A 55214-nucleotide genomic window follows, 5' to 3' on the forward strand; every position below is an offset into this window, starting at 1 on the left:
TTGCTTGATCGGGGCCGATATCCCCGGGATCTCACGCGCCCACATCGCACAGGCGTTTGCGGCGTTGGGCCAAGCGCAGATGGTTTTCGGCCCCGCGCCGGACGGTGGTTACTGGCTGGTCGGGGCGCAGCGTTATGCCGCCTTGCCGCGCGGCCTGTTCCGCAATGTCCGCTGGTCGACGGAACATGCACTGGCCGACACGCTGGCCTCGGTTCCGGGCACTCGCGTGGCGCAGCTGGGCCATTTGCGGGACGTGGATACGGCGGCTGATCTGAAACCCTGAAATTTTGGTCATGACGCCGTCGCGCGCCCGTGATACGCCGAAATCATGACTCGCATCCCCACCAAGCAGGAGGTCCTCGACTGGATCTCGGCGAACCCCACCCTGACCTCGAAACGTGACATTGCCAAAGCCTTTGGGATCAAAGGCGCGGCGCGGATCGATCTGAAGCGTATCCTGCGCGAGTTGGAGGCCGAGGGCCATCTGGAAAAGCGCAAGCGCAGCTATGGCGACCCGGACAGGCTGCCTCCGGTCAGCGTGTTACAGGTGAAGGCTCCGAACGCGGATGGCGATCTGTTTGCCCGCCCGCTGGAATGGCATGGTGAGGGGGTTGAGCCGATCGTCCTGCTGATCACCCGCGCAAGTGACCCGGCGCTGGGTGAGGGCGACCGTATTCTGGCGCGCCTGACCGTGGTGCATGAAGAAGACCACAATTACGAAGCCCGCCTGATCCGCCGCATCGGGACCAACCCGCGCAAGATCGTCGGCATCTTTCGCAAAGGGGCCGAGGGTGGGCGGATCGTGCCCATCGACAAGGCCGGCCAGAACGAATGGCTGGTGCCCGAAGGGGCTTTGCTGGGCGCAAAGGATGGCGAATTGGTCGAGGCGGAACAGGCCGGGCCTAAGAACCGCATGGGCCTGCCCCGCGCGCGGATTGTCGAACGGCTGGGTGACCCCACCGCGCCCAAGGCGGTCTCGCTGATCGCGATCCACCAACACGGTATTCCGGATGACTTCCCGGACAAGGTGATCGATGAAGCCGACAAAGCCAAACCCGTCGGCCTGAAAGGGCGCGAAGACCTGCGGGATATGCCGCTGCTGACCATCGACCCCTCGGATGCGCGGGATCATGATGACGCGTGCTATGCCCATGCCGATGATGATCCCAAGAACCCCGGCGGCCATGTGATCTGGGTCGCCATTGCCGATGTGGCCGCCTATGTGCAGCCCGGCACCGCACTGGACCGCGAGGCGCGCAAGCGGGGCAATTCCAGCTATTTCCCGGACCGCGTGGTACCGATGCTGCCGGACCGGCTGTCGGGGGATCTGTGTTCGCTGCACGAAGGCGTTCCGCGCGCCTGTATCGCCGTGCGGATGCAGATCGACTCCGAGGGCAACAAGATCGGCCACCGGTTCGTGCGGGGCCTGATGCGCTCGGCCGCGTCGCTGCACTATGCCGAGGTGCAGGAGGCCATCGACGGCACCCCCAATGACCGCACGGGGCCATTGTTGGAGACGGTGCTGAAACCGCTCTACGCCGCCTATGCTGCGCTGAAAAAGGCGCGGACCGAGCGGCAGCCGCTGGAACTGGATCTGCCCGAACGCAAGATCGTCCTCAGCGACACGGGCGAAGTGACCAGCGTGGCGTTTCGCGACCGGCTGGATGCGCATAAGCTGATTGAGGAGTTCATGATCCTCGCCAATGTCGCCGCCGCCGAGACGTTAATCGCCAAACGCCGCCCGCTGCTGTTCCGCGTCCACGAAGAACCTGCGCCCGAAAAGCTGGAGAGCCTGCGGGAAACGGCTCAGGCGGCGGGGCTGAATCTGGCCAAGGGGCAGGTGCTGCAAACCCGCCATCTGAACGCTTTGCTGAATGCCGCAGCCGGAACCGAGGATGCGGAACTGATCAACCTGACCACACTGCGTTCGATGGCGCAGGCCTATTACAACCCCGAGAATTTCGGCCATTTCGGGCTGGCGTTGCGGAACTACGCGCATTTCACCTCGCCGATCCGCCGCTATGCCGACCTGATCGTGCACCGCTCGCTGATTTCGGCCCATGGCTGGGGCAAGGACGGGCTGACCGAGGCCGAAATCGGGCGGCTGGAGGAAACGGCCACCCATATCTCGGACACCGAACGCCGATCCATGATGGCGGAACGGGACACAACCGACCGCTATCTGGCCGCCTATCTGAGCGAGCGTGTCGGCAATGAGTTCACCGGGCGCATCAGCGGCATCGCGCGGTTTGGGGCCTTCGTGAAGATGGACGAAACCGGCGCGGATGGTCTGGTTCCGGTGCGGTCTCTGGGACGCGAGTTCTTCCATTTCGATCGCGAGGCTGGAACGCTGATGGGGTCGGACAGCGGCCTGATCATTGCCATCGGCCAGCGTGTTACCGTGCGGCTGACCGCAGCGACGCCGGTCACCGGAGGTCTGGAGCTGGAATTGCTGTCGATCGACGATCAGGCTTTGCCGCGCGGGCGTGGCCCTGTCAAACGCGGCGCACGGCGCAAGGCAGTCAGCAACAAGCGCAAGAAAGACAAAATCAAGCGCAAGGTCGAACGCAAACGCCGTCAGAGGTGATAGGTCAGCGCCCGCGCAATCAACCAGCCATGACGCGTTGCGTCGATTTGCGCGGGATCATCGAACAGCAAAGCCCGGTTGTCGTCGATCCGGTCCTCGCCGGGAAAGGCCGAGGTGAACTCGCCCATCAACCGGCTCTGGCAATGCACGAACAGCGCAAAAGGTGCCGCCTTATGCCCGCCCAGCCGGATGGTGGATCCCTTGGGCGCCAAATAGGCGGGCTGGCCCCAACGCAACGCCTCTTGCAACGGTTGAGCGCGGGGCAGGGCCGCTGCGGTCTCGAAGATCAGTGCGCGTAGGGCTAAGGCCCCTGCGCGGGTGTTCTCAGGCAGCGCATCATAAGCGGCGGCCACTTCGCGGTCGTCAAAGGGCGTCATAGGGGGATCGCCTGCTCCATCCGGTCTACGTAACTGTCCAGCAGCTTATCCTGTTTGATTCGGCGGGTCAGCGGCGTATCCGCAGGCGTCGCGCGCATTGCTGCCAGCATGGGACCGACGCTCATGTCGGCTGCGGTCGGGGCGTCGCCCATCAAATAAGGGGATTGCCACAGATAGGCCGAGATCGCTTCGAGATCACGCTCCAGCCGGTCGTGCCGTTCGGCCGGTGAAAACCGCGAGACGCCCTGAAAGGACAGGCCTCTGAGCACTGACTTGCGGATCGAATTAGCCACAGGTTTGCGGATCAGCGCCGGGATCGTGGTGAAGAACGTATCCCGCAGGATCGGCCAGATCTCATCATTGGCCCAACGGTCTTGCACGATGTGGAAATACAGATGCTCCTCGGCCAGACGGATCAGCGCGCGGGAATGAGCCTTTTGCACGTCATTCAGACCGGCATCGAAGTCGGCCCCCTGCGCCTCCAGCCAGACGCGGATCAGGTCGCTGTCGGGCACCAGACGCTCGGGCGTGCGCAGGACCGGCAGCTTTTGATGCGGCATTTTGCGCGGGTCCAGCATGTCGGACCGCTGCCAGCGTTGGCCTGCGCTTTGCAGCATCAGGGCGGTCTTGACGCAGAAGGGGCTGGCACTGAACTGGCCAAAGGCAGAGGGGAAGGTGAGTAGGGTCAGCATGGGGGGCTCCGTCATTGACATGACAAGAGGATAGGGTGGCCTGATGACAGAAATCGTCATCAGGTTTAGGGTAACTTCCATCATGTCCCGCACCGCCCGCCTCTTTCAACTGATGCAAGCCTTGCGCTCTGGACCGTCGCCCCGAACTTCGGTTCAACTGGCGCAGGATCTGGGTGTGTCGCCGCGGACTATTCATCGCGATATCGACGCTTTGCGCGCCTTGGGCGCGGTGATCGACGGAGAAGCCGGGTTCGGCTTTACTCTGATCGAAGACGCCACGTTGCCTCCGCTGGGCTTTACCAATGACGAACTGGAAGCGCTGGTTCTGGGCCTGCGCGAGGTGCAGTTGATCGGCGATCCAGCCCTGTCGGACGCGGCCAGCGCGGCGTTGCGCAAGCTGCAGGGACGATTGCCGCCGCGCCAGTCGCATCGGCTGAGCCATGCGGTGCTGACCGCCACCCGTTTTGACCGACCCGCAATGCCCACGATCGAGGTTGCCGCGCTAAGGCAGGCAGCGTGGGACGAGCAGGCGGTTGAGTTCGCCTATACAGACGCCAAAGGTGCCGCCACGCGCCGTCGGGTCAATCCGCTGAGCATCGTTTATATGGATCGCGCCAGCGTCCTGATCAGCTGGTGCCATTTGCGGCAGGATTTCAGGGTGTTCCGGCTGGACCGCATGCTGGATATGGCTGTGACCGAAGACAGTTTTCGCCCTAATCGCATTCCGCTTCTGCGTGAGGCCATCGCCCGCATCCGCGCCGAACGTGAAGCAAAAGAACGCGAGGCGGATGCCTGAGCGCTTTGTGAAACGACCTTTTTGCGCTATCATTGCTGTTGAGCAGTAATCAGGAAAAACGGAATGCATAAATGCGTAGGCGGCGTCATGACCGCTGCATTGTGGGCATCCATAGTGCAGGCGGATATCACGGACAAATCGATACGGCCTTTGGCCCGACCTCAGGTCGAAAATGTGCAACTGGCTTCGGCGGATGTGACGGTGTCTATCCGACCCGTGGTGCGGCCCGAGGCAAAGGTCTACCCGGTGTCGGCTGAGGGCAACGCGCGGTTTCAGGCATGGCTGGGGGCGTTCCGCGAACGGGCGATGGCACAAGGCATCACCGCGGCAACGCTGGATCAGGCGCTTGCAGGTTTGCGATATGACAAGGATGTCATTCGGCGCGACCGCAATCAGGCCGAGTTTTCCAAACCGATCTGGGAGTATCTGGATGCCGCCGTCTCGGACGCGCGGGTTGCGAATGGGCGTGCGGGGTTGGAGCGGCACCAGACAACCCTGACGCAGATCGAGGCGCAGTATGGTGTTGAAAAAGAAGTCGTGACCGCGATCTGGGGGCTTGAAACCTCGTTCGGCACTTTCCGTGGCAGTGATCAGACGATCCGCTCTCTGGCCACACTTGCCTTTGACGCCCGGCGCGCGCGTTTCTTTGAAACGCAGCTGATCGCAGCCCTGCAGATCGTGCAGGCCGGAGATGTGCCTCCCAGCAATATGGTCGGCAGTTGGGCCGGAGCGATGGGGCATACGCAGTTCATGCCGACCTCATTTCTGGATCATGCGGTTGATTTCGACGGCGATGGGCGCCGCGATATCTGGTCGGATGACCCGACGGATGCGCTGGCTTCGGCCGCCGCCTATCTGGCGCGGCATGGCTGGACCAAGGGGCAACCCTGGGGTGTTGAGGTGCAGCTTCCTGACGGGTTTGACTATGCTCTGGCACGGCGGGATCATACGCTTTTGCCGTCGGATTGGGCATCGCTCGGGGTCCGTGCACGGAACGGCAGCGCGGTTGCGGATCACGGCCCGGCCTCCATCCTGCTACCCGCCGGAGGGCGTGGCGTGGCTCTGATGATCTTCGATAATTTCAAGGTGATCGAGGCCTATAACGGGGCCGATGCCTATGTGATCGGGATCGGCCACCTGTCTGACAGGCTGGCCGGTGGCTCTCCGTTTCAGGCCAGTTGGCCGCGCGGAGATCGGGTGCTGAGTTTCACCGAGCGCAAGGAGTTGCAACGGCGTCTGACACAGGCCGGGTTTGACACTCAAGGTATTGACGGACGCACTGGCCCGAACACGATCAATGCCGTGCGGGCCTTCCAGATGGCGCAGGGGCTGGTACCGGACGGCTATGCATCCCTTCGAGTGCTTGAGCGACTGAGGTAGGGGAAGGGGCGCTGCCCCCGTCGCGCTTTGCGCGACTCCCCCGGGATATTTAGGGCCAGATGAAGCCGTGCGGATCAGGAGGCGGCTTTCATCAGGCCTTTTTCAGTGATCTCCGCCAGTGCCTCGTCCAGCGATTTGTGGATGCGTATGAACATTTCGTCGATATCCTCGGTCGTCATGATCAGAGGTGGAGAGATGATCATCCGGTCGTCCACATGGCGCATCACCAGATTGTTGGCAAAGCACCGGTCGCGGCAGATATAGCCAATCGTGCCCGGTTCGGACGCGAATTTGGCACGACTGGCTTTGTCCGGGGTCAGCGCGATCGAGCCCATCATGCCCACGATTTTCGCCTCACCGACCAGTGGGTGGTCGGTCAGTGCCTCCCATTTCTGTTTGAGATAGGGGGCGGCCACCTCGCGGACGTGTTCGAGGATCTTCTCTTCTTCCAGAATGCGCAGGTTTTCAAGCGCAACCGCGGCGGCGACGGGATGGCCGGAATAGGTGTAGCCGTGGTTGAACTCGGTGGCGCTGATGACTTCGGCCACCTCATCACAGACGATCGAGCCGCCAATCGGGGCGTAGCCCGAGCTGAGCCCCTTGGCGATGGTCATGATGTGAGGTTTGATCCCGACTGTTTGTGAGCCGAACCAGTTGCCGGTACGTCCGAAACCACAGATCACCTCGTCCGCGATCAACAGTATATCGTATTTGTCGCATATCCGCTGGATTTCGGGCCAGTATGTATCAGGGGCCACGATCACGCCGCCTGCGCCCTGCACCGGCTCGGCGATGAAGGCGGCGACGCGATCTTCGCCCAGCTCTTCTATCGCCTCTTCCAACTCGCGCGCGCGCGCCAGTCCGAACGCTTCGGGGGTCATGTCCCCGCCTTCTGACCACCAGTTTGGCTGGTTGATATGGTGAACATTCGGGATCGGTATCCCGCCCTGTGCGTGCATTCCGGCCATGCCACCCAGAGAGGCCGAGCCCACACTCGAGCCGTGATAGGCGTTCCTGCGGCTGATGATGATGTTCTTGTCGGGCTGGCCTTTCTCGGCCCAGTAGGTGCGAACAAGGCGGATATTGGTGTCGTTCGCCTCGGAGCCACCACCGGCAAAGAAGACATGGTTCAGATCCCCGGGCGCAAGCTCGGCCAGTTTCGCGGCCAGGGCGATTGCGGGCACATGGGTGGTCTTGAAGAAGGTGTTGTAGAACGGCAATTCACGCATCTGCCGCGCGGCGACATTGGCCAGCTCCTCTCGCCCATAGCCGATATTGACGCACCACAGACCTGCCATGCCGTCCAGAATATCATGCCCCTCACTGTCGGTCAGATAGACGCCCTTGGCCCGAGCGATGACCCGGACCCCTTCGGTTTCCAAGGCGTCATTGGTCGAGAACGGGTGAAGATGGTGCGCCGCATCCAGCGCTTGTAGTGCTGCGGTTGGCATGTGATTGGTGATGGTCGACATCAAGAAAGCTCCTGCATGCGGGGTTGCCGCACAGAATATGATCAAATTTTTCGCTGTCAATCGAATCGCTGAATGCTAGACGGCTTTCAACGTATCCCGCATCATCGACATGCCTTGTTCGATGTCTTGCGCTGTGGCGTTCGCTGCATAATCCGAATCCCGGTTGCGCAGCGCTTGGATGATGTCCTTGTGCCGGTCAGGCAGGCTTTGCGTGCCGAAACGCCCGCACACAATCCGCAAGGATGGACCAAAGCGCAGCCACAGACGCTCGGCCAGATCGACGAGTATCGGGGCCTCCGCGTGATCGTAAAGTGCGCGATGAAAAGCGTGGTTCAGACGCAGGTATCCGCCCACATCTCCGTCTGCGATCATCTGGTCCAGCCTTTTGTCCAGCCGCTCCAGCTGGTCAATGGCACCTTGGGGCATTTTGCTGGTGGCGCGGCGCGAAAGCTCTGTTTCTATTGAGATTCTGGCGAAGATCATCTGCTCGATGTCATCTTGGGTCAGCAATGGAACGCTGACTCGTCGATTACCCTGAAAGATAAGCGCGCCATCCGAGATCAGCCGTCTGATTGCCTCACGCACCGGGGTCATGCCGACACCAAGCGAATCGGTCAGGCCCTGAATCGTGACCGGTTGTCCGGGCACCATGTCACCAAACAGAATCTGCGCTTTGAGCGTCTGATAGACCTGCTCATGTGCCGGGCGTTTCTCACGCTCAGATTGCGATGTATCTGCTATATTTTTGATCAAATCCAAATGGTTTGCCCCGATCCGTGTTCTTGCGGCTTGCCAGAATAATTGCCTACTGAAAGCATAGGCGAAACGAGGGCAAAACGCAAAACTTGATCAAATCCAAAAAAACGGGAAGATAGCCAGATAATTTACAGGGAGAAAGTAATGAAACTGAAAACGCTGGGGATGACAGCGGTTGTCGCGTTGGGGACTACGGCGGCATTTGCTGAAGAAGTGCGTGTGTACAACTGGTCGGACTATATCGACGAAGATCTGCTGACCAAATTCGAAGAAGAAACGGGCCTGACCCTGATCTATGACGTGTTCGACAGCAACGAGGTGCTTGAGACCAAGATGCTGGCAGGCGGTTCTGGCTATGATGTTGTGGTGCCGTCGGGCAGCTTCATGAGTCGCCAGATTCAGGCGGGCGCGTTTCAGGAGCTTGATACATCCAAGCTGTCGAATATCGGAAACGTGTGGGATGTGATCGCCGAGCGCGTCGCGCAGTTTGACCCCGGCAACAAGCATTCGGTCAACTATATGTGGGGTACCACCGGGCTGGGCGTCAATGTCGGCAAAGTCAAAGAGGTGCTGGGCGAAGATGCGCCGCTCGACTCGATGGAGTTGATCTTTAACCCCGAGAACATGGAAAAGCTGGCGGCATGCGGTGTCTATTTCCTGGATGCGCCGGACGAGATGGTACCCGCAGCGCTGGTTTATGCTGGGCTTGATCCCAACTCGCATGACAAGGATGACATCGAGAAAGCTGGAGAGGTGTTTGACGCCGTCCGGCCCTATGTGAACAAATTCCACAGCTCGGAATATATAAACGCGTTGGCCAACGGGGATATCTGCGTAGCGGTTGGCTTTTCGGGTGACGTTCTGCAGGCGCGAGACCGTGCCGCTGAAGCGGATAACGGCGTAGAGATCGCCTATAACGCTTTCAAGGAAGGCTCGCAGATGTGGTTTGACCAGATGGCTGTGCCGGTGGATGCGCCGAATCCGGAAGGGGCGCATAGGTTTATCGACTTTATGCTGGATGCGCAGAACATGGCGGCGGCCTCAAACTATGTCTATTACGCCAATGGCAACAAGGCCGCGCAGGAGTTTCTTGAGGCGGATGTGATCAGTGATCCGGCGATCTACCCCTCGGCCGAGGCGATGGGGAACACCTATATCAAGGGGCCGTATCCTCAGAAAACCCAGCGGGTTGTCACGCGTTTGTGGACTAAGGTGAAATCAGGCACCTGATCTGACGATGGCACAAGGCGGAGGGATCGCCTTGTGCCCTTTTCTGTCCAGACCGACAAACGGGGGCCGCTTTGAGTGCTGAAGCCTTTGCGCCGTGGGATGATCCACAGGCGAAACCACTGATCCAATTCCAGAACGTGACCAAGCGCTTTGGTACGTTCACGGCGATCGACGATCTGTCGCTGGATATCTACGAGCGAGAGTTTTTCGCGCTGCTTGGGCCCTCGGGCTGTGGCAAGACCACGATGATGCGCATGCTGGCCGGGTTCGAGACTCCGACCGAGGGTCATATCCTGTTGGGCGGGCAGGACATCGACCCGATCCCGCCAAACAAGCGGGCGGTGAACATGATGTTCCAGTCTTATGCGCTGTTCCCGCATCTCAGCATCTGGGACAATATCGCCTTTGGGCTGCGGCGCGATAACATGCCCAAGCAGGACCTTGAGAACCGCGTCGAAGAGATGTTGCGCCTGACCCGGCTGGAACAATTCGCGCGCCGTAAGCCGCATCAGATCTCGGGAGGGCAACGCCAACGCGTGGCGCTGGCCCGGTCGCTGGCCAAAGCACCCAAGCTGCTGCTGCTGGATGAACCCCTTGGGGCGCTGGACAAGAAATTGCGGCAGGATACGCAGTTCGAACTGATGGACATTCAGGAAAAGACCGGCACCACCTTTGTCATCGTGACCCATGATCAGGAAGAGGCGATGACCGTCGCCAGCCGCGTCGCCGTCATGGACCAGGGCAAGCTGATGCAAGTGGCGACGCCGGATCGGATTTACGAAACACCAAACTCGGTCTATGTCGCTGATTTCATTGGAGATGTGAACATCATCAAAGGCCGTGCAACGGCGCAAGGAGATGAAAGCTATCGTATCGATTGGGCCGAGGGGCAACCTCCGCTCACCGCGACATCAACGACCGGGCTGAGCAATGGGCAGGGCTGTCATCTCGCGATCCGCCCCGAGAAAGTGGCGATTACGTCCGAACGCCCCGCCGATGCGATCAATGCCATTCAGGGTAGGGTGCATGACATCGCTTATCTGGGCAATCTGTCGACCTATCATGTTGAACTGCCAAACGGCACGATCATCAAGGCGCAAACGGCGAACACCCGTCGCATCTCGCGCCGATCCTTCACTTGGGAAGACCCGGTCTGGCTGTCCTGGACAGCAACCGCCGCGGTTTTACTGGAACGCTGATGCGCCGCGCTGTCCTGATCGCCATTCCATATGTCTGGCTGTTGGCGCTGTTCATGGTGCCGTTCTTCATTGTCCTGAAAATCTCGCTATCCGACACGGCCCTGGCCATCCCGCCCTATACCCCGACGCTGGACCTGTCTGCGGGCTGGGCGGGCGTCAAAGATTTCTTCAGCCAGCTTGATCTGGAGAATTTCGTCTGGCTGACCGAGGATGACCTGTACTGGAAGGCCTATCTGTCCAGCGTCAAGATCGCCCTGATTTCAACCTTCTTCACCTTGCTGGTGGGCTATCCCATCGCATATGCCATGGCGCGCGCGCCGGAAGAGTGGCGTCCTGCGTTGATGATGCTGGTGATCCTGCCGTTCTGGACTTCTTTTCTGATCCGCGTCTATGCGTGGATGGGTATCCTCAGCAACGAAGGCTACCTGAACCAGTTTCTGCTGTGGACGGGCCTGATCTCGACGCCATTGACCATTCTGAACACGCAGACTGCGGTCTATATCGGGATTGTCTACACCTATCTGCCCTTCATGATCCTGCCGATCTATTCCGCGCTGGAACGGATGGACGGATCACTGATCGAAGCGGCCGAGGATCTGGGCTGTTCCCGTCTTCAGGCGTTTTGGCTGGTGACGATCCCGCTGTCGCGTCCGGGCATTATCGCCGGATGTTTCCTGGTGATGATCCCGGTGATCGGAGAATTCGTGATCCCCTCGCTGCTGGGCGGGTCCGGCACGCTGATGATCGGCAAGGTGCTGTGGGAAGAGTTCTTTTCGAACCGTGACTGGCCCGTGGCCAGCGCTGTTGCGGTGGTGCTGTTGCTGATCCTGGTGATTCCGATCGTGCTGTTTCAACGCAACCAGCAGAAACAGGCGGAGGCGGATCAATGAACAGGCTGAGCTGGTTCAACGCGGTCTCACTGACGCTGGGGTTCGCGTTCCTCTATATCCCGATGATCATCCTGATCATCTTCAGCTTCAACGAAAGCAAGCTGGTGACGGTCTGGGCCGGTTTTTCGACCAAATGGTACGGAGAGTTATTGCAGAATGAGGCCTTCCTTGATGCGGCATGGGTGACGGTACGTGTCGCCGTATTTTCATCTACGCTGGCGACCATTCTGGGCACGGCGGCAGCTTATGTTCTGGTGCGCGGCGGGCGGTTTTTTGGCCGTACGCTATTCTCGGGCATGGTCTACGCCCCGCTCGTGATGCCCGAGGTGATCACGGGCCTGTCCCTGCTGCTGCTGTTCATCGGTATCGGGTTGGACCGCGGCATCCTGACCATCGTTCTGGCGCACACCACCTTTTCGATGTGCTTTGTTTCGGTCGTCGTGTCCTCGCGGTTGGTGACATTCGATAAATCGCTGGAGGAGGCGGCGCTTGATCTGGGTTGCTCACCAGCGCAGGCCTTTCGCTTGGTGACCCTGCCGATCATCGCGCCTGCGGTAATCTCGGGCTGGCTGTTGGCCTTCACCCTGTCGCTGGATGATCTGGTGATCGCGTCCTTTACTTCTGGGCCGTCCGCGACCACTCTGCCGATCAAGATATTCTCGGCGGTCCGGCTGGGTGTCAGCCCCGAGATCAATGCGTTGTCGACGCTGATGATTGCGGTTGTCACCGTGGGTGTCATCACCGCTTCGCTTGTCACCAAACGGGCGATGATGCGCCAACGGCAGGACGAAATGGCCGCTGCGCGCGCCGAATGAAGCGGATATTCCCGGATTACGCCTATGGCCCTGCACCCCGCTTGGGGTGCTGGTGGGATGAGACTGTTGCAGCCCCGGACTGGCCCGTTCTGGGTGATGATCTGAGCGTCGACGTCGCCATCATCGGCGGTGGTTTCACCGGTCTGTCAGCCGCATTGCATCTGGCTGAAAACGGTGTCTCGGTCGCCGTTCTTGAGGCGGAAACACCAGGTTGGGGCGCCTCTGGCCGAAATGGCGGGTTTTGCTGTCTGGGTGGCTCTAAGCTGAGCCATGCTTCTCTTTCCCGCCGTTATGGCGCGGCTGAGGCAAAAGCCTATCTGCAGGCCGAGAAGGAGGCGGTTTTTCTGGTGGCCGATCTTCTGTCGCGCCACGGGATCGAGGCGGACACCCATTCCAGGGGCGAAACCCAGCTGGCCCATTCCCACCGCGCCATGGAGCGTTTGCGGCGGGACGCCGATGAAAGCGGGTATCTGCACGAGGCCGATGCGTTGCCGGCCCTTGGCCTCGGCGGGCGTTTCTTTGGCGGGTACACCAACCCGGTTGGCTTTGGCCTGAACCCACGGAAATACCTGTTCGGTCTGGCACAGGCCGCGCTGAACGCGGGGGCCAAACTGTTTCAGCAAAGCCCGGTCTTGCGGATTGAGAAAACCGGGCCGGGCCGCCGCCTGACCACCCCTGCCGGTGCTGTGACGGCGGCGCATGTTGTGATCTGTACCAATGGGTATTCCAGCGAAGACCTGCCGCCGTGGATGGCTGCGCGCTATATGCCTGCGCAATCCACGGTACTTGTCACGCGGCCCATGACCCACGCCGAACTGCAGAGGCAGGGGTGGACCTCGGACCAGATGGCCTATGATACGCGCAACCTGCTGCACTATTTTCGCCTGATGCCCGACCGGCGTTTTCTATTTGGTATGCGCGGTGGCTTGCTGTCGTCACCTCGGGCCGAAACCGGCATCCGGCGAAATTTGCTGCGTGATTTCCGCCAGATGTTCCCGGCATGGGAACGCGTTCAGGCAACCCATGTCTGGTCTGGGATGGTGTGTCTGACCCGTGATCTTGTGCCCTTTGCCGGAGCGGTTCCCGGTCATGCCGGGATCTATGCGGGGTTTGCCTATCACGGCAATGGCGTTGCGATGGGAAGCTATTGCGGGCGGGCGCTTGCACGAATGGTGTTGGGACAAGCGGAACCCCTGCCTGCGCCGATTGCCATGCCGCCGCAGCGGTTTCCCCTTGGTCGCTGGCGGCGTGCCCTGATGGTGCCAGCTTATGCAATGCTAGGGCTCGCTGACCTGTAAAGCCGCCGCTTCCAACGCGTAGCCTGATGCATAATCCGCGGCACCGTTTTCGATGCGCCAAAGGCAATAAGCGGCCATGCGCCACGCATACCATGGACGCAGCGCGCAATAGCGTTGCGCTATGGCCGCATCCCCATAGGCCGCCAAAAAACTGCTGATCTCGGTATCCGTCAATGGTGCCCCGCGATACAGCTTTTGCATGGCGGGTGACAGGAAAAGGGCCAGATCCTCGGTCGGATCGCCCCAGGCCGGGCACTGCCAGTCGATCAGGGTCAGTCCACTTTCAGCTTGCAGTATGTTACCCGCAACGGGATCGCCGTGGATCAGGCTTCGGCTGGTCAACGGCAGCACTTTGTTCCTTGGGCGCAATGCCAGCAGCTGATCAGCTTTGTCACCAGAACAGAGGGCGAGTATCTCATGCGTATGCTGGTCAATATCGTCGCTGCCGTTGCAACCGATCGGGGCGTTCAGCGTAGGTTTGGACTGGTGCAGTTTCCGAAGCAGATGGGCAACGTCTCGGACACCGCTGCGCCATGGCATACCGGGCGCGTGGTCATAGTAGACCCAATGCGAATCCCCGAAAGATCCTGTTGCTCGCAGCTTCGGAACGAAGCCCGTGTCGCCGAGCGCCCGCAGGCAAGAGGCCTCAAGCCTGGCATCATTGCGAAACAACGGGTTCCGGAATGGCGCGCGATAGAGTTTGAGGACAGTGCCAGCGTTGCCCGACAGGACTTTCCACACCTGATTGGTCCGCCCACCATAGAGCACCTCGAACCGGACATCCGATGCGATCAGATTTCGGGTGCTCAGCTGGGCCACAAGATCGGGCGGGGGTTGGGTTAGATCAGACAGGAACTTTACCAGTTTCGGGCGAGTCGCGCTGTGCCAAGCTTTGGCGTGCTCCGATGTTCAGATCAAGCGCCCGTACGGATTTGTTTGACTCTCTCGACCTCGACTTTTGCGCCGCTGTCCAGGGTCAGGACGATGCCCCCATCGCCGCTCTGGGCTTCGACGACACGGCTGAAAACCGCGACCGGAGTGTTCGCCAGACGCTTGTCATCCTTAAAGCTTTCAAGTGATGCAGAATAGCTGCCCGGCGGAAACGGGTTTCCGGAACCATCAACACCGGCCCACGCAAACTCGGTCTGGTCAATCGGAATGGCGACGCGGTCCAGAATTTCGCCGCGTGCGTCCCGGATCACCAAGTCGGCCCGGTCGGCTGCGGCCTCGGCTTTGGCGAACATGCTGACCGGTTGCGCCTCAAAGCGAAAGGGTGCTGCGACCTGTACATCCATGCCGACCCAACTGCCAAGCTGTTCAAGGTTGACGGACCCCAGCGTTTGGGTCAGCGCCGTCAATAGCTCATTTGCCTTCACTTGTTGTTCGACCATCGAGAACTGGGCTAATTGCGATGCGTATTCTGATGAATCGAGAGGTTCCAGCGGGTCCTGATTACGTGCTTGCACGGTCAGCATGCGCAAAAACGTCTCGAAATCTGATGCAAGGGCCGAGCGCTGTGCGGTGTTTCCGGCAATGGCGGAGGTGTTGGTGACGGAGTCGGTTGGGCTGATCATCGATCAAAGTCTCATATCAAGGCCGCGATTGGTGCTGACCGACATCGGGCGTGCGGTAGTTTCGACAGCAGTTGCGGCGTCTTCGCGGTCGAAATCTGCGTCGGATTTGGGTTGATCGGACTCGGGGGGCGGATCATGCGATGCGCCCAGGTCCAGCGACAAGCCGCCATATCCCAGCTTCTCGAATTCGGACGACAGGATTGCGATATGGCGACGCATAAGATCCATCGTCTCGGGGCGTTCGGCCACAATGGTCAGGTGGAGCCCGTCGTCTCGTCCGTTGAGCGTGATCGACACGCGCCCAAGCTCTTCCGGATTAAGGGCGATTTCGACGCCGCCTGCGCCGGATTTCGCTGAGATGACGGCGGCCATCTGACCTGCGATCGCCCGCGCGACCTCGGGTCGCGCAGATGCCGGCGACGTGGCGGATATGCCGTCGCGCGGGATATGCGTTGATGTGGCCTCTCTCAGTGCTGGCAGGTCTTGTATGTTAGCCTCAGCCCTCAGATCAGGCGCTTCTTCGGCGTTGTTGGAAGCGGATGGTACCAGCGGCGTGGGCGTTGAGATGGAACGGGGCGATGAGGTTTGAGCGGGCTGGGGTTTTGGGAGCGCCGAAGCAGCGAACCCCTGCGCTTCGGGCGAAGGTGTCTGATGCAAATGCCGGGCGACCGCCTCCATCACCGACACCGTGCCTTTTCGCGGCACCATCTGTTCACCAACCACATTCAGCTCAACCTCGCTGGGCGTGACCTGATTCGTCGGGGCTGATTGCGGCGCTCTGGTTGTTGGGTCGGGTAAACCGGCATCAGCCGGCGGGGCGGTTGACGTGATCGTCGCCTGTCCAAACGACACAGCGGGGATCGTCCTTGTGCCGGTGCCGGGGTCACCCGCCTTGGGGGTGGACCAGCGTTGCAGCGGGCTGGTGTCAGCCCTTTGTTCAGAAAGCGCCTGCAAGCCTGTTTGGGTGTATTCGACTCCATCTGTATCGATATTCTGAAGCTGGGGCGGCGGCGTGGTTTCTTCACTTTCGTGCGGCGCATGCACGACCGTCGCTTGGATTTCCGAGACAGTGAGTGTTTCCTGATCGGAATCCGGCCTCTCGCTCTGCTCGTTTAATGCGTCCTCGAACGCAAACCCACCGGCGGGCTCGCCGTCCGTCCCTTGGACTGCTTCCGATTTGGCCCCATTCCGTGGGGGTGCCGATATCAATGTCAGCGGGTTGGGCATGTGCTGCGACTCCATTTGTCTGGGCTGCAGCTTGCCTTCAGGAAGTTACGTTTATTTTAACTGCTTTCCCGTTTGATCGTGAAAGTTCGAAGCAATTTTCGGAGCAACCGATGACAATTCACGTGGATGCACCCGCGGTCGGCAAAGTGGCGCTTCACCAGAAACTAAAGGCCGCGTCAGTCGAACTTGAGGCGGCGTTTCTGACCGAAATGCTGAAATCCGCAGGTTTGGGTAAAGCGCGCCAAAACCTCGGCGGCGGGGCCGGAGAAGACCAGTTCGCCTCGTTCCTCGTGCAACATCAGGCACGTCAGATGGCGCAATCCGGAGGCATCGGCCTGGCGGAAGTCCTTTTCAACGCAATGATGGAGAAATCCGATGGACAATGATCCAATCAAATCCCTCGAAATCTTGCTGGAGTCCGAAAGAGCGGCGCTGGCGCAGGGCAATCTGGAGGCATTGGATAAACTGACAGCCCACAAAGAGGATCTGATCGGTGCAATCAATGACCTGAAGGTTTTTGAAACTGAGGATCTGATCCGGGTTCAAGGTAAAGTCGAGCGCAACCAAGCCCTTCTTAACAGTGCGGCAGAAGGAATCCGCGCAGTCGCCGACCGGATGTCGGAGTTGCGCAGCGTACGCCAGGAATTCAGCACTTATGATGCCTCAGGCCAACGCACAGGATTCGCGGTGCGGGCCTGCGCCAAGCTGGAAAAGCGCGCATAGACACCGGTTTGATTCAAATCCTCGATATCGGGACTGCAGGTCTTAGCACTCCGTTAGGGGATCACGGTCAAAGGTGGCGATGCACCTGAACAGCAGGTGGCGCGCGGGCCGCAGGGCAAGACGCACAGGTCAGAACGACAGAATGCCTGCCGTTGAGGTGGGGAAAGCAGCGGCGCGAAACGCGCCCTAACGTAAAAAGGATGACAAATATGTCCAGCATTCTGACGAACAATGGCGCGATGGTCGCGCTGCAAACTCTCAAGTCGGTCAACAAGAACCTGGCGCAGACCCAGAACGCGATCTCGACCGGTAAAGACGTCGCCACGGCCAAGGATAACTCGGCGGTGTGGGCGATTTCGAAGGTGATGGAATCCGATGTCAACGGCTTCAACGCGATCAAGGACAGCCTTGCGCTGGGCGAATCGACCGTTGCAGTTGCGCGAAACGCGTCCGAGACGGTGACTGATCTGCTGACCCAGATGAAAGGCAAGATCGTCGCGGCGCAAGAGGACAATGTGGATCGGGCGAAGATCAATGACGACGTCACGGCACTGCGCGATCAGATCGCGTCGGTTGTTGGTGCGGCGCAATTCAACGGCCTGAATCTGGTGAATGGCGGTTCGGGGGCTTCAATCCTTGCCTCGCTGGACCGCGATAACGCCGGCGGCGTAACAGCGTCTTCCATCTCGGTCGCAAGCCAAGACCTTTCCACTGGTGGTTATGCGTCCAAGGGCGTTCTGGCAGGTTCGGACAACGTGACCACTGACAACGACGCAGCGGGTTTCACCATGGATAAATCCGGTGGCTCGGGTGACATCGTGATCGACAGCTCGACCGACAACTTCGCCGCAGGGGATCAGGTTTCGATCACGATCGGCGATAAGGTCGCGTCTTATACGGTGCAGGCCAATGATCTGGATCCTTCGGGCACCTACGACGCGGCTTATACTGACGCAATCGTGGCGGTTGGGCTGAAGAACCAGATCGATGCGCTGGGGATCACCGGCGTCGCTATCGACTATGACTCCGGTGCCCCGGGCACCTTGTCCTTCGTCACCGGCACGGCAACGGCTGGTGCTGATGCTGATCGCGACGTGACCGTTTCGGCCCAGTTCACCAATGCGGGCTCGGGTGGTCTGGGGGCGCTGTCTTCGATTGATGTGTCCACCGATGCTGGCGCTGCTGCGGCGCTGGGTACGATTGAAACACTGATCGATACCGCAATCGATGCCTCGGCGGCCTTCGGTTCTGCGCAGGGTCGGATCGAGACCCAGAAAGAGTTCATCTCGAACCTGTCTGACTCGTTCAAATCCGGTATCGGCTCGCTGGTGGATGCAGATATGGAAGAGACATCGGCCCGTTTGCAGGCGCTTCAGGTGCAGCAGCAGCTGGCGACACAATCGCTGTCGATTGCCAACCAGGCACCGCAATCCATCCTGTCGCTGTTCCGCTAAGTCGGAACCAAATCGGGGCGCGCCTGACGCGCCCCGGACCTGATCGCCCCCCGAAGGACAATTGGAAGGATTTCAAGTGACACCGCAAACGCTTGCTCACCGCGCCTACGCGCAATCGACGGCACCAACGCGCACCCCCAGGGACACGGAATATGAGGCGATTTCAAAGATCACACATCGGCTGAAGGCTGCGGCGGCGCGCAAGGCGACCGATTTTGGTGGCTTCGTGCAGGCGCTGCACGAAAACCGCCGTTTGTGGAGCGTGCTGGCAAGCGGTGTTTCGGACACCGACAACGCCCTGCCGAACGACCTGCGGGCGCGGATTTTCTATCTGGCCGAGTTCACCGAACACCACAGCAGTCAGGTTCTGGGCAACAAAGCAGCGGTTGAACCTCTGCTTGAGATTAACATGGCTGTCCTACGTGGCCTGCGCCAGATGAGGGGCAGCTGATGGGTGGGCTGGTTCTGAAACTTGCCCCGAAAGAAAGGGTTCTGATCAACGGGGTTGTCATTGAAAACGGGGATCGTCGCAGCCGCTTCTCAATCATGACGCCACAGGCCAACGTCTTGCGTTTGCGTGATGCAATCCACCCGGAAGAGGTGAACACGCCGGTGCGGCGCGTCTGCTATGCCGCGCAGCTGGTTCTGTCCGGCGACAGTGAGCCCGAGCATGCGCGCCAGCAATTGCTGCGCCGGGTTGAAGAGTTGAGCCAGGTCTTTACCGACGCCGACAGCCGCCGCGTTTTAGCGGACGCGACCGAGGCGTTGGTGGCTGAACAATACTACAAGTGCCTTAAATCGTTGCGGTCCCTTTTGCCGCGCGAAGAGCGGCTGATGGCCTATCAGCAATGACGTTTCAGCCGGTCATACCAACGGGCGGGCTGGTTGGCTGGCGATTTCTGCAGCGCACGTATGAGGCGCAGTTCCAAAGCTATTCCGCCTCAACGATGAATGAGAGAGAAACGAAGTATTTCCTTGAGAACATAGGCAGCGTGCGTACAGCCGAGGATCTGGTTTCAAACCGGCGGCTGTTGCAGGTGGCGCTGGGGGCGTTCGGTCTGGAGCAGGATCTGGACAACCGGTTTTTCATTCAAAAAGTCCTGTCAGACGGGACGCAGGCGGAGGATGCGTTGGCCAATCGGCTTGCTGATAACAGGTACCGCGACCTCGCCCGTGCCTTCGGGTTCGGGCCGGGGGATGTGCCGAAAACCAACCTGAGCGGCGAGATGCGCAAGATTGCCAACGACAATCTGGTGACCCGCTTTGAGATTTCGGTTGGTGAACAGGATGAGAGCATGCGCATTGCGCTCTACACCCAACACGCCTTGCCGGAGATAGCGGGACAGAGCGGCAGCGCGGATCGGAAGTGGTTCGACCTGATGGGCCTGCCACCTTTGCGCAAGATGATGGAAACGGCGCTTGGCCTGCCGTCGGCTTTTGCGCAACTGGATATCGACAAGCAGCTTGAGGTGTTCAAGGACCGTCTGCAGCGCGTCACCGGGTCTTCGGATCTATCGCAGTTTTCCGACGCCGGAGCGGTCGAGAAACTGACGGATACCTATCTGGCGCGCAATCAGATTAACCAGCTACAGAACACGATCTCGCCCGCGCAGACCGCGCTTATCTTGCTGGGTGGGGGATAAGACCGTCAGGCATCCAGTATGGCATCGGCGGCGGTGCGCATTGCGAAAGACTGAACGGGTTGCGACACGTTGTGCAGCTTTATCGCGCCCAGAGCGATCGCGTGCTGGCAGGCTGGTTCGATATCCTGCGAGACCACGATCCGGTGGCCAATGGTTTTGCCGTACTCTCCCAGGCGTGCGGCGATATTCGCGGCCTGACCGATGACCGTGAAATCCAGCCGCTCGCGCGAGCCGACATTGCCATAGGTCACACGCCCATAGGCAACCCCGATTGAGCAATCACAGTGATGGCCGCTGTCGTCATTACGTAGTCCGGCCAGCTTCTCGACAATCTCGACTGCGGATTGTTGCGCATTTGATCGTGCACGGGCCGGATCATCCCCGGCCGGAAACACGGCGAGCACCGCGTCGCCGATGAACTTAAGAACCTCCCCGTCATGGTCGTGCACGATGCCCGAGACGGTTTCAAAAAATGCGTTCAAGACGGTGATGTAGTCGCTGCGCCCCAACGTCTCTTCTAAAGTGGTCGAGTTGCGCAGGTCGCAGAACATGATCGCGGCATCGATATCGTCGCCGTCACCACGGCGAATCTCGCCGCCCAGAACCCGCGCGCCCGAACGTTTGCCCACATAGGTTTCCAGCAGAACCTGCGCATTTTCGCGCTGCGTGAACACCTCGTAGAACCGCGCGATGACGGATGAGCACTCGAAAACCAGCCCAAGGTTCTCAGTCGTGAAACCGTCGGGATGATCGCAGGTCAGCGTCAGCACGTTGGTGCGCCCGTCCGAGAAGGGCAGCGGCATGGCGACGTAATCGGTCGCGCCCTTGGCGCGCAGGTCCTCGATGATTGGAAAGCTGTTATGCGGGTTGTCGTCGTTCAGCCGCTGGCGCACACCGCCCAGCCCGTTCGAGACATGACGCAGAGGGCTGTTGGTAAAAGCCGGGTGGTCATGGATCTCGTATGTGGGAGTAAAGGTCGAGATCTCTTCCGTGCCCTTTTCCCAGACATAATGCTTGCCCACGATCAAAGGATGCAGCGACCAGACCAGAATGCTGAGGCGCTGAATGGCGATGCCGTGCTCCAGCATTTTCTCGGCCAGCGCTTTGGTAAAGCCGTCAGGTGTGTCCACCTCGGACGCGCCACGCATTAGCCAATCGATCAGGGGGCCGCTAATATTCCCGTCTTCGGGTTGCCGCAGCTTATTGTCGCCAAGGTCGATCCGTGTCGCCGTATCCGGCATGAAACCGATATGGCCCTGAATGGCCTTGCTTTCGGGCAGGGCGTCCTCATAGGCCCAGATCGAATTGCTCAGCCGTTCCTCGGGCAGGCTGATATCGTGGTAGGTCGCGGTGCCTTTAAAGGGGCAGAAGGTCTGCAACTCGGTCTCGGGGCTGAGTTCTACGCATAGATCGTCACGCGGGATGTAGATCGCGGGTGGCAGCCGCGTTTCATACATGACCTTGGCATTGTGGCTTTCGGCCAGCAGGGTTTCGCCGCGATAAACCGCGATCCGCCCGTGCAGCGGTTCGACGGAAATCCCATAGCCTTTGACATTCGGAGTGGCGTGGACGTTCATGGGCAACCTCCCGTGGCCAAGCCCCTTTAGGATGGGCCCTGACGGATGGAATTCCAAGGGTAAGCCTGAATTTTCAGTAGCCAGCACGCCTCAGATCATGTGAATGACGTCTTTTTCGATCGACAGCATATAGCCTTTTTTGGCGATGTTCTTCACCAGCAACTCGCTGACCATCTGATTGCCCAATGCATCGCGCAGGCGTTTGATCCGGGTGGCTCCTGCCGCCTCATCACAATCGGCGGCGTTTTTGCCCGATATCATTGCCTCGATCTGCACGCCCGACAGAACCTCGTCATCCAACCGGGATTCGGCAAGAACCGACAGGGTTTCCATCGCCGCGGGGGTCAGCTTGAAATCCATGTTGTTGAGGTACACCGTATTTTCCTCGCGGCTGATCAGCAGCGAGGTGACCTGAATCCCCGTGCGCTCAATCTGGGCCATGCGGCGGTTGAACAGCACAAGCATGACCAGAAAGACCAGCGCCGCGATCAGCATGGCGCTGGCAAAGACCAGCAACACGAAGATGACCATGCGATAGCTGGACAGCGTATCGGCAAAGGCGGTGCCGGACTGGGCCAGAATCTCAAGCAGGCGAATTTCGGATTGCGAGGTCAGGTCAGCCTCGACAAACAGACGCTCGACCCGGGCATTAAAGGCGTTGGCGTCGGGCAGGGTCCAGAACAGGAAAACGGCGGCGGTCACCAGAATAGCGACGATGGCGGCGATCCCCGCACCTACCAGCCGAACCCCCGAACGACGCGCTTCAGTAACGGAGATAGAATTTTCCGGCATTGGCCTTCCTTCGATCCAACCCGTCCGCTTCGAACACGGACATGACGTTCAACAGGGTCCAGCCGTTCGACTTCAGCCGCTTTGCGACCTCTTTCTGGGCCGACCCCTTTTTGCAGCTTGAGACCTGCATGACGCCATAATGCAGCCGCAGGGGATCATCCTGCTTGGCCTTGTAATCAGCATAGCAATCTGCCGCGACGGCCTGCGACCCAACCGATATCAGGGCCGTCAGAGCCAGAGAAGAGAGGATCTGTTTCATGGGCTGCATCCTGCGCATGGGTTGGGCGGATATTCAATAACCACAAGGGGTTTGCAGCCCTGATATTCGATAACATTGTGCCGTTATTGCTTGTCTGAGCTGGGTGATCGCAGGGTCGGGGCATCACATACGCGGTCCGATACGGGCCTGCCCATCATCCGAAAGGACACGCATCATGCATCGCAAATTCATCGCTCTGATCGTCGCCACCGCCGTCGCCATAACGGGCATATCCGCGTCTCAGGCGCGGGCGGCGGATACACGGGATATCCTGGGCGGGCTTGCCGCGCTCGCGATTCTGGGTGCGGCGGTACATCACTATCAGGATGAAAAGCGCGAAGAAGAAAAGAAGCGCCATAAGTACAAGCAAAAGCACGCCAAGAAGAAAGTGCATAAGCCGCATGTGCGGCCATTGCCCAATCGCGTCGCGCGCTATGACCTGCCGCAGCGTTGCCTGCGTACGTTCGACGCTTATTCGAAGAAGCATCCATTGCTTGGGCCGAATTGCCTCAAGAAGCACTACAAACATGCCGATAGCCTGCCTCACCAATGCAAGGTTGGTTTCTGGAATGGCAAAAAGGTAAGAAGGGCATACGAACCCGCCTGCCTGCGCCAGAAAGGATACCGCGTCGTTTACCAGTAACCGGTTTCGAGCAGGAGTGGCGCCACAGAAGCGCCGCGCTGGAAGAGGGTGGCGCAAGCTGCCCTCTTCTTTTGTCTTGCACCCAGTGGCGAAACGCGGTTTGCCAGAGGCATGTCGACACCTGATTTCGAGCTTGAACAGGCACTGCTGGCGCGTGGATATCTTCGCATCGCCGGGTTGGATGAGGTTGGGCGCGGGCCACTTGCCGGGCCGGTTGTGGCTGCTGCGGTTATTCTGAACCCCGAGGATATTCCCGAAGGTCTGAACGATTCCAAGAAGCTGACCGTCAAGCGCCGCGATGCGCTGGACGCGGCGTTGCGCGACCGGGCTCAAGTGGCGGTGGCCGAGGCAACAGTCGCCGAGATTGACGAACACAATATCCTGCGTGCCTCGCATCTGGCGATGCTGCGCGCGGTTGCGGCGCTGGACCCGGCCCCCGATTTTCTGCTGATTGACGGGAATCTGATCCCTCAGGGCACAAAGCTGCCTTCTCAGGCGGTTGTGAAAGGCGATGCACGGTCGGTGTCGATCGCAGCGGCCTCGATCATTGCCAAGACATGGCGCGATCGGGTGATGGTGGATTTGGCGCAACAGCATCCTGGCTATGGGTGGGAGGCAAATGCAGGTTATCCGACCAAACAGCATCGCGAAGCGCTGCGAAATCTTGGCGTGACCCCACACCATAGACGTTCGTTCAAGCCGGTCCACAATATCTTGTATCAAGAGTAAATCGTAAGCTGCTGATTCAAAAAAGAAATTGACGGCGAATCATCTTTGACTCATCCTTGTCTCAACCAAATGAGCGCAAAAGCGCCGTGGAACTGAGGCAGTGATATGACCACAATCAAGACGAAGGGCGCAGCCGCGCTCCCTTTAAACACGATTCTATCCGGGGACTGCATCGAGGCGATGAACAGTCTGCCCGAGGCGTCGGTTGACCTGATTTTCGCGGACCCGCCGTATAACCTGCAACTGAAAGGTCAGTTGCACCGGCCCGACAATTCTCAGGTCGATGCGGTGGATGATCACTGGGATCAGTTTTCCAGCTTTGGGGCCTATGACCAGTTCACGCGGGAGTGGCTGAAAGCGGCGCATCGTCTGCTCAAGCCCAACGGGGCGATCTGGGTGATCGGATCGTATCACAACATCTTCCGCGTGGGGTCTGCCCTGCAAGACGCGGGATATTGGATTTTGAACGACGTCGTATGGCGCAAGTCGAACCCGATGCCGAATTTCCGGGGCAAGCGCTTCACCAACGCGCATGAGACGATGATCTGGGCCTCGAAACGTGAAGGTGCGAAATACACGTTCAATTACGAGGCGCTGAAGGCGCTGAACGAAGGCGTGCAGATGCGCAGCGACTGGGTGCTGCCGATCTGCACCGGGCATGAGCGTCTGAAAGATGAAAACGGCGACAAGGCGCATCCGACGCAGAAGCCGGAATCGCTGTTGCACCGCGTTCTGATTGGCTCGACCAATCCCGGCGACGTAGTGTTGGACCCGTTCTTCGGTACCGGTACGACCGGGGCCGTTGCGAAAATGCTGGGCCGCGAATTCATCGGGATCGAGCGCGAGGAAAGCTATCGCAAGGTCGCCGAAAAGCGCATCGCCAAGGTGCGTAAATTCGACCGCGAGGCGCTGGAAGTCAGCGCCAGCAAACGCGCCGAGCCGCGCGTGCCGTTTGGCCAATTGGTTGAACGCGGCATGCTGCGCCCGGGTGAAGAGCTGTACTCGATGAACCAGCGCCACAAGGCCAAGGTGCGCGCGGATGGCACACTGGTGGGCGACAACGTCAAAGGCTCGATCCATCAGGTGGGGGCGCATCTGGAAAACGCGCCATCGTGTAACGGCTGGACCTACTGGTGCTTCAAACGCGACGGCAAGACCGTGCCCATCGACGTGTTGCGCCAGCAGATCCGGGCAGAGATGCACAACTGAATACCGCCGGTGCCTGTGGCCTGACACAAGGCACTATTGCCTTGCCCCGCCGATGATCCGGCGGGGTCTTTTGTTTTGGCGTCAACAATGGTTGCATGGGACACCCCGAATATGTCGCAAGAAAGATCACGGCCATGACCGAGACCACCGCGCGCAGACCCCGCAGCCTGTTCATCACACAGCCCGATCCCATCGAACCGGACAACAAATACACCGAGGCCGCCCTAGAACGACACAAGCGCGAAGGGCTTGAACTGGCCGTGCGCGCCCGCTGGGTGGCGATGGCGTTGACCGGTGTGCTGCTGATCTTTCTCAACCCGCATCCTGAGGTGCTGTGGTATCACTTCATCCTGCTGCTGATCTGCGCCAATGGCTGGCTGATCCGCCGCGCAGGGCGCGTAGGGCAATCGCGGACCGAGCTGCTTTTGATCTTTGTCGACTTGCTGATCATGACGCTGGGCATGATCGTGCCCAACCCGTTCAGCGATGATGTGCGGCCTTTGGCGATGCAATACCGGTTCGATAACTTCCAGTATTTCTTCATCATTCTGGCAGCGGGCACGCTGGCTTATTCCTGGCGCACGGTCATTGCTATCGGGTCGTGGACGGCGATGATGTGGACGGCGGGCTGGATCATCGCGTGGTGGGTCTCGACCCCTATTCCGGGGATCAGTGAGCGTGTGGCGGCGGCGCTGCAGGGCTACCCCGATGTCGCCGAGTTGCTGGATCCCAACAGCTTCATGGTGCCGCAGCGCATCCAGCAGGTGATTGTCTTTGTCATGGTGGCGGTGACGCTGGGCCTGTCGATGCAGCGGCTCAATCGCTTGCTGATAAGCAATGCCGGGCTGGAGCGCGAGCGGGCCAACCTGTCAAGGTATTTCTCGCCCAATGTAGTGGACGAGCTCAGCCAGAACGATGAGCCTTTGAAGCAGATCCGCAAAGAGGATGTGGCGGTTCTGTTCATCGATATTGTCGGGTTCACCAAATACGCGGCCGGGCGCGACCCCTACGAAGTGATCGAGGTGCTGCGCGGGTTCCACGCCCGGATGGAGACCGAGGTATTCCGCCACCACGGGACGTTGGACAAGTATCTTGGCGACGGGTTGATGGCGACCTTTGGCACGCCGGTCCCTACGCCGCTGGACGCCAGCAACGCGCTGAACTGCGCGCGTGCGATGGCCGAGGTGATGGACCGTTGGAATCTGGATCGCCGCCGTGCGGGTGAGCCCGAGATCAATGTAGGAATCGGGGTGCACTATGGTTCGGTCGTGCTGGGGGACATTGGCGCGAACCGTTTGGAGTTTGCGGTGATCGGTGATGCCGTGAATGTCGCCGCGAAGCTTGAGGCGCTGACCCGTGACTTTCGCGCCCGCATCATCGTCAGCGATGCCACTCGGACGCGGGTCGTGGAAGAAAACCCCTCGGTGGCCGATGTCATGACGGGTTTTGAGGCTAGGCGCCGCCAAGCCGTGCGTGGTGTCGAGATACCGATGGATGTCTGGGTGATGACGGGCTAGGGTCCTCCCGCCCATCCGTGCAGCATCAAAGATGCAGCCCTGACGGTTGGGCCGGGCAGCGCGCTGGCGCGCGCTGCGGTCACGCGCGGGGCCTGGGGTTTTGCGCTTTGTTGTAGGGGTGCCAGTTGGTAATCTCGGGGTAGTATTGCCGCCGCCATGCGCGAACGCGGGGGTTCATGACACGTCGCCACAGCGGCGGGATCATTGCCGCAACTGTCATCACAGGGTAGCCATACGGCAGTTGCGGGGCGGCGTCTTGCGAGTGATGCTGCAAGAGCGGGAACCGTCGATTGGGCTTATAGTGGTGGTCCGAGTGGCGCTGCAGGTTGATCAGCAGCCAGTTCGACGCCTTTTGTGAGGCATTCCAGGAATGGCGCGGCCGGACGTGTTCGTATTTGCCGTCGCCGAGATGCTTTCGGGTGAGGCCGTAGTGCTCGACATAGTTGACCAGCTCGAGCTGCCAGATCGCTGTTCCTGCCTGCAGCAGGAACAGGGCAAGGCCTGACCAGCCTCCGATCAATAGCGCCAGTAACAGCATTGCGCCCTGCAGCGCCCAGTAGCGCCAGAAGGGATTGGTGGGGTCGCTCCACCGCCGATCCTTGCGGGCGAGTTTGTCGCGCTCGGCCCGGAAGGCTGAGATCAGGCTCTGGCGTAGAACCCGAGGGTAGAAACGGTGAAACCCTTCATTGTAGCGGGCGGTCACCGGATCGCGCGGGGTGCCGACATAGCGGTGATGGACCAGCAGATGCTCGGACCGGAAATGGGAATAGAGCACCATGGCCAGAAGGATATCGCCCAACCAGCGTTCGAGGCGACCCTTTTGGTGCATCAGTTCGTGGCTGTAATTGATCCCGATCGTGCCGGAAATGACGCCCATGCCGAAGAACACACCGATCTTTTCCAGTGTCGACAGGTCTGACCGGGTGACGTACCAGATAAGGCCGAACAGCGTCAGGAATTGTATCGGAGCCCAGAGATTGGTCAGCAGAATGTACCAGCCCAGCCCGGTATCGGGCGTGTCGGGGTCGGCGTTTTCAAGGTTCAGTCCGGTCAACTGATCCAGTACCGCAAAGGCCCACCATGTCGACAGCGGCACCAGCAGAACCCACCAGCCTCCGGCTAGTGTGGTGGCCCAGATCAGCGGGATCAGAAGGATCGAAATCCAAAACGGCAGGGCGGACTGCCAGCGGGACAGGGTGTCAGGTGCGATCATCTTGGCGCTCGGGTCTGTTGCGGCCAGATAGCCATGATCGCGCGCGATTCACAACGCGCTATTGGCCGCGCCAAAGGGCATGGGCCTTGCGCATGACCGTTGGCAGGTCGCTGGGTCGAAACGCGTGTTTGTCGATCAGGAGCAGGTCGTCGACAGCCGTGTCTGCGGGCAGATTGGCGCTCCAGACTCGCAGAATGAGGTGGAAATGGGTGAAGGTATGGCGCACCTCGCCGGACAAAAGCTGCCAGTTTGCGGGGAACGGCGGGGCCTCGGGCGGGGTCTCGGACCATTCCGATCCGGGCCAGCCCAGCATACCGCCCAGCAGACCTTTGTCGGGGCGGCGTTCCAGCGCGAGGGCGCCATTTGCGTCTTGCGCAATGTAGACATGACCGTGGCGCGTGGGCTTGGGTTGTTTCGGTGTTTTGCGCGGCAGTTCCGGTTGTGTGCCGGCGATGCGCGCGCGGCAGGGATCACGCAGCGGGCAGATACCGCAGGCGGGAGACTTTGGAGTGCAGATGGTGGCGCCAAGATCCATCACCGCCTGGGCGTAATCGCCGGGGCGCAGGGTCGGGGTCAGCGCCGCAGCCTTGTCTTTCAGCAAAGGTTTCGACCCCGGCAACGGGTCGTGGATGTCATGGAACCGCGCCATCACGCGTTCGACATTGCCGTCCAGAACCGTCTCGGGCCGGTCGAATGCGATGGCCGAGATCGCAGCGGCGGTGTAGGGGCCGATGCCGGGCAGTTTCAGCAGCGTCTCATAGGTGTTGGGGAACTGCCCGTCGTGGTCCTGCGCCACCACGCGTGCACATTTCAGCAGGTTGCGGGCGCGGGCGTAGTAGCCCAGCCCTGCCCATTCCGCCATCACCTGATCATCATCGGCGGCGGCCAGCGCCTGCACATCCGGCCAGCGCGTTGTAAAACGGGTGAAATAGTCGCGCACGGCGGCGACGGTGGTTTGCTGCAGCATCACCTCGGACAGCCAGACGCGATAGGGATCAGGCTGCACGCCTTCGGCGCGCTGTGCAGGCCCCACGCGCCACGGCATGTCGCGGGCGTGGCGGTCATACCAGTCCAACAAAGTGGCGCTCACGCTGAATTCAGTAGACTCACGCAAGTTTTATTTATCTCCCTGTCGGGTTTTGCTGGCACCCGGTTTCCTGCCCATTACAATAGCTGCACAGGAGTTGGAAACCAGATGCAGCGCAAACGGTCCTCGACCCGCGGGTTCAAACGCACCGCGACTTTGCTGAACGACCAGATCAGGCGCGCCGGGGAAAGCCGGGGCTTTGCGGTTTCGCGTCTGCTGACCCACTGGGCCGAGATTGTCGGGCAGGACATTGCCGCGATCGCTCAGCCTGTGAAGGTGGGCTATGCCAAGGGCGGATTCGGGGCCACTTTGACGGTTCTGACCACCGGGCCGCAGGCGGCGATGCTGGACATGCAACGCGAACAGCTGCGGGACAAGGTGAACGCGGTCTATGGCTTCAACGCGATCAGCCGCGTGCGCATCACCCAGACCGCTCCGACCGGATTTGCCGAGGGGCAGGCCAGTTTTGATCACAAGCCAAAGGCAAGCAAACCCGCGATTTCACCTGAAATAGCCGCCGAGGCGGACAAAGTGTCACGCGATGTGAATGATAACGATTTGCGTGCGGCCCTTGAACGTCTCGGGCGCAACGTTTTATCCAGACAGAAACACTAAGAAAGGGCTAAGCATGAGCCGTATTGCAACCGTAATCTGTGCGGCCGTCGCCGTGGCCGCTGGCGGCTACTGGCTGTCGCTGTCGAATTCCTCGACCTCTTCCTATCCGCTGGTGGGTGCCGCCGAGGCGCAAGAGGCCGATCTGGACACCTCGACCATCGTCGAAATGGTGCAGGGGGCCGAAGATGCGCCGGTCGAGATCATCGAATATGCCTCGTACACCTGCCCGCATTGCGCAAATTTCCATCAGGGCGCGTATAAGCAGCTCAAGAAGGATTTCATCGATACCGGTAAGGTCAAATTCATTTATCGCGAGGTCTACTTTGACCGGTATGGCCTGTGGGCCTCGATGGTTGCGCGCTGCGCCGGGCCTGAGAAGTTCTTTGGCATCACCGACCTGATCTATGAAGGCCAGTCGGAATGGACCCGCGCAGGTGGCCCCGCCGAAATCGTGGACGAGCTGCGCAAGATCGGTCGTCTGGCGGGAATCGACAATGACCAGCTTGAGGCCTGCCTGCAGGACGGTACCCGTGCGCAGACACTGGTGGCCTGGTATCAGGAAAATGCCGAGCGTGACGGCATCCAGGCCACGCCATCTTTTGTGGTGAACGGCAAGAAGGTCGACAACCAGTCCTATGCCGATTTCAAGGCGCTGATCGAAGACGAACTGGGCAGCTAAGTCTGATTGGGCCAGCCTGCCAATGGCTGGCCCCGTTTCAGGGGGATGGGGCGATCTGGGCCAGCATCTCTTTGATCTTCTCATCCTGATCAATCTGCAAACGAACCGGCAGCGTCAGCACCTTGTTGCGGAACGATGCCGGAAGGCGCACGGCGTCTTTCTCGGTGGTGACCAGTTGGGCGCTGAGCGCGCGGGCCTCGTTTTCCAGCCGAGTCATGAGGGCCGAGGTTAGCGGTTGATGGTCGTCCAGCGCTTCGGCTCGCAGCAGCCGCGCGCCTTGTTGGCGCAGGGTGGCAAAGAACTTCTCTGGGTGGCCGATGCCCGCAAAGGCAAGAACCGGCGTGTCGGTCCAGTCCATACCGGTCTGCAGCGGGCGCACTTCGCCTGCGGCGTGGGGAACAGTCAGCGCGCTGTCCCAGCGGTCGGCAAACAAGGCCTGCGCCTCATCTGGTCCAAGCGACAGGACCAGATCGGCGCGTTTCAGGCCGGTGGCGACGGGCTCCCGCAACGGACCAGCGGGTAGACAAAGGCCGTTTCCGAAACCCCGTTCGGCATCGACAACGATGACCGAGAAATCCTTGGCGACCGCCGGGTTCTGAAACCCGTCATCCAGCACAATCGCCGTTGCGCCATCATCGGCGGCGGCCTGCGCGCCGGCAGCGCGGTCCTTGGCGACCCAGACATCGGCGAAGGCGGCCAGCAGCAGTGGCTCATCCCCGACCTGCGCGGCAGAGTGTTTGCCGGGGTCGACCTTGACCGGCCCTTCAAGCGAGCCGCCATGGCCACGCGTGACCACATGAGGTTGGTGCCAGATGTCGCGCAGGCGTTCGAGCATCCAGATCACCGTTGGCGTCTTGCCGGTGCCGCCCGCGTTCAGATTACCGACACAGATCACCGGCACGCCGGGATCAATGCCCGGCCCCTCGGCCACCCGCCGCGCAGTCGCCGCAGCATAGAGGCGACCCAGCGGGGCCAGCAGCCGCGCGCGCAGGTCAAGCTGATCGGGGCTTGTATGCCAGAACTCAGGTGCGCGCATCTTTGGCCCTCCGCCGGTCCAGAGTGTCTTGCACCAGATCGATCAGATGATCGGCCTGCGGGGCCCCCTCGGTCACCATTTGCCATCCGGCCAGCGCCATATCCGCCGTGCGGTCAGGTGCCAGCAGTTCGACCACGCCGTCGCCCAGCTCGGTCGCGGATTTGATCGTCATGGCAGCGTTGACCTGCCCCAGCCGGTCATAGAGGTTCTGGTGCTGGCTGACATGGGGGCCGTGAATCACCGCAGACCCCAGCGCCACAGCGACCAACGGATCATGTCCGCCCGCCCCGCGTTCCAGCGAGCTGCCCATGAACGTCACGGACGAGACGCGATGCCACAGCCCCAGATCTTCGGGCGCCGAGGACAAGATGACCTGCGTGGTATCTTCGATCGTGTGCCCTTCGTCCCAGTTGGCGCAGCGCAGGTCCATTGCCTCAAGGCGTTTGTACAACGGGGCAGCCTCGGACATATCCGCCACATGCAGCACCAGCGCGAGACGCGGCAGAAGGCGCAGTGCCTGACGGTGGGCGCTGAGGACCGAGATGAATTCTTTGTCCTGCACCCATGCAGCCAGCCAGACAGGGCGGCCCGCAAGCGCGTGGTTGGTTTCGATCAACTCATCCTCGGGCCAGGGTTGCGGGTTCGGGCTTATGTGCAACAAGGGCGCGACCGAGACCTTGGCCGACGTGACGCCCAGCCGCCTGATCTGGCGGGCAACCTCCTCCGAGGGCGCGAGGATCGATGAGAAACACTCAAGCGTATAACGCGTGATATCCGGCAGCCAGCGCCCGCCGCGCGCGGGTTTCACGTCGACGGCGGCCTCGATCAGGACCAGCGGCGTGCCTTGTTCCTGCGCGCGCGTGATGAGATTGGGCAACAGCGCGCCGCCGAACCACAGGGCCATATCGGGGCGCCAGTGCTCCAGAAAGGCGCGCGCGGCACCGGTCTGTTCGGCGGGCAGAGGGATGATCGGAAAACTGCAGCCGCCCCAATCGGACAAGTCGGCATCGGGTGGGGCGGTCATCAGCACCGACAGCCCCGGGCGTACTGGCAGCAAGCGGCGACACAGGTCATCGACCGCACGCAACCGGTCGGGTGAGCTGACATGGACCCACAACAGCTCTCCTTCCGGGCGCGGCGTGTCCGCGAAAGCGCTGCTGGGCGGGACGCCCCAGGACAACACGCGATAGGCCGCAAGGCTCAGAGATCGCGATTTGCTCATGGGGAAATTCCGCCGCTTTCCGGGTCAAGGCGGGCGTGTAGCCCGGCATGCAGGGCTGCGCCTGCTGCAACAACGCCGTTCAGACGCGGATGGGCGTTGTTGAACCGCAAAGGCTGCCCCGTACGGTCGGTGCATAACCCGCCCGCTTCACGCAGAAGCAGGTCTCCGGCGGCGATGTCCCATTCCCAGCTGGGCCGCAGGGTCAGCATCCCGTCGAAGCGCCCCTGCGCCACCAGCGCCATGCGATAGGCCAGCGAGGGGCGATAGACACGTTGAAACGCGGGCGGTTCGCCTGCCAGCCAGTGATGCGGTTTGAGATTGGGTTTTGCGGCCAGTATCTCGGCCTCGGACATTTGGGTCTGGCCCGAGACCCGGATCGGGGTCCCGTTCAATGTGGCCCCTTGGCCGCGTGCGGCTGCATATAGCAGATCGCGCAGCGGCAGGTAGATGACGGCGGCTGTGACCTCGCCATGTTCAGCGATGGCCAGCGAATGCGCCCATGTGCGCGAGCCTTCGGCAAAGCTGCGGGTGCCGTCGATCGGGTCGATGATGAACACGCGGTCGCGGGACAGGCGGTCGTCGGTATCCTCGGTCTCTTCGCTGAGCCAGCCATAGTCGGGCCGCGCCGCCTGCAGGTCGCGTTCCAGCATGGCGTTGACGGCCAGATCGGCCTCGGTCACCGGGCCTGCGCCGTCGGGTTTGTCCCAGCGCTGGGCCTGCGGGCCGGTATAGCGTGTGGCGATCTTTCCGGCCTCAAGTGCGGCGTCGATCAGCAAGGACAGGTCAGTTGCCGGCAAGGGTCATCCCTTCGATCAGCAACGAGGGCACGACGCGCGACAAGTAGGGTCGCGCATCATTGGCGGGGACGATCCGCATCAGCATGTCCCGCAGATTGCCCGCGATGGTGCATTCGTTGACCGGATGCGTGATCTCGCCGTTTTCCACCCAAAGGCCCGAGGCTCCGCGGGAATAGTCGCCGGTATTGGGGTTGATGGTCGACCCGATCATCGAGGTGACCAGCAGCCCCGTCCCCATGTCGCGCAGCAGGTCGGCGCGGCTGTGTGCGCCTTGCGTTAGGCTGAGGTTCCAGTTGCTGGGCGATGGAGGGCCAGACACCCCGCGCGCCGCGTTGCCGGTCGAGGTCATCCCCAGCTTACGGGCGCTGGACAGGTCCAGAGTCCAGCCGGTCAGAACGCCGTCTTCCACGATGGCCCGGCGCCCGGTCGCCAGACCTTCGGCGTCAAACGGGCGCGAGCCTGAAATGCGCGGGCGGTGCGGGTCTTCGATCAGGGACAGATGCGCGGGTAGCACCTGTTCGCCGAGGCTTTCCTTCAACCATGAGGCTCCGCGTGCAATGGCGGCCCCGTTGCTGGCCGCCAGCAGATGCCCGATCAGCGACGAGGAAATGCGTTCGTCGAACACAACCGGAAAGCTGCCGGTCTGTGGTTTGCGCGCGCCGACAAGTGAAACGGCGCGTTCCCCGGCGGTGCGGCCGATCTCGGACGGGCTGCGCAGATCGGATTGGAAGCTGCGGCTGTCACCGTCATAGTCGCGCTCCATCCCCGTGCCTTCGCCCGAGATGGCCACGCATGAGGTCGACCGGCTGCTGCGGGCATACCCCCCGGAAAAGCCGTTGGTCGCGGCCAAATGCACGCGATGGGTGCCATAAGCCGCCGCCGCGTCCGAGACCTGACTAACCCCGTCAATCTCAAGCGCCGCAGCCTCGGCAGCCAGCGCATCCTGCATCAGCGCATCGGCGCTGGGCTCGGGGGTCGGATCGAATAGCTCAAGCGCGTCCATGTCCCAGCTGGTGATCAGCTGATCGGGATCGGCAAGGCCGGTGAACGGGTCCTCGGGCGCTTCGCGGGCCATGGCGACGGCGCGTTCGGCCATCGCGGCCAGTGTCTCGGGGCGGCTGTCGGAACTTGAGACAATCGCTTGACGTTTGCCCAGAAAGACGCGCAGTCCCAGATCGGTTGCCTCGGAGCGTTCTGCATGTTCCAGCGCACCGCCGCGCACTTCGACCGACACGGATGAACCATCGATAACAATGGCATCCGCCGCCTCGGCTCCGGCTTTGCGGGCAGCGTCCAGCAGATCGTGGCTGATGTCTTGGGGTGTTCTGTTCATGAGGCCTCCGGGGGTCTTGATGCCTTTGACCTAGCCTCGGAGCGTTTGTGCCGCAAGGGCTGCGGCCCATTTCAGCGGCCCGCCTTGAGCGGGGCAGGCCGTCGCTGCGACCCGCCCCAGAGTGTGCGTCACTTGATCCGCTGACCGTTGGCCAGAATCTGGCCGTCTTCGGTAAACTCGATGGTCGAGTTCAGCGTATCAGGTTCTTCGCCCGGTACTGCCATCAGACCCATCATCATCCGGGCCCCCAGCGCATCGTTTTCCGAGACAAAGCCCATCCCGATCAGCGTATCCAGCAGGGCGTTTGCGCCCACCAGCTTCAGATTTGCGACACCGGATGGGGTGGGCAGACCGTCAAAGGCCTCGGTATTTGTGTTGTCGAACTTGAAATCGCCATCGCCAGTCAGTTCTGCGCCGACCAGCGAGATCAGCAATTCGTTGATCTTCAGTGAATGCAGCTCACCCGGCGCGGCGTCCGAGGTCTCCAGTTCTTCCACCGCTTCTGGGTCCATGAAATCGACCAGAACCTTGGCGGTGCCGGTGGCGTCCAGCGCAATGGTCGCCGGATCGCGGGGCAGGGCACCTGCGGGATCAAACAGGCTCCACAACACGTCGGACATGGTGAAATCGGTCAGGTTCAGGCCAAAGCCGAAGGGCTGAATTTCTTCCGATGCCTGCACCGGCACCTCAAGCTTGAGGCCGGCATTGGCCATCGCGATCTCGATCGGGAAGGGCAGGTCTGCCGTCGTGACCGCCAGCTTCGAGCTGTTCTGCACAAGGTCATAGACAAGCCGCTCGGCATCAATGCTGCCGGTGAACTTGCCACCTTCGGAACTGCTGCTCATCGAAAACGCCTCGCCCTCGGCGGTTCCGGCGACTTCGGTGTTGCCCGAGCCATAGGTGAAGGTGCCCGAGGCTGCAAAGCCTGCGCCGTAAAGGTCCTCTGCGTTGGTCACGTCGAAGCCAGGCGGGATGGTGGTATCACCGTCAAAGGCCAGATCGTTCAGTTTGCCGCTGATGCGACCGGTGTCATCGCTGTCCGGCTCGTCAAAGGCGACATCATAGGTTAGGTTGCCCGCTGTGAACTGCTGTGCAATGTCACGCATCTCACCGATTTTCATCTGCGACGAACCAGTGACCGCGTCCATCTGAAAATTCAGTGCAAGCATGTCTTTCGACACGGTTTCCTCGCCGAACTTCATCGAATCCAGCCCAAGCGTCAGGCTGTCTGCGGTATAGTCATAAGTCATCTCTTCAGGCGTGCCGGATACGACCATGTCCAACGCGTCCTGAGTGTAAAGCAGCTCGGCCGAGAATGCCTCACCATCGGCTACGCCTGAAACGGAGACCGGGAAGCTGTCAGGGAAGCCGATATTGACGGTGCCGTCGCCATTCTCGGTCAGGGTCATCTCGGGGATGCTCATGCTGAACTGACCGTCGGTGTCCGGCAGTGCCATACCCATGGTCATGTTCGCGATGGTGGTGACATTGCCAGAAGTGCTCTGGTCGCCAGTTACCTCGTAACCCATGCCACCCATATAGGCCTGCCAGTCGGCCCAGACATCGGCGGCGGTTAGATCGGCAAATGCGCCCTGAGTGGCAACGGCATATGCCAGCGCCGCGCCGCAGCTCCGGCGAAGGAAAACAGTCATAAGAGAACCCTTCTTGATCAATTTTGCCGGCATCGTCGTGCCTGTGGCGGTCAGCGTCAAGGGGCAAGGGGTGGACCAATTCCCCATTTCCGCTGTACGAGTTTACACAATTTCAAATGCAGGGAATTAAATGATGCAGATGCAAGGGAAAACCGTACTGATCACAGGGGCCAGCCGGGGTATCGGCGCCGAGGCCGGGCGCGTATTTGCCGCAGCCGGGGCCAATGTCGTGCTGGTCGCGCGCAGCCGCGATCGGATCGAGGCTTTGGCGGCCGCGCTTGGCGACAATGCAATCGCGCTGGCCTGTGATGTCAGCGATTTTGCGCAGGTCGAACAGGTGGTGGCCGATTGCGTCGACCGCTTCGGGTCGCTGGATGTGCTGGTGGGCAACGCGGGCGTTATCGATCCGATCTTCCATATGTCCAACGCCGATGTCGCGTCATGGAGCACGGCAATCGACATCAACCTCAAGGGCGTCTTCTACGGAATGCGCGCCGCCCTGCCCATCATGCGCGCGGCGGGTGGCGGTACGGTGCTGACCGTCTCGTCCGGGGCCGCCTCGAACCCGGTTGAAGCTTGGAGCCATTATTGCGCGTCCAAGGCCGGGGCCAAGATGCTGACCGAATGCCTGCATCTGGAAGAGGCGCATCATGGCATCCGCGCCATGGGCCTGTCGCCGGGCACCGTGGCCACGGATATGCAGCGGGTAATCAAGGCCAGCGGCATCAACCCGGTCAGCCAGTTGGACTGGGACGATCACATCCCCGCCGACTGGCCCGCGCGGGCGCTGTTGTGGATGTGCTCGGCGGATGCGGATGAATTCCAGGGCACCGAGATCTCGCTGCGCAATGAAGATATTCGCAAAAGGATCGGCCTTACGTGATTGACCTGACGCAAGAGGATGGTCTGTGGACCGTCACGCTGAACAACCCCGACAAGGCCAACGCGCTTACGGGTGCGATGCTGACCGAGCTGCTGCGGATCGCCGAGGCCGCCACCGAGGCGCGCGCCCTGATCCTGACCGGCGCAGGCCGCGTGTTCAGTGCCGGTGCCGATCTGGACGAGGCGCGCGCCGGGCTCGCCACCTCTGATCTGTGGGAGCGTTTGTCGGGCGCCATCGCGGCGCTGCCCTGCCTGACCGTCGCCGCGCTGAATGGCACTCTGGCCGGAGGGGCCAACGGCATGGCGCTGGCCTGCGACCTGCGCATCGCGGTGCCCTCGGCCAAGTTCTTCTATCCGGTGATGAAGCTGGGTTTTCTGCCGCAACCTTCTGATCCGAAACGCATGGCGGCGCTGATCGGTCCGGCGCGGACCAAGCTGATCCTGATGGCAGGGCAGAAGATCACCGCCGACGAGGCTTATGCATTCGGGCTGGTGGATCGGGTGGTTGAACCGGACCAGCTGATGCCAACAGCCCGCGAACTGGTGGCCGATTCCGTTGCCGCCGACCCCGCGATTGCCGCAGGGATCGCGGGGCTCTGCCCATGAGGATTGCTGCGCTGCGCCTGCGGGTGGCCGACCCGGACCGCCTTGCCGCGTTTTATCGCGATGCCCTTGGCATGTCGGTTCAGGTCGAAGGGGCCAATCGTCGCCTTAGCTACCCGGGGCAGGGGGCTGCGCTTTTGTTGACCCCGGGCGGCGGTGGCTATGCGCCTGATCGCGGGCAACGATACTGGAAGATCGGGGTCACCCTGCCGGACGTGGATATGGCTGCCGCGCAATTGCGCCAGCGCGGCGTTGCGGTCAGCGATCCGCGTCAGTTTCTGGACATCGGCTATATGTGTCACCTGAGCGATCCCGAAGGCTTTTCAATCGAATTGCTGCAACATGATTTCGAAGGCAACAGGCCCGTGGGTGCCGCAAAAGCCGATACGCCGTTTGCGGATGCCTGCATCGGTCAGATCACCCTGCGCACCGGTGATATCGCTGCCGAGGATTCCTTATGCCGCGAACTCGGGATGCGCTTGCTGTCGATGCAGGACGTCGCGCCCTACGGGTTCGACCTGCATTTCTACGCCTTCACGGATGAGACCCCGCCTAACCCCGATCCTTGGGCCGTGGAAAACCGCGAATGGCTGTGGAAACGCCCCTATACGACGCTTGAGTTCCAGCACATCGCCGGGGCGCAATTCGCGCCGGTTCCAGACTATCTTGGGATCGAAATCGAGGGGCTGAAGGCCGAACAGCAAGACGCTTTCGGCGATCCGTTGCTGCCTGCCTGATCAGCGCCCCCGCCGTTTGCCGGGGACCTTGGAGCGAAATCCGGGCGGGCGTTTGCGGACCCAGTTCAGGAATTTCTCAAGTCTCGGATGGCCGCGCAGGGCCTCGACCGTGTTGAAACTGCGGGCCAGTTCGGCCTCGGTCAGGGTCGCGTGCACCTCTTTGTGGCAGATCTGATGAAGCAGGACGGTCGGCCCGCCCTTGCCTCCTTTGAGTTTTGGGATCAGATGGTGCAGGCTGCCGCCGCCCTCGGGGATCGGGCGGTCGCAGAGCGGGCAGATCGGATCAGGGTTCGCCATAGGTGTAATCTCGCGCCGATGCGCGGGCCGGGCAAGAGGGGCGCAATGGCGCAAGCAGTGGTGATCGGTGCAGGCCCCGCAGGGCTGATGGCGGCTGAGCAACTGGCCAGTGCCGGACATCAGGTGCTGGTGGCCGACGCAAAACCCTCGGTCGCGCGCAAGTTCCTGATGGCGGGAAAATCGGGGTTGAACCTGACCAAGGATGAGCCCTTTGTCACGTTGATGAACGCCTATGGTGAGGCTGGGGCGTGGTTACGCCCCATGATCCGGGAGTTTGATGCGCAGGCGGTGACGGCGTGGGCGCAGGATCTGGGGCAGGAGATGTTTACCGGCTCGACGGGCCGCGTGTTTCCCAAGGCGATGAAGGCGTCACCCCTTCTGCGCGCATGGCTGGCGCGGCTGGAGGCTGGCGGAGTGCAGATTCGCACCCGCTGGCGCTGGGTTGGTTGGCAAGAGGATGCACTGGTGTTTGACACGCCGGATGGCGCACAGGCGCTGACCCCTGACGCCACGATATTGGCGCTGGGCGGGGCCAGCTGGGCGCGGCTGGGATCGGATGGCGCATGGGCCCCGACCCTGCAGGAAAAGGGCGTCGATCTGGCCCCATTTGCCCCGTCGAATTCGGCGCTGTCGGTGGATTGGAGCCCCTACATGCAGCCCCATTTCGGGGCCGCACTGAAATCGGTGCGCTGGTTGGCCGGTGATCTGGCCGGCCGGGGTGAGGCCACGATTTCGACCAAGGGTCTGGAAGGCGGCGGCGTGTATTCGCTGACACCTTCTTTGCGGGATGCCGCGCCGTTGTTCGTCGATCTGGTCCCGGATGTCACGGTTGAGACGTTGCAAGCACGTTTGGCAGCGAAAAAGCCGAAGGCGACCCTGTCGCATTGGTTGAAGAACACTCTGCGCCTGCCGCCGCAGAAAATTGCCCTGTTTCACGAGATGACCAAGGGCCAGACGCTGACCCAAGCTGATTGGATCACGACATTGAAACACGTGCCCATCCATCACGCAGGGCTGAGACCAATGGACGAGGCGATCTCGACCGCAGGCGGCGTGTCCCGCAGCGCGATGAACGACCGCCTGATGCTGAACGCCATGCCCGGAGTGTTCTGCTCCGGAGAAATGCTGGATTGGGACGCCCCGACGGGGGGCTATCTGCTGACCGCCTGTCTGGCCACGGGGCGTTGGGCCGGACGGTCGGCGGCGGCTTGGCTGGACGCGCGCTCAGCCTGAGCGTGCCAGCATCGCCAGACGGATCATCGCCCGTTCAACCAGCGCCATGGCAGGCGCGGTCTGACCGGCGGACCGCAGCGACAGGTCGGTATCCGTCAGCACCGTCAGCGCCGTCTGCAACTTGGCCGCACCCCAGCCCTGCGCCTGCCGCAGGATGCGGTCGCGCCGTTTGCCATAGACCGGGGGGCGCAGCCTGCCGATGCCCTGCGCGGCACCGCCGGGATCGGCGGCGCAGGCGTAAAGCGTCCGGAAATGTCGCGTCGCCCCGATACACAGCGTCACCCCATTGGTGCCCTGTGCCTGCAGCCGCCGGATCAGCGGCCCGATCTCACCGGCGCGACCCTCGGCAACTACGTTTAACACGTCATCCAACGCGGCCTCGGTCGAGCGCGGGGCGCAGGCTTCGATATCTTCAAGGCTCAGTTCGGACGCATCCCCGCGCTTGTAAAGCGCCAGTTTTTCAACCGTTTGCGTGAAATCTCCGGGGCTGAGCGACAAAGCCAACTCGCTGAGCGCCGACATCGAATCACGCGGGATGTTCTGCAATCCGGCCTGCGAGACAATCCGCTCAACCTCGGCCCGCGAGGGGGGATCGTCATAGATGCCCACCGCATAGCCGTTCGAGTGCCCCTCGAACGCCTTGCGGATTTTTGAGCTGGGCTTGAGTTGCCCCGCCGTGACGATGATCTGCGCGTCGCCTGCGGCCCAGTCTTCCAGCGCGGCAAGGATCGCGGCGGCGGCGGTTTCGGTTGCGTCTTCGACAAAGACGGCGCGTGGGCCAGGGAAAAAGCCTACAGCCTTAACCGCGTCCAGCAACAGCGCAGGATCACCGCGCAGGTCACCTCCGGGGATACGGGTCAGGCGCATTTCCTCTTCCGCGCCGGGGCCCAAAAGCGCCGTCAGAACCTGTTGCCGCTTCAGTGCGACGCGCATCGCGTCGGCCCCGTAGATCAGCAAACCGGTCTTGTCCGCGTCCGGCTTGGCAAAATAGCCGTCGGCCTCGCGCGGGTTCAGCTTCATGTGGTCAGGCCCGGGGTGGCGTAGAGGCGGGTCACGATTTGGTCCGACAGGATCACCATCAGCCGTTCCTTGGCATCCCGCTCATCGGCCAGTGTCGAGACGGTGGACCCTGCGGCAGAATATCCGACAAAATCGGCGACCGTGCCCGAAGCCAGAACTTGGCCCGTGCTGCTGGACGTCAGCGCATATTCGGCGCGTCCGTCGATGGTGTATCGCGTTGTTTCGTTCGAGGTTGTAATCGCGGCCGCGCGCGTGACGGTCGAGACATCGACGTTCAGCGCATAGTCGCTCCCCGAAGTAGCACTGCGCCCCAGTCGGCGCTCCAGATTCTGAACCAGCAGAAAACTGTCGACGGTATTGGGTGCTGAGACGGCTACTTTACCGTCTAGCGCCGCCCCTGATCCACCGGGGGCATAGACCGGCTGAAAGCCGCAGGCGGCCAGCGCCAGCGGCATGAATATAACGGTTCTGCGATCAAACGACGACATTCACGATCCGGCCCGGTACGACAATCACCTTCTTCGGTGCGGCACCTTCCAGCGCCTTTTGCACAGCTTCGGTGCTGAGCGCGATTTTTTCAACCTCGTCCTTGTCCAGATCTTTCGCCACGCTGATTTCCGCACGGCGCTTGCCGTTGATCTGGATCGGCAAGGTGACCGTGTCGTCGATCAGCATCGCTTCGTCCGCTACGGGCCAGGGTGCGGTTGCGACCAAGCCTTCGCCACCCAGCATCTGCCAAAGTTCTTCGGACAGGTGTGGCGTCATTGGTGACATCAGTTGGGCCAGCGTTTTGGCGGCTTGGCGTTTGGCGTCTGTGCCCGCTTTGGACTTGGCCAATGTGTTGGTAAACGCATAGAGCTTGGCGATCGACGCGTTGAAACCAAAGGATTCGACGCCCCCGGACACATCGTGGATGGCCTTATGCATCTCGCGCAGCAGGGGCTCATCCTCGGCATTGGCAGGCGCGCTCGATTCGGCAATCTCGGACGCGATGCGATACACGCGGCTGAGGTGTTTGAACGCTGCCTCGGCACCGGAGGCAGTCCATTCCACATCCCGTTCAGGCGGCGAATCAGACAGGACGAACCAACGGGCGGTGTCAGCCCCAAAGGCCGAGATAATGCTGACCGGGTCCACCACGTTCTTCTTGGATTTGGACATTTTGGCCGAGGGGATGATCTCGACCTCGGTGCCGTCGGCCAGTTTGCCGTCGGTAACGTCCTCGGGCAGGTGATAGACCGGGCGGCCATTGGCGTCGCGGGTCTGGTAAATTTCGTGCGTCACCATGCCCTGCGTGAACAGCGCATCGAACGGTTCGATGGCTTTCTTCGGCAGATGTCCGGTGATGTTCATCGCGCGGGCGAAGAAGCGAGAATAGAGCAGGTGCAGAATCGCGTGCTCGATTCCGCCGATATACTGGTCGACATTCATCCAGTACTCGGCTTCGGCCAGATCGGTCGGAGTTTCGGCGCGTGGCGCGGTGAAGCGGGCGAAATACCATGACGAATCGACGAACGTGTCCATCGTGTCGGTTTCGCGCTTGGCCGGGGCACCGCATTTCGGGCAGGCGCAGTCGCGCCATGTCGGGTGACGGTCCAGCGGGTTGCCGGGTTTGTCGAAGGTGACATCATCGGGCAGGCGAACGGGCAGGTTCTCTTTCTTCTCGGGTACCACGCCGCAGGCGTCGCAATGCACGACGGGAATCGGACAGCCCCAGTAGCGCTGGCGGCTCAGGCCCCAATCACGCAGGCGGTATTTGGTGACGCCTTCGCCCCAACCGGCTTTTTCGGCGAAATCGACGGTGGCATTGATGGCCTCGTCGCCGGTCGCTTCGGTCAGACCCGCGAAATGGTTGACCCAGCGGACCTTCTCGGTTTTCGGCGGGACGAACGCGATCTTGTCGACCGGAGTGTCATCGTCGAGTGCGAAGAAGGTATCAACAACCGGCAACCCATATTTGCGGCAGAAATCGAGGTCACGCTGGTCATGCGCCGGGCAAGCAAAGATCGCGCCGGTGCCGTAGTCCATCAGGATGAAGTTCGCGATCCAGACCGGCAGTTCCCAATTCGGGTCCAGCGGGTGCTTGACCCGGATGCCGGTGTCATAGCCCAGCTTTTCGGCAGTTTCGATGGCCTCCTCGGTGGTGCCACCCTTGCGGCATTCGGCCACGAATTCAGCGACTTCCGGGTTTTCAGCCTCAAGCTGCTTGGCAATCGGGTGATCCGGTGAAATGCCGACAAAAGACGCGCCCAGCAGCGTGTCGGGGCGAGTCGTATAGACGGTGATTGGCTCACCGCCATCGGTGCGTTCAAAGCCGAATTGCAGACCGCGCGACTTGCCGATCCAGTTTTCCTGCATCAACCGGACTTTGGCGGGCCAGTTGTCCAGAGTATCCAACGCGTCCAGAAGTTCCTCGGAATAATCCGAGATCTTAAAGAACCACTGCGTCAGCTCGCGACGTTCTACCAAAGCGCCCGAGCGCCAGCCGCGCCCGTTTTCCACCTGCTCGTTGGCCAGAACGGTCATATCGACCGGGTCCCAGTTCACCACGGCGTTCTTGCGATAGACCAAACCGGCCTCAAGCATATCCAGAAACAAAGCCTGCTGCTGGCCGTAATACTCCGGATCACAGGTGGCGAATTCGCGCGACCAGTCGATCGAGAGGCCCAGAGGTTTCATCTGCCCGCGCATGTCGGCGATGTTGCCATAGGTCCAGTCTTTGGGGTGACCGCCAATGGCCATCGCGGCGTTCTCGGCAGGCATCCCGAAGGCATCCCAACCCATCGGGTGCAGCACGTTATGGCCGGTCGCCAGTTTGTGCCGCGCGATCACGTCGCCCATCGTGTAGTTGCGCACGTGGCCCATGTGAATGCGGCCCGACGGGTAGGGGAACATTTCAAGCACATAGTATTTCGGCTTGTCCGCCTTGTGGTTGGCGGTGAAGATTCCGGCCTTGTCCCAGGCCTCTTGCCATTTTGCTTCGATTTCGGTGGCCGAGTAGCGCGACATCGTGCGGTCCTTCGTGAATGAAAACGCCGGGACAGAGCCCGGCGTGGTATTAGAGTGATTTCCGGCGGGTTACTAGAACTTGTTGTCCGCAATCCGTAGCTGCCGCGCGCGGGACAGGATCGCGTCCTCGACCGCGCGGCTGGTTGCAGCACTGACCGGAGCCCCTCCGCTGGTCTGCAGCGACACCGACAGCGAACGGGCTGCAAGGGCGGGGTCGCTGATATGAACGGTTGCGCGATATTGCCGTCCGCCACCCGGGGGGGTGCCATATCCGGTGACGATCACGCCTGTGAAGGGATCAACTTCTTGGATTGGCAGGAAATTCAGAACATCCAGCGAAGCAGACCACAGATAGCGATTGACCTGAGTGACCTGTTCGTTCGTGTTGGGGCCGAAGACGTCCCAAATTGTAGCACGCTCGGGATCATTCAGTTCGCGCTCTTCAGTATTTCCGCCAATGCGGCCCTCATTTGCCGAGCGCGGGTTGTCTCGAAACGCGTTGCAGGCCGAAAGGGCAGCAGTTGCCATGATCAAGCAAGAAATCGTCAGCGTGCGCATGGTCGGCAGGTCCTGTATCACTCGTTGGGACATCATCGCGAAACACTCCTAGAGAAGGTCTGGCGCGGCAACAAGCTTAATCTTCGCTGGCGATCACGCGCGGCGCGGTCGAAGGGGGCCAAATCTGACTGTGGCATCCTTGCACCAATTCGGGCTGAAAGAGGTCAGAGCGTTTATGCCAAGCTTGCGCAATGGGGGCAAAAAAAGCGAAACGGTGTCCGTGCTGAGACGCTTGCTTTGCATGTGTCGAGTAGAAAAACTTTGAAACCGAGGGAAACAAGATGAAAAAAGTTCTCTTCGCAACTACCGCGCTGGTCGCGACCGCCGGTGTTGCTTCCGCAGAAATCAACTTTAGCGGTTTTGGTCGCTTTGGTATCCAGTATATCGAAGACAACGCCACCACCGAGATCGTTGAAGACACCAACACCATTTCTGGTGACACCGAGCGTTCGGTTGTAACCACCGACGAAGATGACGCGTTCCTGGAATCGCGCTTCCGTCTGAACATCGACGGTAACGCAGAAACCGACGGCGGCGTGGCATTCTCGGCACGTGTTCGTCTGCAAGCTGACGACAATGCTGACGGGTCGGCAAGCTCGGCTGGTCTGAACGGCGCGCGCTTCACCACCGAATATGGCGGTCTGCGTGTTGACGTTGGCAACATCGCCGGCGTGATCGACAACCTGCAAGACTACTACGGCTTCGAGCCGGGCCTGACCCTGTTCACCGGTCAGTACGTTGGTAACGACTTCGCGTTTGACGCTTACACCTCGACCGGTTCGGGCGAAAACGGTGTTTACGCCGGTTACACCTTCGGCGGCTTCACCATCGCTGCTTCGTACTCGGGTGATGACTCGAGCGACGACTACGAAATCATCGCAGACGATTTCGTTTGGGAAACCGGTGACTCCGAACAGTGGGGCATCAGCGCATCTTACGCAGCTGACAACTGGGGTGTTGCAATCGGTTATGCCGAAACCAACGATCTGACCGTTGACATTGCAGAAATCAACGCTGACGGGACCATTAATGATACTACCCTGCTCGCGGATGATCTAGACGCAGACGCTGACATGGTTGTTCTGACCGGTAACGTTTCGTTCGGTGATCTGACCGTGACCGCTCTGGTTGGTAACGAAAGCTCGGACGGCGACCCGGATGACCTGGTGTTTGACACCTTCTGGGGTCTGTCGGCGAACTACAACGTTGGCGCAGCTACTCAGGTTATCTTCTCGTACGGTGACGGTAACGCTGAATTCGACACCCAAGCCTTTGGCCTGGGCGCGATCTATGACCTGGGCGGCGGTGTATCGCTGCGTGGCGGCGTAGGCACCAACCGCGTTGGCGACGGCGACCGCTTCACCGTTGCTGACCTGGGTGTTCAGTTCAGCTTCTAAGCTGATCTAAACCGCAAGGTTCAGGGGCAGGCCTTTTGGCCTGCCCTTTTCTTTTGTGCCCACATGGTGTTTTTCTGCGCCAACCACAAAGACGAGGGCCCTATGTCGCTGCAAGAAATCACCGACCGCATTGCCAAAGCCGAAGCTGCCGCGGGGCGTGCAGTTGGATCGGTACATTTGATCGCCGTGTCCAAGGTGCAGCCCAATGAACGGGTCGAGGCGGTTCTGAACCAGGGGCACAGGTGTTTCGGAGAGAATCGTGTTCAGGAGGCGGCCGGGAAATGGCCTGCATTCCGGGAACAGTTTTCCGACGTTCAGCTCCATCTAATCGGGCCCTTACAAACGAACAAGGCGCGGCAGGCAATAGAGCTTTGCGACGCCATTCATTCACTCGACCGCCCGAAACTGGCGAAAACGCTGGCTCGGCTCGCGCAGGAAGTTGGATCCTGTCCGGACCTGTTCATTCAGGTCAATACAGGTGAAGAAGAGCAAAAGGCAGGCATACTACCTGCTGATGCTGACGCGTTTGTGTCCGAGTGTCGGGCGTTGGACTTGCCTGTGCGTGGGCTCATGTGTCTGCCCCCGGTCGATGAAGAACCTGCGCTCCACTTTGCCTTGCTGAGCAAGATCGCTGAACGCAATGGTCTGGACGGCCTCTCGATGGGTATGAGCGGCGATTTCGAATCTGCGATCGCTCTGGGCGCAACCCATGTCCGGGTCGGGTCCGCTATTTTCGGCGAGCGGATCGGACCCCGGGGATAGTCAGCCGCGTGCCGGGGGCGATGTTTTTAGCGATCCATCTCAGGTGATCGCGCCGGAATGCAACACAGCCCTCGGTCGGATAGCGTGGTCGACGCCACTGATGCAGGAAGATGGCAGAGCCGTGGCCGGGCTTCGCATCAGGCCAGTTCCAATCCGTGATCAGGATAAGATCATAAAGCGGATCGGCGCGCTGCAGCCGCTCGTGACTGAATGCGTAAGGGGCTCGGACGAGAGTGTTATAGGCCTTATCGTGCCCGTCATCTGACCAAAGATCACCCGGACCAATCGGTCGGGCCCAAGCAGCAGGTCGCGCCATGCGATCCGCACGATAGAGCATTCCGACAATGTGGTGGGTTCCGACCGGCGTCGCGCCATCACCTTCGCGCTTTGTTGTGCTCAACCCGCCTTTGCCGATAGCACAAGGAAAGATGCGACCTGCAAAGCGGATACCACGTGGCGTCAGAACAAGGTCGTCCGGTGTCACAGTAGATGACCCGATTTAGCAGCTTTCGTGGCCAGATACCCGCGATTGTGGTCGGTTTCACCAACCTTCAGAGGGACGCGTTCCGTGACGGCGATCCCGGTCCGCTCCATCATTGCGATCTTGGCAGGGTTGTTGGTCAACAGCCGCACCGAATTGAAACCAAGCGATTTCAGGATGTCAGAACCCAGCCGGAAATCCCGTTCATCATCCTCAAAGCCCAGCCGATGGTTGGCTTCGACCGTGTCAAAGCCCTGATCCTGCAGGAAATAGGCCCGCATCTTGTTGGCCAGCCCAATCCCGCGCCCCTCTTGATTAAGATACAACAGAACGCCCGCCCCTTCGGTTCCCATCTGCGCAAGAGCGCCGCGCAACTGCGGGCCGCAATCACATTTCAGGCTGCCCATCAGGTCACCGGTGAAGCAGGCCGAATGCAGCCGTGCGAGAACTGGTTTGTCTCGATCAGGGCGCCCGATCTCGACGGCGTAATGCTCTTCGCCGCCATCTTCGGGGCGGAAAACATGCAGTCGCCCGGCCTCGGACACTTCCATCGGCAGCCGGGCCGCGACCACGGGGTGCAGGGCGCTGCGATCTGCCAGATGCGGCGCGGCGCGGGTGTGGTCGACGCAGGTCAGGCTGTGGGTAGCGGCGAATGTGCGGCCATCTTCGACAGGGACGACCACAGCAGCAGGCAGCAGCCGGGCTGATTTGGTCAACGCGATTGCAATCCGATGCAGATTGGCGCTGCCGTGCCGCTCGGTCATGAGCGGGCCTTTCATCGGTGCGCTCAGGTCATCTGACGGATCGGCAACCGCCTGGACCCAACTCAGATCCACGTCTGCAGGTATCATGATGCGCGCCAGATCTCCGTCATAGGCACGCGCTTTCAGTGTTTCTGCACGTCGGACCGTGACCGCCACCACGGGTGCGCCGCCCAAACCTCGTAGATCGGCCAAGCGTTGCGGGCTGAGCGTTTCCGAGGCCAGCGCAAGAACGCTGAATCCGGTATCATCGATCAGAACCACCGGTACGCCCATGCGCAGATCAGCCCGCGCGCGCGCCAGCAGCTCGGTGATGTCGGGAAAGAGACTCATGCATGTTACCCTGTAACGATCCGGCCTTTTCCTAACCTGATGATGCAGGAATGTGAAACAATTCCTATCACTCAGACACGAGGGCGTGAGACCATTGCAGCAAAGCTTGCTGATTGCGCTCCCTATACGCAATTGGTTGAAAAGGCTTAGGAGGACCGCAGATGGCACAGCTTAAGAAAATCCTGCTGGTGGATGATGACGAAGACCTGCGCGAAGCGCTGAGTGAGCAACTTGTGATGACAGAAGACTTCGATGTGTTCGAAGCCTCTGACGGCGCATCCGCGATGGAGCGTGCGCGCGAAGCGATTTATGATCTGGTCATTCTGGATGTCGGGCTGCCCGATACTGATGGCCGCGAGCTGTGCCGCCTGATGCGCAAGCAGGGTGTCAAAAGCCCGATCCTGATGCTGACGGGCCATGACAGCGATGCCGATACCATCCTTGGTCTGGATGCAGGGGCAAACGACTATGTGCCTAAGCCTTTCAAATTCCCGGTTCTTTTGGCCCGCATTCGCGCACAGCTGCGCCAGCATGAACAATCCGAGGACGCGGTCTTTGTGCTTGGCCCCTACACGTTCAAACCGGCCATGAAAATGCTGATGACCGAGGATGACAGAAAAATCCGCCTGACCGAGAAAGAGACGAATATTCTCAAGTTCCTCTACCGATCGACGGATGGTGTGGTGGCCCGCGATGTGCTGCTGCATGAGGTTTGGGGCTATAACGCCGGTGTCACCACCCATACGCTTGAAACCCACATCTATCGCCTGCGCCAGAAGATCGAGCCCGATCCGTCGAATGCGCGCCTTTTGGTCACAGAATCTGGCGGATATCGTTTGGTGTCTTGATCTGTGGTGGATTGACTTGGATCAAAGTGATACCCTGAAGGCATAATTAAGTTACTCCCATCCCGCGCATGTCCGGGTCATGACATGCACCTCCCTGTTGGACTGCCGGGCCTGATGGCCCGGCCTTTTTTTGTCGTGGCACTGCGACAAGACCCGCGCTAGGGTGCGCCAACCCGACAAAGGAAACGCCGCTCATGCCCTTCACCCTTGCGACTTGGAACATCAACTCGGTCCGTCTGCGCGAGCCTATCGTTCTGAAATTGCTGCAGGAAGAGGCCCCGGACGTCCTGTGCCTGCAAGAGTGCAAATCGCCTGTCGAGAAGATTCCGACCGAAGGCTTCGCCGCGCTGGGTTATACGCACATGATCGCGCGGGGGCAGAAGGGCTATAACGGCGTGGCAATCCTGTCCCGGTTGCCGATCGAGGAAGTGGGTGACAAGGATTTTGCCGGTCTCGGGCATGCGCGCCATATCGCGGGGCGGCTGGAGAATGGCGTGACCATCCACAATTTCTATGTCCCCGCCGGTGGCGATGTGCCGGACCGCGAGGTGAACGAGAAATTTGGCCAGAAACTGGATTACCTGACCGATATGCGCGACTGGTTCCACGCGGAGAAGCCAGAAAAGTCGATTCTGGTTGGCGACCTGAACATCGCCCCGCGCGAAGATGATGTGTGGTCGCACAAGCAACTGCTCAAGGTGGTTTCGCATACCCCGATCGAGGTGGAAACGCTGGCCGAGACGCAGGATGCAGGCGGCTGGGTCGATATCACCCGGCAGGATATCCCCGAAGGTCAGCTCTATAGCTGGTGGTCCTATCGCGCGCGCGATTGGGATGCTGCGGACAAGGGGCGCAGGCTGGATCATGTGTGGGCGACGCCCGATATCTCGAACGCGGGCCATTCCAGCCGCGTTCTGCGCGATGCCCGCGGATGGGAGAAACCCAGCGATCACGCGCCGGTTTTTGCGACATTCGACGTCTGATTGATGCAAAATCGCCCGATACAGCCCTTGGTTTCTGGTCCGAGCGACGGCATATAGGGCGCAAATACGAACCAGAGAGATAATGCCATGGACCTTCTGAACGGCGCAGCCAGCTCTGATACCACCGATCTGATCAAGGACGGGACCGAGGCCACCTTCATGGCCGATGTGGTCGAAGCTTCGCAAGAGATGCCGATCATCGTCGATTTCTGGGCCCCCTGGTGTGGTCCCTGTAAAACGCTGGGCCCCGCGCTGGAAGAGGCCGTGACTGCCGCCAAAGGCGCGGTCAAGATGGTCAAGATCAACGTGGATGAGGCGCAGATGATCGCAGGTCAGCTGCGCATTCAGTCGATCCCTACCGTTTATGCATTCCACAAGGGCCAGCCGATCGATGGGTTTCAGGGCGCTTTGCCGGGGTCCGAAATCAAGGCTTTCGTCGACCGTGTGATTGAAGCCGCGGGCGGCGAAAGCCCCGGTGGTCAGTTGGATGACGCGGTTCAGGCTGCCGAAGAGATGCTGACCGACGGGGCCGCCGTGGATGCGGCACAGACCTTTGCGGCGATTTTGGGCGAAGACGCCAACCATGCCGGTGCCTATGGCGGGCTGGTACGCGCGCATATCGCGCTGGGCGATCTGGATCAGGCCGAGGCGATCCTCAACGGCGCTCCGGCCGAAATTTCGACCTCGCCCGAGATCGAAGCGGCCCATGCGCAGTTGGAATTGGCCAAACAGGCCGCCGACGCGGGGCCCGTGGGTGAACTGACCGCAGCGGTCGAGGCCGAACCCGATAATCATCAGGCCCGGTTCGATCTGGCGCAAGCTCTGCACGCCAATGGTGATGTGGAAGAGGCAGTCGCCCAATTGCTGGAACTGTTCCGCCGCGATCGCGAGTGGAATGAGGGCGCGGCCAAGACGCAGCTGTTCACGATCTTCGACGCAGCCAAGCCCAATGATCCGATTGTCCTGAATGGACGGCGCAAGCTCAGCTCGATGATATTTGCCTAAAACCCGATCAGGGCTAGACTCGACTGTATGATGCATCCCGCTGATCTGCCGGACACGGTATCCGTGTTTCCTTTGCCCGGAGCGCTGTTGTTGCCCCGGTCCCGTTTGCCGCTGCATATTTTTGAGCCGCGTTATCTGCAGATGCTGGATGACGCGCTGAAAACGCCCGAGCGTTTGATCGGAATGGTACAGCCGAACACCTGTCAGGGCGATGAGACCAAGCTGCACAAAATCGGTTGTGCAGGTCGCATCACCCAGTTTTCGGAAACGGAAGATGGCCGTTACCTGATCACGCTCACTGGTATTTCACGTTTCCGCGTCCGGACCGAACTGGACAGTTTTACCCCGTATCGCCGCGCTTCGGTGTCTTGGGACGGGTTCGACCGCGATCTGGGCAAGGCCGAGGTGGATGACAGGTTGAATCGCGATCGGTTTCTGGCTTTGTTGGAGCGGTTTTTCGCCTCACGCCAGTTGTCCACCGATTGGGACACAATGAAGGATGCCGATGACGAGCTTTTGGTCAACTCGCTGTCGATGATGCTGGAGTTCGACCCGGAAGAAAAGCAAGCCCTGCTGGAAGCCCCCTGCCTGCGCACACGGCGCGAGACCCTGGTGACATTGATCGAATTCGCCATGCGCGGCGGATCGAGCGAGGAAAAACTGCAATGAGCGAAGCCGAAAACACCTTTGACCGTCATATGCTTGAGGCGTTGATTTGCCCACAGACTCACACGACCCTGCACTACGATGCTGAGCGGCAGGAACTGGTGTCCAAAGCCGCCGGTCTGGCCTTTCCCATCCGCAACTGCATCCCGGTGATGCTGGTGGATGAGGCGCGGGAACTAGATTAAATCGGACGACCCTGCAGCAGTTTCGGCAGGTCTCCGGTCAGGCCTGCAGCCTCGCGCACGAAACCGCGTCGCAGTCCGGGCAGCGATCCGACAATGCCCATACCGATATCCCGGCCCATGCGCAGTAGCGGATTGTCGTTCGAAAACAGCTTGTTGAACACATCCGTCGCCATCGCAAGCGAGGCTGTGTCGAACCGGCGCCACTCCTGATAACGCTCCAGCACGAGGGTCGAGCCGATATCCTCGCCACGTCGGCCTGCAAGGGTCAGAACCTCGGCCAAGGCCCCCACATCGCGCAGGCCTGCGTTCAGGCCTTGACCGGCGATCGGGTGCATCCCGTGGGCGGCGTCTCCGACCAAGGCCAGCCGGTCGGCGATGAAGGAATTGGCGATGGTCAGGTTCAGCGGATAAGTGAACCGGTCGCCCTGCAGGCTGATATCGCCAAGGAAATCGCCAAAGCGTGGGCGCAGGACCTGAAGGTAGTCGGCCTCGGACAGGGCGTTGATCTGGCCCGCGGTCTCGGTGCGTTCGCTCCATACGATGGAACTGCGGTTGCCGGTCAGCGGCAGAATTGCCAGCGGGCCGGGGGGCATGAAGAACTGATGGGCGATGCCGTGATGGGGCAGCTCGTGTTCGATGGCACAGACCAGAGCGGTCTGACCATAGTCCCAACCGGTCCGCTTGATCCCGGCCCGCGCGGCGGTGCCGCTGCGGCGACCGTCGCAGCCGACCAGAAGGCTGCCAGACAAGGTTGATCCGTCGTCCAGCGTCAGCGTTGCGCCGGTGGGCGAAGTGTCCTGAGACACCACCGTTTTGCCGCTGATCTCGGTGATCGCGTCCTGCTTGGCCATGGCCTCAAGAAAGGCGCGCCGCAAGTGGCGATCCTCGACCATATAGCCCATCGGGCCTTCCTCGATCTCGGCATGATCGAAATGCATGAAAAACGGTGAAGGACCCGCACCGGCATGGCCATCGGTGACCTTGATCTCAAGCATCGGCTGGGCGTGGTCCTCGACCCGTTCCCAAACGCCAATCGCGTCCAAGAGGCGTTGCGAGGCCAGCGCCAGCGCATAGGCGCGCCCGTCAAACGCCGCGTTCTTGCGAACCTTTTCGGCCAACGCGTCAATCACGGTGACCGAATGCCCGGTTTGGGCCAGCGCCAGTGCAAGGGCCGGGCCGTTCAGGCCACCGCCAACGATCAGGATGTCGGATCTGTGTTCCATGCGCTGCAATATGCGCGCCCTTTCGGGATTGTCCATGTGCGGTCCTGTCGCTACCGTCCGATCACGGATTTAGACGGGAGTGGGCAGGATGCAAGACTGGCTGACCATGACGGCCTGTGATTTGGGCCGTGGCATCGGAATGGGGCAGATCGATCCGGTCGAGTTGACCGAGACATACCTGAGCGCCATCGACGCCCACCCGCATCGGGATCGCATCTACGCCCGCGTCACCCATGAACGCGCCCGTGCCGAGGCCCAAGCAGCCCAAGAGCGCGCCAAGCTTGGCTTGCGCCGGTCCTTGCTGGATGGCGTTCCGATCAGTTGGAAAGACCTGTTCGATACAGCCGGTATCGGCACCGAGGCGGGCTCGGCCCTGCTGAAAGGCCGCGTGCCCGAGGCTGATGCAAAGGTCCTGCGCAACGCAACCGCCATGGGCACGGTCTGTCTGGGTAAGACGCACATGAGCGAATTGGCGTTCTCTGGTCTGGGCCTGAACCCGATCACGGCGACGCCGCCTTGTGTGAATGACGAAGACGCGGTGCCCGGGGGTTCTTCCTCGGGGGCCGGGGCCTCGGTCGCGTGGGGGCTTGCGGCCTGTGGTATTGGGTCCGACACCGGCGGGTCCGTGCGGATTCCGTCGGCGTGGAACGATCTGGTGGGCCTGAAAACCACGGCAGGGCGCGTCAGTCTTGAGGGCGTCGTGCCGCTGTGCCTGAAATTCGATACAGTCGGACCTCTGGCGCGGTCGGTCGAGGACGCCGCGCATATGCTGGCCGCACTTGAAGGCAAAACCCCGGCTGATCTGCGCGGGGTGTCCCTGAAAGGCCGCCGCTTTGCCGACCTGCAGAACGTGGTCAAGGACGATCTGCGCGAGGCTCCGGCCAAAGCCTATGACGATGCGCTGGCCCGTCTGAAAGAAGCCGGAGCCGAGATTGTCCCGCTTGAAGTGCCCGAGCTGAACGACGCGATGCGCTTGACAGGCGCGCTCTATACGACCGAAGCCTATGGACTGTGGCGCGACGTGATCGAGGCGAACCCCGAGGCGATGTATCCTGAAATCCTCGAACGGTTCCGCATGGGCAAGGGGTTCTCGGGGCCCGATTACGTGGCCGCATGGTCGAAACTGACCGCCTGCCGGCAGGCATGGGATGCTGCAACCGCCGGGTTTGACGCGGTGCTTGCACCGACGGCCCCGATCCTGCCGCCCAATCTGGACCGGCTGATGAACGATCATGACTACTATATCACCGAGAATCTCTTGTCCTTGCGCAACACACGGATCGGCAACCTGATGGGATTGGCGGCGCTGACCCTGCCCACGGGCACACCCGGCTGTGGGCTGATGATGCTGAGCTATCCGGGGTCGGAAGAGGCGCTGTTGCGGGTGGGATCAGCAGCCGAGGCCGCTTTGACCTGAATGCCACAATCCCCTGATTCGGAACCTCTTTGTCTGGACGAAGCAGGGCACGATCTGTAATCTGCCAAGAAACGGGGCGAAAAATGACCCCGATATTGAGGCAGTATCATGAATTTCCCCGAGCGGTTTTCGAACCTACCGGACTATGCATTCCCGCGTCTGCGCGCCCTGTTGGATCACCATCAGCCGGGCGGTGATGTCGTTCACATGACCATTGGCGAGCCTAAGCACGATTTCCCGTCTTGGGTGACCGACGTGATCATGGAAAACGCCGCAGGCTTTCAGGGTTATCCCCCGAACGAAGGCTCGCCCGCGCTGCGCGGGGCAATCGCGGACTGGGT

59 protein-coding genes (2 of these 59 only partly in view) are annotated in these 55214 nt (G+C 60.8%); 34 read left to right on the plus strand and 25 right to left on the minus strand.

Annotation, left to right across the window (positions count from 1 at the left end):
- Positions 1-283: the 3' portion of a TIGR04282 family arsenosugar biosynthesis glycosyltransferase gene (locus ACR0KM_RS09385; protein WP_480858799.1), read on the plus strand. The gene continues 293 nt to the left of window position 1, outside the view; 283 of the gene's 576 nt are visible here — the last part of the coding sequence; the start codon falls outside the window, past its left edge; the stop codon is at positions 281-283.
- A gap of 45 nt (positions 284-328) precedes the next feature.
- Positions 329-2587, plus strand: a complete 2259-nt coding sequence (rnr, locus tag ACR0KM_RS09390; RefSeq protein WP_480858800.1) for a ribonuclease R — start codon at positions 329-331, stop codon at positions 2585-2587.
- Here rnr and ACR0KM_RS09395 read toward each other — a convergent pair.
- Together ACR0KM_RS09395 and ACR0KM_RS09400 are read right to left on the minus strand one after the other, a co-directional pair.
- Positions 2578-2964 (minus strand): DUF1801 domain-containing protein, encoded by a 387-nt coding sequence (locus ACR0KM_RS09395; protein ID WP_480858802.1) that lies wholly within the window; start codon positions 2962-2964, stop codon positions 2578-2580. The genes rnr and ACR0KM_RS09395 overlap by 10 nt on opposite strands.
- Positions 2961-3656 carry a glutathione S-transferase family protein gene (locus ACR0KM_RS09400; RefSeq protein WP_480858804.1) on the minus strand — a complete coding sequence of 232 codons (696 nt, stop codon included), beginning with the start codon at positions 3654-3656 and terminating at the stop codon, positions 2961-2963. The genes ACR0KM_RS09395 and ACR0KM_RS09400 overlap by 4 nt, the downstream gene beginning before the upstream one ends.
- An 82-nt stretch (positions 3657-3738) precedes the next feature.
- Between ACR0KM_RS09400 and ACR0KM_RS09405 the strand changes: the two genes are divergently transcribed.
- Positions 3739-4452, plus strand: a complete 714-nt coding sequence (locus ACR0KM_RS09405; protein WP_480858806.1) for a helix-turn-helix transcriptional regulator — start codon at positions 3739-3741, stop codon at positions 4450-4452.
- A gap of 63 nt (positions 4453-4515) precedes the next feature.
- On the plus strand, positions 4516-5832 hold the full coding sequence (locus tag ACR0KM_RS09410) for a lytic murein transglycosylase (protein WP_480858808.1): 1317 nt from the start codon (positions 4516-4518) through the stop codon (positions 5830-5832).
- A 74-nt stretch (positions 5833-5906) separates the two neighbouring features.
- On the opposite strand, the gene ACR0KM_RS09415 is transcribed toward ACR0KM_RS09410, so the two are convergent.
- Positions 5907-7304, minus strand: a complete 1398-nt coding sequence (locus tag ACR0KM_RS09415) for an aspartate aminotransferase family protein (protein WP_480824459.1) — start codon at positions 7302-7304, stop codon at positions 5907-5909.
- Positions 7305-7379: 75 nt separating this feature from the next.
- Positions 7380-8063: a GntR family transcriptional regulator gene (locus tag ACR0KM_RS09420; RefSeq protein ID WP_480858810.1), complete on the minus strand. Its 684-nt coding sequence runs from the start codon at positions 8061-8063 to the stop codon at positions 7380-7382.
- 141 nt (positions 8064-8204) lie between these two features.
- Between ACR0KM_RS09420 and ACR0KM_RS09425 the strand changes: the two genes are divergently transcribed.
- The 5 genes from ACR0KM_RS09425 (at position 8205) to ACR0KM_RS09445 (ending at position 13492) form a co-directional block, all read left to right on the plus strand.
- Positions 8205-9290: a polyamine ABC transporter substrate-binding protein gene (locus tag ACR0KM_RS09425; protein WP_480824463.1), complete on the plus strand. Its 1086-nt coding sequence runs from the start codon at positions 8205-8207 to the stop codon at positions 9288-9290.
- A 71-nt stretch (positions 9291-9361) separates the two neighbouring features.
- Positions 9362-10489: an ABC transporter ATP-binding protein gene (locus ACR0KM_RS09430; protein WP_480824465.1), complete on the plus strand. Its 1128-nt coding sequence runs from the start codon at positions 9362-9364 to the stop codon at positions 10487-10489.
- A complete protein-coding gene (locus ACR0KM_RS09435; protein WP_480824467.1) occupies positions 10489-11379 on the plus strand; it encodes an ABC transporter permease subunit in 891 nt (296 codons plus the stop codon). The genes ACR0KM_RS09430 and ACR0KM_RS09435 overlap by 1 nt, the downstream gene beginning before the upstream one ends.
- Complete coding sequence (locus ACR0KM_RS09440; protein ID WP_480824469.1) at positions 11376-12194, plus strand: ABC transporter permease; 819 nt, start codon at positions 11376-11378, stop codon at positions 12192-12194. Before ACR0KM_RS09435 ends, ACR0KM_RS09440 begins: the two co-directional genes overlap by 4 nt.
- Positions 12191-13492, plus strand: a complete 1302-nt coding sequence (locus ACR0KM_RS09445; protein WP_480858812.1) for an NAD(P)/FAD-dependent oxidoreductase — start codon at positions 12191-12193, stop codon at positions 13490-13492. The genes ACR0KM_RS09440 and ACR0KM_RS09445 overlap by 4 nt, the downstream gene beginning before the upstream one ends.
- Here the strand turns inward: ACR0KM_RS09445 and ACR0KM_RS09450 are convergent.
- The 3 genes from ACR0KM_RS09450 to ACR0KM_RS09460 form a co-directional block, all read right to left on the minus strand.
- Positions 13472-14311 carry a phosphotransferase gene (locus tag ACR0KM_RS09450; protein ID WP_480858813.1) on the minus strand — a complete coding sequence of 280 codons (840 nt, stop codon included), beginning with the start codon at positions 14309-14311 and terminating at the stop codon, positions 13472-13474. The two genes, ACR0KM_RS09445 and ACR0KM_RS09450, sit on opposite strands and share 21 nt — an antisense overlap.
- 95 nt (positions 14312-14406) lie before the next feature.
- Positions 14407-15066 carry a flagellar hook capping FlgD N-terminal domain-containing protein gene (locus ACR0KM_RS09455; protein ID WP_480858815.1) on the minus strand — a complete coding sequence of 220 codons (660 nt, stop codon included), beginning with the start codon at positions 15064-15066 and terminating at the stop codon, positions 14407-14409.
- A gap of 3 nt (positions 15067-15069) precedes the next feature.
- Positions 15070-16293, minus strand: a complete 1224-nt coding sequence (locus tag ACR0KM_RS09460) for a flagellar hook-length control protein FliK (protein WP_480858817.1) — start codon at positions 16291-16293, stop codon at positions 15070-15072.
- 110 nt (positions 16294-16403) lie between these two features.
- On the opposite strand from ACR0KM_RS09460, the gene ACR0KM_RS09465 reads away from it, so the two are divergent.
- The 6 genes from ACR0KM_RS09465 to ACR0KM_RS09490 all read left to right on the plus strand — a co-directional run bounded on the left by ACR0KM_RS09465 (position 16404) and on the right by ACR0KM_RS09490 (position 20113).
- On the plus strand, positions 16404-16679 hold the full coding sequence (locus ACR0KM_RS09465) for a rod-binding protein (RefSeq protein WP_480858819.1): 276 nt from the start codon (positions 16404-16406) through the stop codon (positions 16677-16679).
- Positions 16669-17016, plus strand: coding sequence for a flagellar biosynthesis protein FlgN (locus ACR0KM_RS09470; RefSeq protein ID WP_480858821.1), 348 nt, complete (start codon positions 16669-16671; stop codon positions 17014-17016). The genes ACR0KM_RS09465 and ACR0KM_RS09470 overlap by 11 nt, the downstream gene beginning before the upstream one ends.
- A gap of 209 nt (positions 17017-17225) precedes the next feature.
- Positions 17226-18470, plus strand: a complete 1245-nt coding sequence (locus tag ACR0KM_RS09475) for a flagellin N-terminal helical domain-containing protein (RefSeq protein ID WP_480824483.1) — start codon at positions 17226-17228, stop codon at positions 18468-18470.
- A gap of 76 nt (positions 18471-18546) precedes the next feature.
- Complete coding sequence (gene flaF / locus ACR0KM_RS09480; RefSeq protein WP_480824485.1) at positions 18547-18921, plus strand: flagellar biosynthesis regulator FlaF; 375 nt, start codon at positions 18547-18549, stop codon at positions 18919-18921.
- Positions 18921-19322 carry a flagellar biosynthesis repressor FlbT gene (gene flbT, locus ACR0KM_RS09485; protein WP_480824487.1) on the plus strand — a complete coding sequence of 134 codons (402 nt, stop codon included), beginning with the start codon at positions 18921-18923 and terminating at the stop codon, positions 19320-19322. Before flaF ends, flbT begins: the two co-directional genes overlap by 1 nt.
- Entirely contained in the window at positions 19319-20113 is a 795-nt protein-coding gene (locus ACR0KM_RS09490; protein WP_480858823.1) for a DUF1217 domain-containing protein, read from the plus strand. Before flbT ends, ACR0KM_RS09490 begins: the two co-directional genes overlap by 4 nt.
- A gap of 5 nt (positions 20114-20118) precedes the next feature.
- Here ACR0KM_RS09490 and ACR0KM_RS09495 read toward each other — a convergent pair whose 3' ends face one another.
- The 3 genes from ACR0KM_RS09495 to ACR0KM_RS09505 all read right to left on the minus strand — a co-directional run bounded on the left by ACR0KM_RS09495 (position 20119) and on the right by ACR0KM_RS09505 (position 22741).
- Positions 20119-21690 carry a DUF427 domain-containing protein gene (locus ACR0KM_RS09495; RefSeq protein ID WP_480858825.1) on the minus strand — a complete coding sequence of 524 codons (1572 nt, stop codon included), beginning with the start codon at positions 21688-21690 and terminating at the stop codon, positions 20119-20121.
- Positions 21691-21780: 90 nt separating this feature from the next.
- Entirely contained in the window at positions 21781-22482 is a 702-nt protein-coding gene (locus tag ACR0KM_RS09500; protein ID WP_480858826.1) for a winged helix-turn-helix domain-containing protein, read from the minus strand.
- Complete coding sequence (locus ACR0KM_RS09505; protein ID WP_480824495.1) at positions 22454-22741, minus strand: hypothetical protein; 288 nt, start codon at positions 22739-22741, stop codon at positions 22454-22456. The genes ACR0KM_RS09500 and ACR0KM_RS09505 overlap by 29 nt, the downstream gene beginning before the upstream one ends.
- A gap of 175 nt (positions 22742-22916) precedes the next feature.
- On the opposite strand from ACR0KM_RS09505, the gene ACR0KM_RS09510 reads away from it, so the two are divergent.
- From ACR0KM_RS09510 to ACR0KM_RS09525, 4 genes are all read left to right on the plus strand, one after another.
- Positions 22917-23384, plus strand: a complete 468-nt coding sequence (locus ACR0KM_RS09510) for a hypothetical protein (RefSeq protein WP_480824497.1) — start codon at positions 22917-22919, stop codon at positions 23382-23384.
- Between the two features lie 111 nt (positions 23385-23495).
- Positions 23496-24113 (plus strand): ribonuclease HII, encoded by a 618-nt coding sequence (locus ACR0KM_RS09515; RefSeq protein WP_480858828.1) that lies wholly within the window; start codon positions 23496-23498, stop codon positions 24111-24113.
- A 105-nt stretch (positions 24114-24218) separates the two neighbouring features.
- Positions 24219-25322 carry a DNA methyltransferase gene (locus tag ACR0KM_RS09520; RefSeq protein ID WP_480519501.1) on the plus strand — a complete coding sequence of 368 codons (1104 nt, stop codon included), beginning with the start codon at positions 24219-24221 and terminating at the stop codon, positions 25320-25322.
- Positions 25323-25456: 134 nt separating this feature from the next.
- The gene (locus ACR0KM_RS09525; RefSeq protein WP_480858830.1) at positions 25457-26839 is read left to right on the plus strand and encodes an adenylate/guanylate cyclase domain-containing protein; all 1383 of its coding nucleotides are present in this window, start codon (positions 25457-25459) and stop codon (positions 26837-26839) included.
- A 79-nt stretch (positions 26840-26918) separates the two neighbouring features.
- On the opposite strand, the gene ACR0KM_RS09530 is transcribed toward ACR0KM_RS09525, so the two are convergent.
- A complete protein-coding gene (locus ACR0KM_RS09530) occupies positions 26919-28052 on the minus strand; it encodes an alkane 1-monooxygenase (protein WP_480858832.1) in 1134 nt (377 codons plus the stop codon).
- A 58-nt stretch (positions 28053-28110) separates the two neighbouring features.
- Complete coding sequence (gene mutY, locus ACR0KM_RS09535) at positions 28111-29142, minus strand: A/G-specific adenine glycosylase (RefSeq protein WP_480858834.1); 1032 nt, start codon at positions 29140-29142, stop codon at positions 28111-28113.
- 105 nt (positions 29143-29247) lie between these two features.
- Between mutY and ACR0KM_RS09540 the strand changes: the two genes are divergently transcribed.
- Both ACR0KM_RS09540 and ACR0KM_RS09545 read left to right on the plus strand, forming a co-directional pair.
- A complete protein-coding gene (locus ACR0KM_RS09540) occupies positions 29248-29754 on the plus strand; it encodes a DUF721 domain-containing protein (protein WP_480824509.1) in 507 nt (168 codons plus the stop codon).
- Between the two features lie 13 nt (positions 29755-29767).
- Positions 29768-30433 carry a DsbA family protein gene (locus ACR0KM_RS09545; RefSeq protein WP_480824511.1) on the plus strand — a complete coding sequence of 222 codons (666 nt, stop codon included), beginning with the start codon at positions 29768-29770 and terminating at the stop codon, positions 30431-30433.
- Positions 30434-30470: 37 nt separating this feature from the next.
- Here the strand turns inward: ACR0KM_RS09545 and lpxK are convergent, their stop codons facing one another.
- From lpxK to ACR0KM_RS09570, 5 genes are all read right to left on the minus strand, one after another.
- Positions 30471-31469, minus strand: a complete 999-nt coding sequence (gene lpxK, locus ACR0KM_RS09550; protein ID WP_480858836.1) for a tetraacyldisaccharide 4'-kinase — start codon at positions 31467-31469, stop codon at positions 30471-30473.
- The gene (locus ACR0KM_RS09555) at positions 31456-32691 is read right to left on the minus strand and encodes a 3-deoxy-D-manno-octulosonic acid transferase (RefSeq protein WP_480858837.1); all 1236 of its coding nucleotides are present in this window, start codon (positions 32689-32691) and stop codon (positions 31456-31458) included. The genes lpxK and ACR0KM_RS09555 overlap by 14 nt, the downstream gene beginning before the upstream one ends.
- Positions 32688-33488 carry an inositol monophosphatase family protein gene (locus ACR0KM_RS09560; RefSeq protein WP_480824517.1) on the minus strand — a complete coding sequence of 267 codons (801 nt, stop codon included), beginning with the start codon at positions 33486-33488 and terminating at the stop codon, positions 32688-32690. The genes ACR0KM_RS09555 and ACR0KM_RS09560 overlap by 4 nt, the downstream gene beginning before the upstream one ends.
- The gene (locus ACR0KM_RS09565; RefSeq protein ID WP_480858839.1) at positions 33475-34821 is read right to left on the minus strand and encodes a TldD/PmbA family protein; all 1347 of its coding nucleotides are present in this window, start codon (positions 34819-34821) and stop codon (positions 33475-33477) included. The genes ACR0KM_RS09560 and ACR0KM_RS09565 overlap by 14 nt, the downstream gene beginning before the upstream one ends.
- Positions 34822-34949: 128 nt before the next feature.
- Positions 34950-36473, minus strand: coding sequence for a DUF2125 domain-containing protein (locus ACR0KM_RS09570; protein WP_480858841.1), 1524 nt, complete (start codon positions 36471-36473; stop codon positions 34950-34952).
- Positions 36474-36606: 133 nt separating this feature from the next.
- Here ACR0KM_RS09570 and ACR0KM_RS09575 point away from each other — a divergent pair, with 133 nt between their 5' ends.
- The 3 genes from ACR0KM_RS09575 to ACR0KM_RS09585 are packed head-to-tail and all read left to right on the plus strand — an operon-like array spanning position 36607 to position 38695.
- Positions 36607-37356 (plus strand): SDR family oxidoreductase, encoded by a 750-nt coding sequence (locus tag ACR0KM_RS09575; RefSeq protein WP_480858949.1) that lies wholly within the window; start codon positions 36607-36609, stop codon positions 37354-37356.
- Positions 37353-37961 (plus strand): enoyl-CoA hydratase/isomerase family protein, encoded by a 609-nt coding sequence (locus tag ACR0KM_RS09580; protein WP_480824523.1) that lies wholly within the window; start codon positions 37353-37355, stop codon positions 37959-37961. Before ACR0KM_RS09575 ends, ACR0KM_RS09580 begins: the two co-directional genes overlap by 4 nt.
- Positions 37958-38695 (plus strand): VOC family protein, encoded by a 738-nt coding sequence (locus tag ACR0KM_RS09585; RefSeq protein ID WP_480858843.1) that lies wholly within the window; start codon positions 37958-37960, stop codon positions 38693-38695. The genes ACR0KM_RS09580 and ACR0KM_RS09585 overlap by 4 nt, the downstream gene beginning before the upstream one ends.
- Here ACR0KM_RS09585 and ACR0KM_RS09590 read toward each other — a convergent pair whose 3' ends face one another.
- Positions 38696-38992 carry an HNH endonuclease gene (locus ACR0KM_RS09590; RefSeq protein ID WP_480731486.1) on the minus strand — a complete coding sequence of 99 codons (297 nt, stop codon included), beginning with the start codon at positions 38990-38992 and terminating at the stop codon, positions 38696-38698.
- Positions 38993-39037: 45 nt separating this feature from the next.
- Here ACR0KM_RS09590 and ACR0KM_RS09595 point away from each other — a divergent pair, with 45 nt between their 5' ends.
- A complete protein-coding gene (locus ACR0KM_RS09595) occupies positions 39038-40225 on the plus strand; it encodes a TIGR03862 family flavoprotein (RefSeq protein WP_480858846.1) in 1188 nt (395 codons plus the stop codon).
- On the opposite strand, the gene holA is transcribed toward ACR0KM_RS09595, so the two are convergent.
- The 4 genes from holA to ACR0KM_RS09615 form a co-directional block, all read right to left on the minus strand.
- A complete protein-coding gene (gene holA / locus ACR0KM_RS09600) occupies positions 40217-41245 on the minus strand; it encodes a DNA polymerase III subunit delta (RefSeq protein WP_480858848.1) in 1029 nt (342 codons plus the stop codon). The two genes, ACR0KM_RS09595 and holA, sit on opposite strands and share 9 nt — an antisense overlap.
- Positions 41242-41733, minus strand: a complete 492-nt coding sequence (lptE, locus tag ACR0KM_RS09605; protein WP_480824533.1) for an LPS assembly lipoprotein LptE — start codon at positions 41731-41733, stop codon at positions 41242-41244. The genes holA and lptE overlap by 4 nt, the downstream gene beginning before the upstream one ends.
- Positions 41720-44254 carry a leucine--tRNA ligase gene (gene leuS, locus ACR0KM_RS09610; protein WP_480858850.1) on the minus strand — a complete coding sequence of 845 codons (2535 nt, stop codon included), beginning with the start codon at positions 44252-44254 and terminating at the stop codon, positions 41720-41722. The genes lptE and leuS overlap by 14 nt, the downstream gene beginning before the upstream one ends.
- 72 nt (positions 44255-44326) lie before the next feature.
- Positions 44327-44812 (minus strand): DUF3576 domain-containing protein, encoded by a 486-nt coding sequence (locus tag ACR0KM_RS09615; protein WP_480824591.1) that lies wholly within the window; start codon positions 44810-44812, stop codon positions 44327-44329.
- A gap of 281 nt (positions 44813-45093) precedes the next feature.
- On the opposite strand from ACR0KM_RS09615, the gene ACR0KM_RS09620 reads away from it, so the two are divergent.
- Both ACR0KM_RS09620 and ACR0KM_RS09625 read left to right on the plus strand, forming a co-directional pair.
- Entirely contained in the window at positions 45094-46209 is a 1116-nt protein-coding gene (locus tag ACR0KM_RS09620) for a porin (protein ID WP_480824537.1), read from the plus strand.
- 102 nt (positions 46210-46311) lie between these two features.
- Positions 46312-46971 carry a YggS family pyridoxal phosphate-dependent enzyme gene (locus tag ACR0KM_RS09625; protein WP_480858851.1) on the plus strand — a complete coding sequence of 220 codons (660 nt, stop codon included), beginning with the start codon at positions 46312-46314 and terminating at the stop codon, positions 46969-46971.
- Here the strand turns inward: ACR0KM_RS09625 and ACR0KM_RS09630 are convergent.
- Positions 46937-47455, minus strand: a complete 519-nt coding sequence (locus ACR0KM_RS09630) for a L,D-transpeptidase family protein (protein ID WP_480858853.1) — start codon at positions 47453-47455, stop codon at positions 46937-46939. The two genes, ACR0KM_RS09625 and ACR0KM_RS09630, sit on opposite strands and share 35 nt — an antisense overlap.
- The gene (ribA, locus tag ACR0KM_RS09635) at positions 47452-48546 is read right to left on the minus strand and encodes a GTP cyclohydrolase II (protein ID WP_480858855.1); all 1095 of its coding nucleotides are present in this window, start codon (positions 48544-48546) and stop codon (positions 47452-47454) included. The genes ACR0KM_RS09630 and ribA overlap by 4 nt, the downstream gene beginning before the upstream one ends.
- Positions 48547-48707: 161 nt before the next feature.
- On the opposite strand from ribA, the gene ACR0KM_RS09640 reads away from it, so the two are divergent.
- The 5 genes from ACR0KM_RS09640 to ACR0KM_RS09660 all read left to right on the plus strand — a co-directional run bounded on the left by ACR0KM_RS09640 (position 48708) and on the right by ACR0KM_RS09660 (position 52233).
- Positions 48708-49394: a response regulator transcription factor gene (locus ACR0KM_RS09640; protein WP_480824543.1), complete on the plus strand. Its 687-nt coding sequence runs from the start codon at positions 48708-48710 to the stop codon at positions 49392-49394.
- 194 nt (positions 49395-49588) lie between these two features.
- Entirely contained in the window at positions 49589-50377 is a 789-nt protein-coding gene (locus tag ACR0KM_RS09645; RefSeq protein WP_480858858.1) for an exodeoxyribonuclease III, read from the plus strand.
- An 87-nt stretch (positions 50378-50464) separates the two neighbouring features.
- On the plus strand, positions 50465-51382 hold the full coding sequence (locus ACR0KM_RS09650; protein ID WP_480858860.1) for a tetratricopeptide repeat protein: 918 nt from the start codon (positions 50465-50467) through the stop codon (positions 51380-51382).
- 27 nt (positions 51383-51409) lie between these two features.
- Positions 51410-52051, plus strand: a complete 642-nt coding sequence (locus ACR0KM_RS09655) for an LON peptidase substrate-binding domain-containing protein (RefSeq protein WP_480824549.1) — start codon at positions 51410-51412, stop codon at positions 52049-52051.
- Positions 52048-52233 carry a Trm112 family protein gene (locus tag ACR0KM_RS09660; protein ID WP_480858862.1) on the plus strand — a complete coding sequence of 62 codons (186 nt, stop codon included), beginning with the start codon at positions 52048-52050 and terminating at the stop codon, positions 52231-52233. Before ACR0KM_RS09655 ends, ACR0KM_RS09660 begins: the two co-directional genes overlap by 4 nt.
- Here ACR0KM_RS09660 and ACR0KM_RS09665 read toward each other — a convergent pair.
- A complete protein-coding gene (locus ACR0KM_RS09665) occupies positions 52230-53492 on the minus strand; it encodes an FAD-dependent monooxygenase (RefSeq protein ID WP_480858864.1) in 1263 nt (420 codons plus the stop codon). The two genes, ACR0KM_RS09660 and ACR0KM_RS09665, sit on opposite strands and share 4 nt — an antisense overlap.
- A 52-nt stretch (positions 53493-53544) precedes the next feature.
- Between ACR0KM_RS09665 and ACR0KM_RS09670 the strand changes: the two genes are divergently transcribed.
- Positions 53545-54873: an amidase gene (locus tag ACR0KM_RS09670; protein WP_480858865.1), complete on the plus strand. Its 1329-nt coding sequence runs from the start codon at positions 53545-53547 to the stop codon at positions 54871-54873.
- 108 nt (positions 54874-54981) lie between these two features.
- Positions 54982-55214, plus strand: the 5' portion of a protein-coding gene (locus ACR0KM_RS09675) for an aminotransferase class I/II-fold pyridoxal phosphate-dependent enzyme (protein WP_480858867.1). Its footprint extends 949 nt past the window's final position; only the first 233 of its 1182 coding nucleotides appear in the window; the start codon lies at positions 54982-54984; the stop codon falls past the right edge of the window.

This window comes from Ruegeria sp. G10 (assembly GCF_056533645.1).

Bases quoted from the DNA above. Each gene is read 5' to 3' on its own strand.
- rnr (WP_480858800.1), top strand. From the start codon at position 329: ATGACTCGCATCCCCACCAAGCAGGAGGTCCTCGACTGGATCTCGGCG.
- ACR0KM_RS09395 (WP_480858802.1), bottom strand. From the start codon at position 2,964: ATGACGCCCTTTGACGACCGCGAAGTGGCCGCCGCTTATGATGCGCTG.
- ACR0KM_RS09400 (WP_480858804.1), bottom strand. From the start codon at position 3,656: ATGCTGACCCTACTCACCTTCCCCTCTGCCTTTGGCCAGTTCAGTGCC.
- ACR0KM_RS09405 (WP_480858806.1), top strand. From the start codon at position 3,739: ATGTCCCGCACCGCCCGCCTCTTTCAACTGATGCAAGCCTTGCGCTCT.
- ACR0KM_RS09410 (WP_480858808.1), top strand. From the start codon at position 4,516: ATGCATAAATGCGTAGGCGGCGTCATGACCGCTGCATTGTGGGCATCC.
- ACR0KM_RS09415 (WP_480824459.1), bottom strand. From the start codon at position 7,304: ATGTCGACCATCACCAATCACATGCCAACCGCAGCACTACAAGCGCTG.
- ACR0KM_RS09425 (WP_480824463.1), top strand. From the start codon at position 8,205: ATGAAACTGAAAACGCTGGGGATGACAGCGGTTGTCGCGTTGGGGACT.
- ACR0KM_RS09435 (WP_480824467.1), top strand. From the start codon at position 10,489: ATGCGCCGCGCTGTCCTGATCGCCATTCCATATGTCTGGCTGTTGGCG.
- ACR0KM_RS09440 (WP_480824469.1), top strand. From the start codon at position 11,376: ATGAACAGGCTGAGCTGGTTCAACGCGGTCTCACTGACGCTGGGGTTC.
- ACR0KM_RS09445 (WP_480858812.1), top strand. From the start codon at position 12,191: ATGAAGCGGATATTCCCGGATTACGCCTATGGCCCTGCACCCCGCTTG.
- ACR0KM_RS09455 (WP_480858815.1), bottom strand. From the start codon at position 15,066: ATGATCAGCCCAACCGACTCCGTCACCAACACCTCCGCCATTGCCGGA.
- ACR0KM_RS09460 (WP_480858817.1), bottom strand. From the start codon at position 16,293: ATGCCCAACCCGCTGACATTGATATCGGCACCCCCACGGAATGGGGCC.
- ACR0KM_RS09465 (WP_480858819.1), top strand. From the start codon at position 16,404: ATGACAATTCACGTGGATGCACCCGCGGTCGGCAAAGTGGCGCTTCAC.
- ACR0KM_RS09470 (WP_480858821.1), top strand. From the start codon at position 16,669: ATGGACAATGATCCAATCAAATCCCTCGAAATCTTGCTGGAGTCCGAA.
- ACR0KM_RS09475 (WP_480824483.1), top strand. From the start codon at position 17,226: ATGTCCAGCATTCTGACGAACAATGGCGCGATGGTCGCGCTGCAAACT.
- flbT (WP_480824487.1), top strand. From the start codon at position 18,921: ATGGGTGGGCTGGTTCTGAAACTTGCCCCGAAAGAAAGGGTTCTGATC.
- ACR0KM_RS09490 (WP_480858823.1), top strand. From the start codon at position 19,319: ATGACGTTTCAGCCGGTCATACCAACGGGCGGGCTGGTTGGCTGGCGA.
- ACR0KM_RS09495 (WP_480858825.1), bottom strand. From the start codon at position 21,690: ATGAACGTCCACGCCACTCCGAATGTCAAAGGCTATGGGATTTCCGTC.
- ACR0KM_RS09500 (WP_480858826.1), bottom strand. From the start codon at position 22,482: ATGCCGGAAAATTCTATCTCCGTTACTGAAGCGCGTCGTTCGGGGGTT.
- ACR0KM_RS09505 (WP_480824495.1), bottom strand. From the start codon at position 22,741: ATGAAACAGATCCTCTCTTCTCTGGCTCTGACGGCCCTGATATCGGTT.
- ACR0KM_RS09510 (WP_480824497.1), top strand. From the start codon at position 22,917: ATGCATCGCAAATTCATCGCTCTGATCGTCGCCACCGCCGTCGCCATA.
- ACR0KM_RS09515 (WP_480858828.1), top strand. From the start codon at position 23,496: ATGTCGACACCTGATTTCGAGCTTGAACAGGCACTGCTGGCGCGTGGA.
- ACR0KM_RS09520 (WP_480519501.1), top strand. From the start codon at position 24,219: ATGACCACAATCAAGACGAAGGGCGCAGCCGCGCTCCCTTTAAACACG.
- ACR0KM_RS09525 (WP_480858830.1), top strand. From the start codon at position 25,457: ATGACCGAGACCACCGCGCGCAGACCCCGCAGCCTGTTCATCACACAG.
- ACR0KM_RS09530 (WP_480858832.1), bottom strand. From the start codon at position 28,052: ATGATCGCACCTGACACCCTGTCCCGCTGGCAGTCCGCCCTGCCGTTT.
- ACR0KM_RS09540 (WP_480824509.1), top strand. From the start codon at position 29,248: ATGCAGCGCAAACGGTCCTCGACCCGCGGGTTCAAACGCACCGCGACT.
- ACR0KM_RS09545 (WP_480824511.1), top strand. From the start codon at position 29,768: ATGAGCCGTATTGCAACCGTAATCTGTGCGGCCGTCGCCGTGGCCGCT.
- lpxK (WP_480858836.1), bottom strand. From the start codon at position 31,469: ATGCGCGCACCTGAGTTCTGGCATACAAGCCCCGATCAGCTTGACCTG.
- ACR0KM_RS09555 (WP_480858837.1), bottom strand. From the start codon at position 32,691: ATGAGCAAATCGCGATCTCTGAGCCTTGCGGCCTATCGCGTGTTGTCC.
- ACR0KM_RS09565 (WP_480858839.1), bottom strand. From the start codon at position 34,821: ATGAACAGAACACCCCAAGACATCAGCCACGATCTGCTGGACGCTGCC.
- ACR0KM_RS09570 (WP_480858841.1), bottom strand. From the start codon at position 36,473: ATGACTGTTTTCCTTCGCCGGAGCTGCGGCGCGGCGCTGGCATATGCC.
- ACR0KM_RS09575 (WP_480858949.1), top strand. From the start codon at position 36,607: ATGCAGATGCAAGGGAAAACCGTACTGATCACAGGGGCCAGCCGGGGT.
- ACR0KM_RS09585 (WP_480858843.1), top strand. From the start codon at position 37,958: ATGAGGATTGCTGCGCTGCGCCTGCGGGTGGCCGACCCGGACCGCCTT.
- ACR0KM_RS09590 (WP_480731486.1), bottom strand. From the start codon at position 38,992: ATGGCGAACCCTGATCCGATCTGCCCGCTCTGCGACCGCCCGATCCCC.
- ACR0KM_RS09595 (WP_480858846.1), top strand. From the start codon at position 39,038: ATGGCGCAAGCAGTGGTGATCGGTGCAGGCCCCGCAGGGCTGATGGCG.
- holA (WP_480858848.1), bottom strand. From the start codon at position 41,245: ATGAAGCTGAACCCGCGCGAGGCCGACGGCTATTTTGCCAAGCCGGAC.
- lptE (WP_480824533.1), bottom strand. From the start codon at position 41,733: ATGTCGTCGTTTGATCGCAGAACCGTTATATTCATGCCGCTGGCGCTG.
- leuS (WP_480858850.1), bottom strand. From the start codon at position 44,254: ATGTCGCGCTACTCGGCCACCGAAATCGAAGCAAAATGGCAAGAGGCC.
- ACR0KM_RS09615 (WP_480824591.1), bottom strand. From the start codon at position 44,812: ATGCGCACGCTGACGATTTCTTGCTTGATCATGGCAACTGCTGCCCTT.
- ACR0KM_RS09620 (WP_480824537.1), top strand. From the start codon at position 45,094: ATGAAAAAAGTTCTCTTCGCAACTACCGCGCTGGTCGCGACCGCCGGT.
- ACR0KM_RS09625 (WP_480858851.1), top strand. From the start codon at position 46,312: ATGTCGCTGCAAGAAATCACCGACCGCATTGCCAAAGCCGAAGCTGCC.
- ribA (WP_480858855.1), bottom strand. From the start codon at position 48,546: ATGAGTCTCTTTCCCGACATCACCGAGCTGCTGGCGCGCGCGCGGGCT.
- ACR0KM_RS09640 (WP_480824543.1), top strand. From the start codon at position 48,708: ATGGCACAGCTTAAGAAAATCCTGCTGGTGGATGATGACGAAGACCTG.
- ACR0KM_RS09645 (WP_480858858.1), top strand. From the start codon at position 49,589: ATGCCCTTCACCCTTGCGACTTGGAACATCAACTCGGTCCGTCTGCGC.
- ACR0KM_RS09650 (WP_480858860.1), top strand. From the start codon at position 50,465: ATGGACCTTCTGAACGGCGCAGCCAGCTCTGATACCACCGATCTGATC.
- ACR0KM_RS09655 (WP_480824549.1), top strand. From the start codon at position 51,410: ATGATGCATCCCGCTGATCTGCCGGACACGGTATCCGTGTTTCCTTTG.
- ACR0KM_RS09660 (WP_480858862.1), top strand. From the start codon at position 52,048: ATGAGCGAAGCCGAAAACACCTTTGACCGTCATATGCTTGAGGCGTTG.
- ACR0KM_RS09665 (WP_480858864.1), bottom strand. From the start codon at position 53,492: ATGGACAATCCCGAAAGGGCGCGCATATTGCAGCGCATGGAACACAGA.
- ACR0KM_RS09670 (WP_480858865.1), top strand. From the start codon at position 53,545: ATGCAAGACTGGCTGACCATGACGGCCTGTGATTTGGGCCGTGGCATC.